Annotated in this window: 42 protein-coding genes and 1 tRNA gene (2 of these 43 cut by a window edge); 27 read left to right on the top strand and 16 right to left on the bottom strand. The window is 50.3% G+C overall.

Annotated features, from left to right (window positions below; genetic code table 11):
• The 8 genes from LLG96_03040 to LLG96_03005 form a co-directional block, all read right to left on the bottom strand.
• A protein-coding gene (locus tag LLG96_03040; protein MCE5249174.1) for a hypothetical protein crosses the window boundary here: on the bottom strand, positions 1 to 14 show its 5' end (the start). 1,090 nt of this gene lie to the left of the window's left edge; only the first 14 of its 1,104 coding nucleotides appear in the window; its start codon is at positions 12 to 14; its stop codon lies off the left edge, out of view.
• Between the two features lie 312 nt (positions 15 to 326).
• On the bottom strand, positions 327 to 1,049 hold the full coding sequence (locus LLG96_03035; protein MCE5249173.1) for a sulfite exporter TauE/SafE family protein: 723 nt from the start codon (positions 1,047 to 1,049) through the stop codon (positions 327 to 329).
• A 317-nt stretch (positions 1,050 to 1,366) separates the two neighbouring features.
• Entirely contained in the window at positions 1,367 to 1,810 is a 444-nt protein-coding gene (locus LLG96_03030) for a hypothetical protein (protein MCE5249172.1), read from the bottom strand.
• A gap of 232 nt (positions 1,811 to 2,042) precedes the next feature.
• Positions 2,043 to 2,843 (bottom strand): nucleoside triphosphate pyrophosphohydrolase, encoded by an 801-nt coding sequence (mazG, locus tag LLG96_03025; GenBank protein MCE5249171.1) that lies wholly within the window; start codon positions 2,841 to 2,843, stop codon positions 2,043 to 2,045.
• Between the two features lie 319 nt (positions 2,844 to 3,162).
• Positions 3,163 to 3,582, bottom strand: a complete 420-nt coding sequence (locus LLG96_03020) for a putative toxin-antitoxin system toxin component, PIN family (GenBank protein MCE5249170.1) — start codon at positions 3,580 to 3,582, stop codon at positions 3,163 to 3,165.
• Complete coding sequence (locus tag LLG96_03015) at positions 3,579 to 3,797, bottom strand: ribbon-helix-helix domain-containing protein (protein ID MCE5249169.1); 219 nt, start codon at positions 3,795 to 3,797, stop codon at positions 3,579 to 3,581. Before LLG96_03015 ends, LLG96_03020 begins: the two co-directional genes overlap by 4 nt.
• Before the next feature lie 208 nt (positions 3,798 to 4,005).
• Positions 4,006 to 5,145 carry a uroporphyrinogen decarboxylase family protein gene (locus LLG96_03010; protein ID MCE5249168.1) on the bottom strand — a complete coding sequence of 380 codons (1,140 nt, stop codon included), beginning with the start codon at positions 5,143 to 5,145 and terminating at the stop codon, positions 4,006 to 4,008.
• A gap of 71 nt (positions 5,146 to 5,216) precedes the next feature.
• The gene (locus LLG96_03005) at positions 5,217 to 6,773 is read right to left on the bottom strand and encodes a hypothetical protein (GenBank protein ID MCE5249167.1); all 1,557 of its coding nucleotides are present in this window, start codon (positions 6,771 to 6,773) and stop codon (positions 5,217 to 5,219) included.
• Between the two features lie 247 nt (positions 6,774 to 7,020).
• Between LLG96_03005 and LLG96_03000 the strand changes: the two genes are divergently transcribed.
• From LLG96_03000 to LLG96_02965, 8 genes are all read left to right on the top strand, one after another.
• Positions 7,021 to 7,800, top strand: a complete 780-nt coding sequence (locus LLG96_03000; protein ID MCE5249166.1) for an SDR family oxidoreductase — start codon at positions 7,021 to 7,023, stop codon at positions 7,798 to 7,800.
• A 248-nt stretch (positions 7,801 to 8,048) separates the two neighbouring features.
• Complete coding sequence (locus LLG96_02995) at positions 8,049 to 9,728, top strand: D-aminoacylase (GenBank protein MCE5249165.1); 1,680 nt, start codon at positions 8,049 to 8,051, stop codon at positions 9,726 to 9,728.
• A gap of 181 nt (positions 9,729 to 9,909) precedes the next feature.
• Positions 9,910 to 11,601 (top strand): 4Fe-4S binding protein, encoded by a 1,692-nt coding sequence (locus LLG96_02990; protein MCE5249164.1) that lies wholly within the window; start codon positions 9,910 to 9,912, stop codon positions 11,599 to 11,601.
• Between the two features lie 123 nt (positions 11,602 to 11,724).
• Positions 11,725 to 12,636, top strand: a complete 912-nt coding sequence (locus tag LLG96_02985; protein ID MCE5249163.1) for a DUF362 domain-containing protein — start codon at positions 11,725 to 11,727, stop codon at positions 12,634 to 12,636.
• 452 nt (positions 12,637 to 13,088) lie between these two features.
• Positions 13,089 to 14,249: an aldo/keto reductase gene (locus LLG96_02980; GenBank protein MCE5249162.1), complete on the top strand. Its 1,161-nt coding sequence runs from the start codon at positions 13,089 to 13,091 to the stop codon at positions 14,247 to 14,249.
• Positions 14,250 to 14,558: 309 nt separating this feature from the next.
• On the top strand, positions 14,559 to 15,737 hold the full coding sequence (locus LLG96_02975; protein MCE5249161.1) for an aldo/keto reductase: 1,179 nt from the start codon (positions 14,559 to 14,561) through the stop codon (positions 15,735 to 15,737).
• A 333-nt stretch (positions 15,738 to 16,070) separates the two neighbouring features.
• The gene (locus LLG96_02970) at positions 16,071 to 17,276 is read left to right on the top strand and encodes an aldo/keto reductase (protein MCE5249160.1); all 1,206 of its coding nucleotides are present in this window, start codon (positions 16,071 to 16,073) and stop codon (positions 17,274 to 17,276) included.
• Positions 17,273 to 18,190: a hypothetical protein gene (locus LLG96_02965; protein MCE5249159.1), complete on the top strand. Its 918-nt coding sequence runs from the start codon at positions 17,273 to 17,275 to the stop codon at positions 18,188 to 18,190. Before LLG96_02970 ends, LLG96_02965 begins: the two co-directional genes overlap by 4 nt.
• A 362-nt stretch (positions 18,191 to 18,552) precedes the next feature.
• Here LLG96_02965 and LLG96_02960 read toward each other — a convergent pair whose 3' ends face one another.
• The gene (locus LLG96_02960; protein ID MCE5249158.1) at positions 18,553 to 21,072 is read right to left on the bottom strand and encodes a carbohydrate binding family 9 domain-containing protein; all 2,520 of its coding nucleotides are present in this window, start codon (positions 21,070 to 21,072) and stop codon (positions 18,553 to 18,555) included.
• Positions 21,073 to 21,772: 700 nt separating this feature from the next.
• Here LLG96_02960 and LLG96_02955 point away from each other — a divergent pair.
• Positions 21,773 to 24,193, top strand: coding sequence for a T9SS type A sorting domain-containing protein (locus LLG96_02955; GenBank protein MCE5249157.1), 2,421 nt, complete (start codon positions 21,773 to 21,775; stop codon positions 24,191 to 24,193).
• 164 nt (positions 24,194 to 24,357) lie between these two features.
• Here the strand turns inward: LLG96_02955 and LLG96_02950 are convergent, their stop codons facing one another.
• The 5 genes from LLG96_02950 to LLG96_02930 form a co-directional block, all read right to left on the bottom strand.
• On the bottom strand, positions 24,358 to 27,012 hold the full coding sequence (locus tag LLG96_02950) for a M14 family metallopeptidase (GenBank protein ID MCE5249156.1): 2,655 nt from the start codon (positions 27,010 to 27,012) through the stop codon (positions 24,358 to 24,360).
• 567 nt (positions 27,013 to 27,579) lie between these two features.
• Positions 27,580 to 28,269, bottom strand: coding sequence for a LamG domain-containing protein (locus LLG96_02945; GenBank protein ID MCE5249155.1), 690 nt, complete (start codon positions 28,267 to 28,269; stop codon positions 27,580 to 27,582).
• 31 nt (positions 28,270 to 28,300) lie between these two features.
• The gene (locus tag LLG96_02940) at positions 28,301 to 29,053 is read right to left on the bottom strand and encodes a UvrB/UvrC motif-containing protein (GenBank protein MCE5249154.1); all 753 of its coding nucleotides are present in this window, start codon (positions 29,051 to 29,053) and stop codon (positions 28,301 to 28,303) included.
• 341 nt (positions 29,054 to 29,394) lie between these two features.
• Positions 29,395 to 30,759 (bottom strand): sodium:alanine symporter family protein, encoded by a 1,365-nt coding sequence (locus LLG96_02935; GenBank protein ID MCE5249153.1) that lies wholly within the window; start codon positions 30,757 to 30,759, stop codon positions 29,395 to 29,397.
• Positions 30,760 to 30,781: 22 nt separating this feature from the next.
• The gene (locus tag LLG96_02930; GenBank protein ID MCE5249152.1) at positions 30,782 to 31,582 is read right to left on the bottom strand and encodes a peptidylprolyl isomerase; all 801 of its coding nucleotides are present in this window, start codon (positions 31,580 to 31,582) and stop codon (positions 30,782 to 30,784) included.
• A 248-nt stretch (positions 31,583 to 31,830) separates the two neighbouring features.
• On the opposite strand from LLG96_02930, the gene LLG96_02925 reads away from it, so the two are divergent.
• From LLG96_02925 to LLG96_02910, 4 genes are all read left to right on the top strand, one after another.
• Positions 31,831 to 31,923 (top strand) — tRNA-Ser (locus LLG96_02925).
• Between the two features lie 577 nt (positions 31,924 to 32,500).
• Positions 32,501 to 33,187 (top strand): class I SAM-dependent methyltransferase, encoded by a 687-nt coding sequence (locus tag LLG96_02920; GenBank protein MCE5249151.1) that lies wholly within the window; start codon positions 32,501 to 32,503, stop codon positions 33,185 to 33,187.
• Positions 33,184 to 33,669: a hypothetical protein gene (locus LLG96_02915; GenBank protein MCE5249150.1), complete on the top strand. Its 486-nt coding sequence runs from the start codon at positions 33,184 to 33,186 to the stop codon at positions 33,667 to 33,669. The genes LLG96_02920 and LLG96_02915 overlap by 4 nt, the downstream gene beginning before the upstream one ends.
• A 223-nt stretch (positions 33,670 to 33,892) precedes the next feature.
• Entirely contained in the window at positions 33,893 to 36,955 is a 3,063-nt protein-coding gene (locus LLG96_02910) for a hypothetical protein (GenBank protein ID MCE5249149.1), read from the top strand.
• A 749-nt stretch (positions 36,956 to 37,704) separates the two neighbouring features.
• On the opposite strand, the gene LLG96_02905 is transcribed toward LLG96_02910, so the two are convergent.
• Positions 37,705 to 39,471 (bottom strand): T9SS type A sorting domain-containing protein, encoded by a 1,767-nt coding sequence (locus LLG96_02905; protein MCE5249148.1) that lies wholly within the window; start codon positions 39,469 to 39,471, stop codon positions 37,705 to 37,707.
• Between the two features lie 221 nt (positions 39,472 to 39,692).
• Positions 39,693 to 42,809, bottom strand: coding sequence for a heparinase II/III-family protein (locus tag LLG96_02900; protein MCE5249147.1), 3,117 nt, complete (start codon positions 42,807 to 42,809; stop codon positions 39,693 to 39,695).
• Positions 42,810 to 43,394: 585 nt separating this feature from the next.
• On the opposite strand from LLG96_02900, the gene LLG96_02895 reads away from it, so the two are divergent.
• The 14 genes from LLG96_02895 to LLG96_02830 all read left to right on the top strand — a co-directional run.
• Complete coding sequence (locus LLG96_02895; GenBank protein MCE5249146.1) at positions 43,395 to 44,273, top strand: YicC family protein; 879 nt, start codon at positions 43,395 to 43,397, stop codon at positions 44,271 to 44,273.
• Positions 44,274 to 44,627: 354 nt separating this feature from the next.
• The gene (gene gmk, locus LLG96_02890; protein ID MCE5249145.1) at positions 44,628 to 45,227 is read left to right on the top strand and encodes a guanylate kinase; all 600 of its coding nucleotides are present in this window, start codon (positions 44,628 to 44,630) and stop codon (positions 45,225 to 45,227) included.
• Positions 45,220 to 45,507: a hypothetical protein gene (locus LLG96_02885; GenBank protein MCE5249144.1), complete on the top strand. Its 288-nt coding sequence runs from the start codon at positions 45,220 to 45,222 to the stop codon at positions 45,505 to 45,507. The genes gmk and LLG96_02885 overlap by 8 nt, the downstream gene beginning before the upstream one ends.
• On the top strand, positions 45,504 to 46,313 hold the full coding sequence (locus LLG96_02880) for a uracil-DNA glycosylase (protein MCE5249143.1): 810 nt from the start codon (positions 45,504 to 45,506) through the stop codon (positions 46,311 to 46,313). The genes LLG96_02885 and LLG96_02880 overlap by 4 nt, the downstream gene beginning before the upstream one ends.
• A 204-nt stretch (positions 46,314 to 46,517) precedes the next feature.
• Entirely contained in the window at positions 46,518 to 47,900 is a 1,383-nt protein-coding gene (gene dnaB, locus LLG96_02875) for a replicative DNA helicase (GenBank protein MCE5249142.1), read from the top strand.
• A 40-nt stretch (positions 47,901 to 47,940) separates the two neighbouring features.
• Positions 47,941 to 48,732, top strand: a complete 792-nt coding sequence (locus LLG96_02870) for an ABC transporter permease (GenBank protein ID MCE5249141.1) — start codon at positions 47,941 to 47,943, stop codon at positions 48,730 to 48,732.
• Between the two features lie 2 nt (positions 48,733 to 48,734).
• Entirely contained in the window at positions 48,735 to 49,571 is an 837-nt protein-coding gene (locus LLG96_02865) for an ABC transporter ATP-binding protein (protein ID MCE5249140.1), read from the top strand.
• The gene (locus LLG96_02860) at positions 49,568 to 51,427 is read left to right on the top strand and encodes an ABC transporter ATP-binding protein/permease (protein MCE5249139.1); all 1,860 of its coding nucleotides are present in this window, start codon (positions 49,568 to 49,570) and stop codon (positions 51,425 to 51,427) included. The genes LLG96_02865 and LLG96_02860 overlap by 4 nt, the downstream gene beginning before the upstream one ends.
• A 149-nt stretch (positions 51,428 to 51,576) precedes the next feature.
• On the top strand, positions 51,577 to 51,786 hold the full coding sequence (locus LLG96_02855; protein MCE5249138.1) for a cold shock domain-containing protein: 210 nt from the start codon (positions 51,577 to 51,579) through the stop codon (positions 51,784 to 51,786).
• A gap of 56 nt (positions 51,787 to 51,842) precedes the next feature.
• Positions 51,843 to 52,049 carry a cold-shock protein gene (locus tag LLG96_02850; GenBank protein MCE5249137.1) on the top strand — a complete coding sequence of 69 codons (207 nt, stop codon included), beginning with the start codon at positions 51,843 to 51,845 and terminating at the stop codon, positions 52,047 to 52,049.
• A 51-nt stretch (positions 52,050 to 52,100) separates the two neighbouring features.
• Positions 52,101 to 52,304 carry a cold-shock protein gene (locus LLG96_02845; GenBank protein ID MCE5249136.1) on the top strand — a complete coding sequence of 68 codons (204 nt, stop codon included), beginning with the start codon at positions 52,101 to 52,103 and terminating at the stop codon, positions 52,302 to 52,304.
• Positions 52,305 to 53,079: 775 nt separating this feature from the next.
• Positions 53,080 to 54,213 carry a hypothetical protein gene (locus LLG96_02840; protein MCE5249135.1) on the top strand — a complete coding sequence of 378 codons (1,134 nt, stop codon included), beginning with the start codon at positions 53,080 to 53,082 and terminating at the stop codon, positions 54,211 to 54,213.
• A 480-nt stretch (positions 54,214 to 54,693) separates the two neighbouring features.
• Positions 54,694 to 56,580, top strand: coding sequence for an HD domain-containing protein (locus LLG96_02835; protein MCE5249134.1), 1,887 nt, complete (start codon positions 54,694 to 54,696; stop codon positions 56,578 to 56,580).
• An 812-nt stretch (positions 56,581 to 57,392) separates the two neighbouring features.
• Positions 57,393 to 57,671: the beginning of a hypothetical protein gene (locus LLG96_02830; GenBank protein MCE5249133.1), read on the top strand. Its footprint extends 597 nt past the window's final position; only the first 279 of its 876 coding nucleotides appear in the window; its start codon is at positions 57,393 to 57,395; the stop codon falls past the right edge of the window.

Genomic DNA, 57,671 nt, shown 5'->3' with positions numbered 1-57,671 from the left:
TCACGCGGTTTCATAGGGGCACCATCCTCTCGTTATGATGTAATTCTGCAGTATGGTATAATAATATCTGGTCATTCATAAGCTCATAATCATTCATCCATTGTACGAGTATTGTCATTCCCAAGAGCGAAGTGAATTGGGAATCCAGTATTACGATCGTTCCGGCAAGAGCAATAGATGATGGATTCCCGTTTTCACGGGAATGACATTTTAACGTATAAAACATCTCATTCGTAAATTTATGCCCTGGTTGAAAAACCAGAAAATGATATTTATCCCACAACTCCTGTAAAACTGTAAAAACCTTCCTGAATAATCAACAGATATTACCGTAAAAATAAAAGTTTCAGCGAAACGATGATGAGCAGCACCCCGACAACACGGCTGAACCACCGTTCGGAGAGGGCGATGAATATCCGGTTTCCGAGAACGATGCCGAGAACCACCCCGGGAAGAGAATACAGGGCGTAAACGGCAAGCTTCACATTGAGAAGCCCCGATGCGCCATAGGTTATGACCCGCGCGATGGTGGCGAGGAAAAAAACCACGATGAGGGCGCGACGGAAAGCGTGTTTCGCAAACCGTCTCCCGAGCCAGTAGACGATGGGCGGTCCCCCCACGGCGAATAGACCTCCACACAGCCCGGAAAACGCGGATACCGCCAGATCGCTGCCGCTGCACTGTGACGGGAGTTCCTGTTCAAGGCATGATTCTCCATCGGCGCCGCGGCCGAGGATAAACCAGAATCCGAGCACGGCGATTACCACACCGAGCAGGATATCGAACCGTCGCACAGGTATCGCTTTGAGAATGAGAGCGCCGGCAACGGACCCGATTATCATGGCGACCGCAAGCGGAATCCAGTATGATCGGTTGTCTTTCACCGGATCGCGTATATACAGTATCGTTCCGCCAGCCGTATCGATCAGGGCGGTAAGGATTACCGCCTCGTATGTGCCGATCAGAAGCGAGCCGATCGAAACGATGATAATGGCTGTCCCGAAACCGGTCGTTGCTTTAACGACATATGCCAGGAACGAAACGAGCACGAGGGCGATTACGATAGAGAAGAACAGGTATACCTCGCAGGAGTTTATCTGTGACAGTCATCTCATAAACGATAGTTCTGTTTCAATATAGGGAAAAACATGCTGTCGGGCAACTCAGTGAGTTACATCTGTTTTTTTCCGGAATAATTTATCGGAGGGATTAAGTATACAGGGACTGCGGGCAGATTGAAATTTTCAATAAAAAACCCGGAACAGGGGATATTGTTAAATTCCCTGTTCCGGGTTTTCAAGCTCATCAACGGAAACTCTTACCACCTTGACTGCACGATCATGTCAGGATGGCGTGTATATGATAATCAGCCCAGGAGGCCCATGGCATTTTTTACATTATTGTTCGGATTGTTCTGATTGCGGGTAATTGTCTGGTTCTGTTCGGTATACTGCTGAATCGCCTCCATCTGTCTGCGTTCGGTATTGTCCGGTTGTTTGTTTGTAAGGTTCTGTATATCACGCTCGATGCCGTTGAGTTCGCGGACGACAGTTGTGGTGCGCTCACGGCCTGTTTCGACGGGATTCTGCTGTTGCAGAGTGGTCAGCTCCTGCTGGAGGTTCTGCTTCCTGTCATTGAGTTTTTTGAGTCTTTCCACCATGGGAGACCGTGTGTAGGTATCGGTATTCGTACCCGTATTTGCCTGGTTCTGCGGTGTGTTCTGGGCAGTCTGCCGAGCCTGTCGCATATCTGTCTGCGCGGTATTGTTCGTGACAGTGTTATTCTGGTTCTGCACATTCGGAATATTCATATAGCCACCTCTGACAGTTGAGGGTTCATAGCATTTGCAATCAATAATATATCGAAAATGCTAATAATGCGCAATAATTTTCTTGTGCAGTCACTCTATTTCGCTTTCAAATCCGTAAGATTGAAAAATTTCTCCGCTCACTATGCTCTGCGCCGCGTCACAGCGGGAAGACTCGAAGGCGAACACCGGAAAAATGGGGAATGCCCGAAACATCGTATGCTACAATGATGTATCAGTTTTTTTGATTCGGCTTGTCGCGCTCCTCTTTTTTGATTTCTTCCCAGAGCTTGTCCATCTCCTCAAGGGATGCCTCGCCGAGTTTCAGTCCCCGTTTAGGGAGCTCGCGCTCGATATACCGGAAGCGCCGCTGGAACTTGTCGATGGTTTTTCTGAGCGCATCTTCCGGGCAGAGGCTCACGAAACGCGCAAGATTCGCGATGGCAAACAGGAGGTCGCCCAGCTCTTCCTCGATAGCTTCCCTGTTCTGTGCCTGGCTTGCCTCCTTGAGCTCTCTGAGCTCCTCGTCGACTTTCATCATGACCTCTTCGGTTCGCGCCCAGTCGAATCCAACCCGTGATACTTTCTCCTGTATGCGCCGTGCTTTGATGAGCGCCGGAAGGTCTTTCGGAAGGCCATCGAGCACCGAGCCATCGGCTTTTTTCTCACGTTTCTCGCGGCGTTTGATCTCCTCCCAGTTCTTTATGACCTGTTCCGACCCGTCAACACATGTATCGCCGTATACATGAGGATGACGGCGCTTGAGTTTTTCGATGATGCCCCTGACAACATCCTCTATGGTGAACCGTCCCCCACGGGCGGCTATCTCCGCGTGAAAGACAACCTGGAGGAGCACATCGCCGAGCTCTTCGGTAAGACGCTCGTCCGAGCCCGAATCTATGGCTTCGAGCGCCTCGTACGTTTCCTCGACAAGGTACGGCTTGAGGCTTTCGTGTGTCTGCTCGCGATCCCATGGACAGCCGTCCGGATCGTGAAGCCGTTTCATGACCGCTATCAGTTCGTCGAATGATGACATGATTTCTCCTGAAAAAACGTTATGGTGGAAAGCACGTATAATGTACGAAAGGAATCCGATGGGGTCAACAGGAGGTTAATCGCTTAGGGAAGCTTCCCTTTTTTTACAACATCGTTATAAGGAATACCCTGAGAGTACAGTATCATGTAGTCAGGGGGCTTTGAACCACGATTCCCATGATTGACAGGGATTGCCCGGATTAAAAATCATGGAAATCCCGGCTTCATCGTGGCCGTCCCGGTCCAAGGTTTTTTTTGCAGTGCGGCCATTTCAGCTCTATGATGTTTTCAGGGATGGGCACTCCACCTCTGGCCGCCGATTATGAATGATCCGGGTCAGCTGATTCTTTCAGCATATTCCAAAAACCGCGAGGGTCGGTGATGACTATAGTGCAGTATTCGGTCAGGGAAAGAATATCCTGATCGCCGGAAACAAGCACATCGGCTTTCGCTGCGCAGGCGGAAGCCAGCGCTTTCAAATCATCCGGATCGCGTATGGATATATCGGGTAAATGTTCAGGTGTCGGTTCGATGTGAAATCTGCGGAGAAAAAGAATAATGGAAACGACTGTTTTTTTTGGAATTCCGAACCGGCTTTCAAGCACGCGTTCGAGTTCGTCCAGCACACACGTTCCGGTAACAAGCTCGTGTTCGGCAAGAACCGTGCGCAGAACATCCGCACACAGTCCGCGTGTTGCAAAAGCGCTCACCAGTACATTCGTATCGAGAAAGACTTTCACGACACATCCCGGAACACGTCTTCATCGGTAAGATACCCGCGCGCCTCAGCGAAAGGCATGGTTTCTTTTCTCAGTTGATCGAACATAAGGATGGAGAGCTGCCGTCTCAACGCATCCCTGACCACGTCGCTCCGTGTCCGGCCATCTCGCCTGCTCACTAAAGAGAGAATGCGATCGAGGTCTTCATCAAGCCGTATGGTAATACTCGTTTTCATGTAAGACAATGTAATACAAATGTGAAGAACTGGCAAGAGAAAAAAAGAACACTGCTTATAAGCGTGGTGTAAACATCATATAGTTGAATTCAAACTGTCAGGGGGCTTTGAACCACGATTACCACGATTACCACGATTACCATGATTGACAGGGATTACCCGGATTAAAAAATCATGGTAATCCTTTTGTAATCGTGATCATCCCGGTTCAAGTTTTTATTTCATGCACCATGTCGCAGTATCGCCGCACCTGCTCCACGCTCGTCTCCGGTGTGACCGGGCTTCCGATGCTCATGATGAAACGGCTCCCGTTGCGGCGACCCGCGCTGATCTGACGGCGAATTTCAGCGCGGAGATTGTCTTCGGAGGCGTTCGGGAGCAGGTTGATGGCATCGAGATTCCCGAGCACGGCGCATCGTCCGCGGACACGGTCGATCACATTCCCGATGTCGATCTCGAATCCCTTCTTGCCCTCCTCGAAGGACAGGGCATCGGCGCCGGAATCGAGCAGGTATTCCCACTTTCCGGCCGGATTGCCGCAGAAATAGTAGATGCTTCTCATGCCGAGCGAGCGGATTTCCTCGGTAAGCCTTCGCACGAACGGGAGATTGAGCGCCCTGAATGCGGCGGGGCTGATCATGTCGGTCAGGCATTCCTCGATGAAAATTCCCGCGGCGCCGAGCACAGATGCTTCGTGGACTGCGCGGATGCTCAGCTCGAGATAACGGCTTCCGGCGTACCTGATAAGCTCGGGATGTTCGGCGATCATGACCATCATGTCCTCGAATCCCCAGAGGTGATAACAGCGCCAGAGAGGGGAATCGACCCTGCGATAGGGGTACACGGCGCCGTCGAATTCACCGAGAAACCGTCCCGCCAGGTCCTTCCTGCCGTTCGCGACAATGTCGCCGACATTGTAATCTTCTTCGATGGGGATGAGCCGGTCGATTTCCTCGGGAGTCTGCGCGGGCGTTTCGGGACGGACCGATTCGATGCCGCCGGAAACCGACCAGCCGCTTACACGGGGTTCATGGAGCAGTTCCCTGTTCCCGGTCCGGCTGTCGGACAGGAAAACACCTTCCGGCGTAACACTCACTGAAATGTGTTTACGGTCCTCACGGCTGTAGAACGTCGGAAGCATGTACCAGTCGAGGCCCGTTCGCCCGATGACATCACGGAGCCAGGCCATATGGTGTTCCATGTCCGGCGAATGCTGGTACCACCAGGGTTTATCAGTGATTGCGCTCCAGTGGTCGCGGACAAAAATGGACTCGTAACAGATGACCGCCGGTATTTCGGGAGTTCCCTCCGGCGAAAACGCAGCCTCGATTTTATCCCATGCTTTCATAAATAATATGACCCTCAAATGGCGAATGCTGCTTCCTGCTGTTTTTACGATTGCGTCATGTCGTTATATGGTTATTCGCCGGGCGTGATCCTCGCTTGTTCGGGGAGCCCGGAACACCGCGGGCTTGTCGCGTTGAACACGATGAGACGATCCCAGACAACGGGCATGGTTTCACGGATGCTCCTGCGTACCTCAGGTGAGAGATTTTCCCTGCTCATGGGAACTCGTTTCACATATTCGACATCGAGCCTGCCCGGTGTGCGGCCGTACTTCCATGCATAGTCGAATCCCCCGGATTCGGTAAGCTGAACACCATCGAGCGACCGGTTCGGCACCGAGATATAGAATTCGTCCGCGGGAATTGCGACACTGTCGCCGTTCATGAGCAGAAGGCCGGATGCGGCAAGCGCCTCGTATAACTGCGAGGCGGTCAGCTGAGAGGGATCGATGAAGCTGATATGTCCGGCAATGAGCTTTCCGTACGGTTGGGTGCCGTCCGGCGTACGGTAAGCGCGGAGACGGTCGAACGATGCTTCGATGGCCTTTACCCGGAACGGAAAATGGGTACAGCCGAGGATTACGGTGGTTATGGGTTCGGTTGCCCCGCTTCGTCGGTAGTTTTCCACGAGCGATGTCGTATCGTAGCGTATGTAGTTTTCTATCGAATTGATCTGCCATGCGGCAGGATCGCCCGTGTCGCCAGTGATTCCGGTCATATCGAAGCCGTACCGCCCGATAATCGTCGTATCGATGGGCGCCGCCGGATTTCCCACAGCCGGGCCCCTGTATTCGCTCCGAGGCTGTTTGCTCCCGGGAACGATGAACGATGGATCCCCCTCGATTGCCCCGGCGAGACCGAGACTGCCCTGCTGAATGACCCCGGGGGGCTTCAATCCCTGACCGGCTGATGATTTTTCCACGGCGCGGACATATCCCTCGCTCTGGCAGGTGCCGACAGTCGCCATGACCGCCACCGCGCCGGGCGATTGCCGGTCTTTGATAGTCTCTACAGCGCCGCGGGCTCCGGCTTCGACGACTCCGACAAGGTAGACAGGCAGGTTCCACGAGGCAAGCGCGGCCCGGACATCCTCGAGACCGTAAGCAGTGGCGGTATTGCAGGCGATGACAATCGCCTTGACCGGCTGCTTGTCATGTTTCGGGGCTGATGCCTCGCCGGAGGGCCAGTACCGCTGACCGAGGAGAAACACCGCATCCTTGATGATCAGTTCTTTCAGGAAATCCACCCTGTTCTCCGAGGGATAATTGCCATAGGGCATGTTTGCCTGGTCGCCTAGGTAGACGAACCGCTCGGATTCGAAGTCGGGACGGCCGTCCGCACCGGCCTGGTGGGTCGTGTTGTTGAACCGGTCGAGTTTCAGAATTTCCGAAAGCACAGTCAGGCCGCCGATACCGGAATCGAATACCCCGATGGGCAGGTCTTTTGTATCGCCCTGACGGTAGCGGTCGAAGGCGACAGCGAACATGTCGGATTTTCCCTGCTGTACCACATCCGCGAGCGACGCCGGAGAGGATGGCGTCACAACAGGTTTCTGCTCCTTCCCGCATCCGAATAGATACAAACAGATGAGGACTGCGGCTGTTATCATGAAAACGTACGTTTTTTTCATGTCTTATTTCCTTCGGAATTGTACCGATGAATACCGGTGAATACACATGGTTGTAACGATGGTGTATCAAATATAACCTTACACTGCGGCTTTGTCATGAAAAACCTTGAGAATGCCTTTCTCCGTATGTATAATTACATGAAGACTCTTGTATATTATCCGGCAGAGCCTTGAAATACCGTTTTTTTTGAGATGAATGTAATTGCCTGTATATTCGACAGATACATGTAATCACAAGGAGGATATAATGGGACAGCTCGATGGTAAAACAGCCATAATCACCGGCGGCGGCACAGGAATCGGACAGGCGATTGCCCGTCGTTTTCATGATGAGGGCGCCGCCGTCGTTCTCTGCGGCAGACGGAAGGACAAACTCACTGAAACCGCCGCTCTGCTCGGCGACAGCAGTCGCGTGTTCTGTATTGCTGCCGATATCACCGTGGAAGACGATATACGGCGTCTCTTTATGGAAACCGTGCAAAAAACCGGGAAAATCGACATCCTGGTCAACAATGCCGGAGTCATGCGGTTCGGGACGCTCGGTGAAACGCCGGTCGGGGAATGGGACCTCATGATGAAGACCAATGCATGGGGACCATGGCGGCTCATGGCCAATGTTCTGCCCTTCATGAAGAAGAACGGCGGCGGCTCCATCATCAACATCTCCTCGATTGCGGGTATAAAAGCGTATCCCGGAGTCGGAGTTTACTGCGCATCGAAAGCCGCTCTCCAGACACTGTCGCAGGTCGCCGCGATGGAGATGGCGGGGGACAACGTCCGTGTCAACTGCATACTCCCGGCGGTAGTCGAGGATACCGAGCTTTCGGAGCCCATTTTCGGCAGGGAGAATGTTCCCCCGTTCTGGGAGAAAATGCGCCCGCTCCATCCGCTGGGCCGTAACGGGAAACCGAAGGACATCGCCGATGCCGCGCTCTTTTTCGCCTCCGACCAGAGCGCATGGATTACCGGTGTTCTGCTCAATGTTGATGGCGGCCGTCACATGGCGACCAACCGTCCCGCCGGATGAGAGGAACTATCATAGCACGTGTTAATTAATCCAATCCGTTTACAGATTCCATAAAACAGAAATCACAAAAAGAATTGATTTTACAGTAAATCCCCCTTAAAAAGGGGGATGTCCGAAGGACAGGGGGATCAAATTTCTCAACAGGTTACGAAGATCCCCCCTGTAGTCCCCCCTTATCGAAGGGGGGACAGGAAACGTGCTAATATTCGTCCTCAGTGCCTGTATATCAGAATTCAAAGGAACAGTGAATGAACCGACGGCTGTTCATACGGAAATCAGCGCCGGGTGCGGTTTTAACCCTGAATGCTTTCCTTTCGGGGTGCTCGAAGGGAGCGGCGTACGACCTCGTGATACAGGGCGGGACAGTGTATGACGGTCTCGGCGGTCCCGGTATCGGGGCGGATGTCGCCGTTCTGGGCGACCGTATCGTGAAGATTGGCAGGAGCATTTCCGCAAAACGGGCACTTAAGGTCATCGACGCCCGCGGACTGGCGGTTGCGCCGGGATTCATCGATGTCCACACCCATACCGATATTCACCTGCTTGTCAATCCGCAGGCGGAGAGTAAAATCAGGCAGGGAGTAACCACCGAGATCGGCGGGAACTGCGGCGGGAGCGTCTTCCCCTGGTCGGATAAAGCCGCCGGGGAAAACAAGGCCGGTCTTTACAGCGAGTACGGTGTCGATGCCGACTGGAAGGATGTCCGGGGATTTTTCAGCCGCCTCGAAAAGACGGGCATGGCGCTCAATTACGCAACACTGCTCGGGCACGGCACCCTCCGCGATTTCGTTATGGGACCGTACGACCGTCCGCCCACAGCGGAGGAGCTCGAACATATGAAACAGCTCGTCCGCGAGCATATGGATGCGGGCGTTGTCGGGCTGTCAACCGGGCTCATCTATACGCCGGGGAGTTTCGCCGCGACCGATGAGCTTGTCGAGCTCTGCAGCGAAGTGGCACGGTACGGAGGTGTATATGCCACACACATGCGCGACGAGCGCGACAGGGTGCTCGAAGCCCTTCAGGAAGCCATAACCGTTTCGCACCGGTCGGGTGTCAGCCTCCAGGTGTCTCATCTCAAGGTCATGAATCCGGAAAACTGGCCGAAAATCGATGGCCTCCTTGATGCGGTCGACAGCGCCTCCAAACAGGGTATCCCCATCCTTGCCGACCGGTATCCGTACACGGCGTCCTCGACAGGTCTGGCGAGCTTCTTCCCGCTCTGGGTACGCGAGGGCACGACGGGGGATTTCCTCGGCCGCCTCCGCGACAGGTCGCTCGAAGCCAGGCTCACAGCGTACATAGAGGATGAAGGCAGAAAAGCGGGATCGTGGGACAACGTCATGATCAGCTCGGTTCAGAATAGTAAAAACGAAGGTCTCGTCGGCTCGACCATCCTTAAAGCAGCGCAGGAAGCCGGTAAAGAACCGTTCATCTTCATGCGCGACCTTCTCGTTGATGAAAACGGGCAGGTGAGCGTGGTCAAATACGTCATGAGCGAGGACAATCTCCGCCGTGTGCTCGCCCATCCGCTTGTCGTTACCGGTTCGGACGGCTATGCGATTGCGCCGTATGGCCCGCTGTCGAAGGGGAAACCGCACCCACGGTCGTACGGGACATTTCCCCGTGTGCTCGGCAGGTATGTCCGTGATGAGGGGGTTCTGACCCTCCCCGAAGCTGTCAGAAAGATGACATCGGTATCCGCCGCGAAATTCGGACTGACCGGGAGAGGCCGCATCGAGGAAGGCGCTTTCGCCGATATTGTCGTTTTCGACCCGGACACGGTCATCGACCTGGCGACATATACCGATCCGCATCAGTATCCCGGAGGCATCCCGTATGTGATCGTCAACGGACGGGAGGTTATCAGCGAGGGCGAGCATACCGGCGCGCTGCCCGGGAAAATATTGAGAAAAACGATGCCTTAAAACGGATAATTCATTCTCCCGGCCGGGCAGATACCTGCTCAGGAACGGAAACAGCAGCGGAGTATCGGAAAAAATATCACAAGTCCGGTGATATTTGTTGATAGTCAGGGAACCCTTTGTGTTTATGATCGTTTAATACATGATTGATTGTTTTTTAACCCTAAACCACGATGAGAAGACAGTGACCGGAAAGACCGTTCGACCGCAGGCCTTTTTATCGAGGCTGCGCCCGTATATTCAGGGCTTTTTTTTACTTTTTTTCCTCGCGATCTTTTTCAGGGTATCGTATCCGTATACCGACATCTACAGTAAAAATTTCTTTTTCAATCTCGATCCGCTCGTTACGCTTGTCATGGTTCTTTCGAGGAGCCCGCTCAAGCTCGCGCTCCTCATCTCGCTTATTACCGTTGTTGTGACCGTGCTTCTCGGGCGGGTGTTCTGCGGCTGGTTGTGCCCGATGGGGACGATATTCGACTTCTCGACGCGGCTCTTCCCGCGAAAAGATAAAAAGGAGAACATACCGTTTGGTAAAGGACGCTTCAAGAATATAAAATACTATCTTATTGTATTTCTTATTGTTGGCTCGGTGTTTGGTTTTACCGCTGTCCTCTTTTTCGATCCGCTCGTTTTTCTGTTCCGGGTCATGACTCTCAACGTTCATCCCTTCATCATGCTCGCTGTCAACGAAATCCTGAACCTGATCCGTCCGGTCGCGATGAAGATGGGCTTTTTCCAGCTTTCCATGCTGTCGCTGAAACAGCCCGCCTTCCGTCTGGGACTGACGAGCCTGTTCATGTTCCTCGCTGCGGTCGGTCTTGTCGCTGTTGAGCGCCGGTTCTGGTGCCGTAACCTCTGCCCGCTCGGCGCGCTGCTTTCGCTCCTGTCGCGGTTTCCTCTGTGGGGACGGCGTGTCAGCGATACATGCATCAACTGCTCGAAATGCGCCCAGGCCTGCCCGATGAACGCCATCGGCGAGGATTACAAGGGCACCTCATCCCGCGAGTGCATCCAGTGCGAGCGCTGCGAGTCGGTGTGCCCGGTCGGAGCCATAACCTTCGGTGGAGCGGGCCGCGAACAGCGGTTCGAGTTCAATCCGTCACGGCGCAGGCTCATGGCTGCGGGCACGGGCGGAATTATCGCCAGCCTTGCGGCAGGAACGACGATGACGATGACGCGGACAATCGATGATAAACTTCTGCGGCCCCCTGGTGCGCTTATCGAGCGTGATTTCCTCGATGCCTGCCTGCGGTGCGGTGAGTGCATGAAGGTCTGCCCGACCCATGGCCTTCAGCCGTCCCTGCTTCAGGGCGGTTTCGAGGGGCTGTTTACTCCCGCCCTCACTCCGCGTGTAGGCGCCTGCGAAGAACGGTGCAATCTCTGCGGGCAGGTCTGCCCGACCGGGGCGATCCGTCCGCTGCCTCTCGATGAAAAGCAGTACGCCGTCATCGGCAATGCCGTCATCGACCGTCAGCGCTGCATCGCCTGGGAACAGGGGAAGATATGCCTCATCTGCGACGAGGTGTGCCCGTATGATGCGGTCGAATTCCATATGGTTACCGATGAGAAAGGAACCCTTCAGCGGCCGTATGTAATCGAGGACAAGTGTGTCGGGTGCGGCCAGTGCGAATTCGGGTGTCCGGTGAACGGCCCGGCGGCGATACATGTAACACCGATCAACGAGGTACGTAAAAACGAGGGCTCGTATATAACCGACCGTGTCAGGCAGCTTCGCGAGGAGCACAAAAAGGACGACCAGAAGGAGTTTTTCGGCAAAACACAGGAAGAAAGCTCCGGCGCGGGTGAACCTCAACCACAGCCGTGGGAGCAGCCCGGACAGAAAGAGGGCGATCTCCCGCCGGGATTTGTGGAGTGACCGTAAAAATCAAGGGTACAGGGCATATGCAACGTTTATATAGTGATTCGTGGAAATAGAACGGAGTGTTCATTCCGACCGGAATGAGACACCATATTAAATACAGGCGAAAGAGGTGAAATCATGATATCGAGACGTGGTTTTCTTAAAACAGGCGCCGTTGTAACAGCAGTGAGCGGGCCGTATTTCACCGGCAGGGTATACGCCCAGGGCGCCGCAGATATCGGTGTCGCAGTGGGAACCGATATCCCGGCTGCGGTGAAAGCCGCCGTTGCCGCTGTCGGCGGTATGGGTGCATTCGTCAAAAAGGGCCAGCGGGTGGCAATCAAGCCCAATCTATCGTTTGCATCGCCGGTCGAGCGCGCGGCGACAACGAATCCCGAAGTGATACGTGCGGTCATGAACCTGTGCTTCGAAGCGGGGGCAAAACAGGTGCTCGTTGTCGATCATCCGCTTCAGGATGCCGCCATTATCGGCGACAAGGCGCCTGTCGCGGCGGTGGTCAAGGAGACTAAGAACGCGGTGCTCATGCTCCCCGGAAGCGAAGACCTCTATAAGGAGACGCCCATTCCCGACGGTAAAGTCATGAAGAGTACGAAGGTCGCCAGAATTATCGACGAGGTCGATGTGCTCATCAATCTCCCCGTGGCAAAATCGCACAGCGCCTCGTTTGTCAGCCTCGGGATCAAGGGAAACCTGGGGCTTGTCTGGGATCGCATCGCCTATCACAACTCGGCCGATTTCAACCAGTCGCTCGCCGATCTGGCAACCATCATCAAGGCCGATCTCACCATAGTGGACGCTATCAGGGCGCTGACAACCCGCGGCCCGCAGGGGCCTGGCAAGGTGGCCGAGCTCAACACTATCGTCGCCGGGAAAGACCCCGTGGCGACCGATGCGTACGCGGTGCAGCTCACTCCCTGGAACAACAGGGAAGCGAAAGGGAAGAACATTCAGCACTTGGTCTACTCATCGCAGATGGGGCTCGGTCAGCTCGATCCCGAGACGCTGAACGTTGTCAAAAAGACGCTGTAGACCAGTAGTGTCCGGATAAATTTTAAAAAGCCCCCTTTCTGTAACTTCGTGACATCCTTCCCCCTCAAGGGGGCAGGACATAACTGCAAGCTCCACACTATGGTGCCCCCTCCGGAGGAAACAGGCGCGTCAGCGCCGAAGGGGGCTGTTGTAAATAATAAGAGATATTACATCAAGCATTGTGTAGATTCATTGAAAACCATAGCGTTTTCAATACATTATACAGATTGAAATGAAGTTTAACCGGACACTATTGACGGTAGATATAAATATTTGAGGGATTGTGCATCTTTTCCGCGCAAACGGTGTATAAAATATAGCGGCTCTGTCAGTACTGGTTACTATTGAGCGGGCGCTTGAAATTGACACTTTTTAACCGCCCTTCTGTCGAATATCCACGTATTATAGATCAAAAATAAATCAATTATTAAACATGAAAGGAGTTCTTACGTATGAACATCAATTCAAACCGAAGGACTTTTTTAAAGAGCAGTGCCGTCGCCGGCGCGTCGATCGCGACATGGGGATTGAGCACACGGCGGATTTTCGCGGCGGAATCATCGGATGCCAAGGGCGTTGTATACCGTAAATTAGGCTCCACCGGGATCAAGGTTTCGGAGCTTGGATTCGGGGCGATGAACACAAGGGACGCCGAACTGATCCATGCCGCAATCGATGCGGGAATCAATTATCTTGATACCGCCCACGGGTACATGAAGGGTGTCAACGAGGAAATTGTCGGCACGGTCATGAAAACGAAGCGCGACAAGGTTGTCCTTGTAACCAAGGTGCATTGCGCCGGCAGGACCGCACAGCAGGTTCGCGACATGATGGAACTGTCGCTCAAACGTCTCCAGACCGATCATGTGGACATCATGTTCATGCATATGCCCGATGAGCGCGAAGAAGTGCTGAACGCCGAATGGATAAAGGCTTTCGAAAAGGCAAAAAAAGACGGCCTGTGCAGGTATGTCGGTGTTTCTATCCACAAGAATCATGAAAAACTGCTTGCCGCCGCTGTCGAAAGCAAGTTCTGGGAGCACATGCTCGTTGCCTACAACTACAAGTCGGGCGATGATGTGACCGCCGCGATCGAGCGCACCCGGAAAGCCGGTCTCGGCATTATCGGCATGAAGACGCAGCTCAAGGGAAGCGGATATCCCGATCACAAGATGGGCGATATCACCATAAACCAGGCCGCTCTCAAGTGGGTGCTCCAGAACCCGTATGTGGATACGACTATCCCGGGCATGACCACGTTCGATCAGCTTCAGGAGAATCTTCCGGTCATGGGTATGAAGATGAGCTTCCATGAGAACCGAACGCTGCAACGTTACAGCGAGCGCATAGAAGGCAGCTACTGCCATAGTGTTGCCGGCTGCACCGGCTGTTCCGGCCAGTGTCCGAAAGGGATGGAAATCTGCGATCTCAACCGCTGCCTCGGTTATGCGTACGGGTACGGGGATATGGGTCTTGCCCGCGAAAACTACGACCGTCTGCCTGCAACGTCACGGGTGGAAGTCTGCGGCGATTGCGATGAGTGCCTCGTACGGTGTGTCAACGGTCTCAACCTGACCGATTCGGTCCGCAGAGCGCGGGAACTTTTCGCCTGAAACACGGATACTGAACAGGGGTATTCCATAAAACGCGGATGAACGCTGACGGGGGCTGATGCCGATACCGGATAGTGTATCGGCGTGTCATACCAATTTGCATTCAAATATTTGCTTTTTAACCAGAAATGATTTACAAAGTACGATTTATGATTTACGATTTATAAAAGCCTGTCAAACCAGATTCGTAAATCAAAAATCTAAAATCGTAAATGCTTTTGTCCTTTTTGAACGCAACTTGGTATCGTTACCCCTCCGGTGTATATCCGCGTTTCTGTAACTGACAACCAGGTTTTCGAGGACGGTAGAGTGAATACAAAACGCAGGGATTTTCTGAAACAGGCGGCGCTCGGAGGCGCTGCAGCAGGTATCGGATTTACCGCCGGGGGACGTTCGGGTTTTGACGCTTATGCCGCCGAGCCCCCGTCATTCAGCCGTATCTTTTACCGCGATCTCGGATCAACAGGGCACCGTGCCACCGAAATAGGATTCGGCGTGCTCCATATCGGCGACGGGGAACTCATCAACGCCGCCATCGATTCCGGAATAAATTATTTCGATACCGCCCATGGGTACATGAACGGTGTGTGCGAGGAAACGCTCGGCAAGGTCATGAAAACGAGGCGGAACGAAATTTTTCTCACGACGAAAGTCGGCTCCGCACCGCCGGACAGAATGAAGGACATGATCGATACCTCGCTCAAACGCCTTCAGACAGACCATGTCGATCTCCTCATGCTCCATGGCGCGGGAAGCAGGAAAGAGGCATTCGACAACGATATCATGAGCGTGTTCGACGATGCCCGCAGGAGCGGAAAAACCCGTTTTATAGGAGTTTCCACACACAATCAGGTCGAAGTGCTCAATGCGGCGGTCGAAGGCAGGTTCTGGGAGGCTGTGCTTCTTCCCTACAACTACTTTTCGCCCCCCGAAGTGACCGAAGCCATCGAAAAAACCCGTAAGGCGGGAATTGCCATCATCGCCATGAAAGCGCTCATCACGGTCGAGCGTCCCCGAAAGCCGTTTCCCGATATCCGCACCGACAAAACGGGCTCGACAACCAACCAGCAGGCGCTCCTGAAATGGGTGCTTCAGAATCCCTGGGTCGATACGGTCATCCCGGGAATTTCATCGTTCGAGCACCTTCAGGATGACATTGCTGTCATGGGAATGCGTCTAACCGAGGATGATCACCGTCTGCTGAAACGTTACAGCATGGACGCCGGGAAACGGTACTGCAGGGGTATCGCAGGCTGTACCGGCTGCGTCGACACATGTCCGAAGGGCGTCTGCATGAGCGACCTCAACCGGTGCGTCAATTATGCATATGGCTACGGGAGCGCTGAGATGGCTCATGAAAACTATCGCAGACTGCCCCGGTCCTCACGAATCGAGCGGTGCGGTGAGTGCGACGAATGCGCCATCCGGTGCGTAAACGGCCTCGATCTCAACGAGACGGTACGCCGGGCGCGGGCTCTGTTTGCATGACCGGCGCGGTGTCCGGCTAATCAGCACCGGAAATGTTTTTTTGTACCGATTTTATAACCATGTTGCGATACCGTTTTGTATATTAATACCAGTGCGTATCTATTGAGTTATACCAATTAAGTATTAAAACGTAAGAATGACCCCTCTCGGTTTTGCCGTATCCTTCCTGTTAGGAGGGGAATTATGGGGGGCTTCAGTATGTGTATACTTTATAGCATGAAAGTGAGTCAGTGTCGCACAATTTCATGACAGAGCCGGATTTCGACAAATCGCTTTGAAAGACTATAAAAAAAAACACTTGTTAACCACTGTTTTTATGTTCGGGAGGCTTCAATGGAAACATCAAATCGCCGGGAATTCATACGTAAAGCCGCTGTCGGCGGGATAACGTTAAGCGCGGGACTCGCCGCTTCCGGGCTTTCCCCCCGGAGAATTTATGCCGAGAACGCATCACCGTTTCACCGTGTTGTCTACCGTGAGCTCGGCTCGACGGGCTGCAAGGTCAGCGAGGTCGGTTTCGGCGCCATGAACATGCGCGATCCCGAACTGGTTCAGGCCGCGCTCGACAATGGCATCAATTATTTTGACACCGCCTGGGGATACATGAACGGCGTCAACGAACAGATAGTGGGACAGGTGCTCAAACCGGTCCGCGACAAGGTTTTCATCACCACCAAGGTATATCCCCAGGGCCCGGACGATCTCAAGAGCATGGAAGCGCGCATGGAGACATCGCTGAAACGGCTTCAAACCGACCATGTCGACCTTATGCTTTTCCATTCGGTAAGCGGCCGTGGCGATGTTCTTCATGGAGAGGCGATGAAGATATTCGAAAATGCCCGCAAAAAAGGAATCACCCGTTTTATCGGCGTTTCCACCCATGAAAACCAGGCGGAAGTGCTCGATGCCGCGGTCGAGAGCAAATTATGGGAAGCGGTGCTTGTCGGATATAACTACATGTCGCCGCCCGCGGTGAAAGCATCGATAGAAAAAACCCGTAAAGCGGGAATAGGCATCATCGGCATGAAAAACCTTCTCAATCCCCTCGATCTCAGAACATGGAACTGGGAAACCATCAAGGATATCCGTACGGACAAAAATTCGCCGGTCACGCCGACACAGGCGCTCCTCAAGTGGGTGCTCAACGATCCCTATGTGGACACCATCGTTCCGGGAGTGACCTCGTTCGAACAGCTCGCCGAGGATGTCGCGCTCATGGGCATGAAGATGAGTTTCGACGACGAGCGGTCCAATACCCGTTTCGGTGAATATATCAGGAATCATTACTGCCGCGGCGTGGCGGGCTGCACCGGCTGCCAGGAACAGTGCCCGATGGGTGTGCATGTCAACGACCTCAACCGCTGTCTCGGATATGCGTACGGGTACGGCGATATACGGCTGGCGAAAGAACGTTACAGCGAATTGCCGCCGACCTCGCGGGTGGACATGTGCAGCGACTGCACTGAGTGCCAGGTGAAATGTGTGAACGGCCTCGACCTCACCAGCACCATTAACCGTGCAAAGGAGTTGTTCGCATGAAATTTACGCGATTGATGAACCATATGAAATGCCGGTCGATTTTGGCGATACTGGCCGTAACTTTCGGCATAGTCTCGCTCGCAGGCGCGGAGGAAGCGTTATTCCTCAAAGGCACCTTCACCGGCGGATTCAAGCTCAAGGACACCGTGGCGTTCTACAATCCCGGCAACCTGTACGAGTACATCGACGGCCAGGCGGTGTTCTACCTGAGCTACGGCTTCAAGCGGCTCGAACACGCCTATTACACGAAGGATACCATGGAGTACACCGTCGACGTGTACGAGCTCGCAAGCAGGCTGTCCGCTTTCGGCTCCTACCGTCAGCAGCGGGATGCGGATGCCGAGTTGTTCAAGGTCGGCTGCGAAGGTTCCGCCATCAGCTACCTCACCGTCTTCTACAAAGACCGCTACTACGTGGAGATCATCCCCACATCGTCCGAGAGCGAGAAGGCCGATGTGATGAAAGAGCTTGCCCTGCAGGTGGCAGCGGTCATACCCGGTGAAACCGACATTCCGCCGGAAGTAGGTCTTTTCCCGAAAGAGAATCTCGTTGCCATGTCGGAGCGGTATGTGGACGAGAACCTGCTCAGCTACACGGTCATGGGACGCGGACTGACCGCCGTGTACGACCAGGGAAGCGAAGGCGAATTGAGGGTTTTCCTCGCCCTTCCCGCCGATAACGCGGCAGCGAAGAACGTGTACGACGGGTTCCTCGATAAAATCAAGAGCTCATCGCTGTCGAAGCTCGAAAATGTCGAGGGAGTCAAGGGCGAAACGCCTTATCGCGGCACGGCTATTATGTATCTCAGAGACCGTTTCGTGTTCGGCTGCCTCGGAGTCAAAAACGAGCAGTTCGCGATAAAGGTGCTCGGCGGGCTATATGGCAACCTGAAAAAAACGTACCGAATCGAATAATACCGTTGAAAACGGTAACTCGATATGGGGGATTGCTTCTGTTGGCGATCCCCCATTTTTTTCAGATTACTTTTTAGATGATACTTTCCTTTGCGCGCCCAAAGGAAAGTATCCATCCCCGATTAATAATTCGGGGACAAAGGGCGCCTCGTGAAAAGCCTGTTTCCTCATTCGTATCGCGTTTTTCGGGAAGCGCAAAACTCACACATCTTCGATGTGCTCAAACAGTTGCGCTTCTGTTTCCGAAAACCGCTCGCTCATTCGGGGCTTTTCAACGGGTTTATAGATTCTCTGGTTGTTAGCAGTGGTTTTGGACTGAGTTATAAAGTTTTACCTTGTTTATCCGCAGCCGTAAGAAAAATTTATTTGACTGCAAACTGATACGAAATCTTTGCGAGAAGCTGTCTGTCCGTCGTCATGAAATCGTCAAGGCTGTCGTCCCGCGTCTCCTTGTACGAGAGATAGAAGACGCTTCCCGGCCTGAACTCGTACCGTATCATGGTGTTGACCAGTGAGAGCCTGTCGGATGAATCGCTCTGCACAAAAACCCGCCAGTAAAAATCCGGAGTAAACAGGTAATTGAGACCGATTCGGGTAATGTTGTTTACTGTCGCGCCCTCTGAGGAATCGAAAGGATCGCTCCGGAGCCGTGAAAAGTTGCCGGTCAGGGTCATATGGCCGGACGGTTTGAAAATAACTCCCGCATCCGTGTATCGTATGGAACTCCCGAAATTGTCCCCCGTCCTGTACGAGGCTTCTCCCCGGAACCGTGGATAAGGACCCAGCTGAAGCGAGACCGTCCGCTGATTGTTGTCATAGCTCATGGTGTCCCCCGGGAAATAGTAATAGCTTTTTTCCACGAGAATACCGGGCTGGACAAGACCGAACGTCTCAACCGAAAATTTCGCCGAAGCCCCGTCCTGAACTCTGATATCGCCCGCGTGATTCTGGTAGTACCACCCGTTCTGGCTGACTGCGAAACGGTTTATGCCGTGGCTTTTAACCCAGTAGGTATAGGTGATGCCTTCCTTCCCGCCGCGCCTGTCGAGATTCGTCCGCCCGAAATACCCGATGTCCTGGATATCGAAATCGTCCGTTGCATCCACGATTGTCGCCGAAAGACCAATGTTGTCGCGTGGATTGAACAGCTTTTCGCTGTACTGAAAATCAGCCTGACCCGCGTACCCGTCGCCGGTTTCTCCGGGCCGGTAACTGCGGCAGACCTGGCCGGTCAGACGGGCGGCGCCGCTGATCTGGAAATTCAGATCGAGCCCGAGAGCGTTGTTGACCGTCTCCATACCGCCCGACGCCTCGTTTTTACCCACCGCAAGGAGGCCGACAGTCGATGACCTCAGAATATCCCGCTTGACACGAAGCGCGGTGTAATTGAACGAAGGATCGAACCCCTCGCCGGTGAGGGCATCGAGAACGCCGAAATCATAAGACCCGACACGGCCATGCATTTTCCCTCCCGCGAGCACCTCATCATCGCCGAGGCCGATTCTGCGTGTATAAAGGAGCTGAATGGGAGAGTCGAACCGGTCCTGACCCTCGGTGAAAAAGGGGCGTTTTTCCGCGTACTGCAGCTCGTCGAGCGACAGGTTGAAAAGGAACTGATCGGCCTCGATGGTTGCAAAGTCGGGATTGATCGTGAGATTGGTTTCGAGAAAGCTCGATGGCCGGTAGCGGATATCTATCCCGATGTCCTTTTCCCATGTATCGGACACGGGCTTCCATTCCGGAGTATCCGAAACGGTTTTTTCATGCCGTCCGAATTGTGAACCCTGTATCGCATAGGGGATGAGCACCACCGGTTTTTTGCTTCCCAATCCCCGGAGATCGGTGAGGTTGCCGAACAGGGAGGGTTTACGGCTGTTTTTCCGCATATCAGGCCAGGACACGTTTTCCTGAAGGGCGGAAACATAGACGAGGCACGCGAATCCCCATGTCGCGTCTTCTGTCTCACGGTAGCGGAAATTATAGAGCGGCATGGCGATTTCTCCGGCCCAGCCGTCCGCAAGAAGGCTCGTTTTGACCTGCCAGACGCCATCCCAGTTGTCGTCGTTGATGGCCCCTTCGTCCATCGCATGACCGTCGAGTTTCGTTCCCCTGGGATTGACGTAAAAATAATAGAGGTCGCGGTAATTGTGAAAGGTGTCGAACCGGAATCCGAAATGATCGTCGTAGGCGTTGACGCTGGCATCGCGCTGGAGCACGGTGGAGACGAGGGCGTTCGGGTCGCCGCAGTGTATCTCGAACGCGATGTAGATCGTCTGTGGATCGTAGACGATGCGGACGCTGACCGGGAATGTGGCCGGCTCGCCCATGCGGGGGTTACGCTGGTAGAAATCGGTGATCGCTTCGGCTTCCCGCCAGCACGGGTCATCGAGGATACCATCGATAACGGGCGGCTTTCCGGTCAGGAATGCCTTCAGGGAAGGTGTCCGTATGTATCTGCCCGTCTGAGCGTCATGGTCGCCCTGCGGGAGCCCGGAACCGGCCTGCGGTGCTTCCGGGGGTGTCCGTATCCCTTCTCCGGTTACAACGACGACACGGACGACCGGGTTTTCCGCAGGCGGGATACCGTCACCGGCAATGTTCCATTCGATGCGCCTGCGGGTTCCCGGCATGATTCCGGGGCCGACATCTCCCGAAACCGTTGTCGCCGTGATGGGGAAACTCCCGCCGCCGTTGCGGGAGATTTCCAGAACAACATTGCCCGCGACTGTCGCGACAAGGTCGTAATAGACAACCATTTTTTCGTCGCTGACCCGGTAGGAACGGACATTCGAGACGGATTCGGCTGCGGAAACCCGCGCGGTCGTAAGCAGACAGATTATTCCCAGACAGACACTTGTTTTTCCGATAAATCCTTTTCTCATTTTTCGAAGGGGAAACGGGATTATTTTGAAGTTTATTATTAAACGCCCGAAAGGTTAGTGTGGTTACCTTAATTTAAGAGGATTTTTAACAAATCTCTTTTTTATGTGCCCGGATACGAATTTTATTGTTTGTACCGGTTTATAATCTGTGCAATTTACCGCGACGTTTGGTTCTCCCCTTAAAGATCAAACATTGGTAACTTCGCAGTCTTCACGATAAAATCATCAAAATTATTGTGAGGATTGTCAGACATAACAGATAGCTCATATTTCATATGGTTGGGGAATAAGCTATTTGCAAAGACACTCGTCTGGATTTAACGATTAAGGAATGGTTATGCCAAAAACCATTTCCCGGCTGATTATTAAAGAAGTACGTTTGAGCGTCTATCAAATATTTAAACTGCATAATGTGACAATAAGTAAACAGAAAATCCTTGTTACAAGAAATGATCATCGTTATTTTTCATTAATACATAAGATTATTTGAATTTGTTAACGCCATAATTTTTATTAGGGATGTCAGATTAGATTATTGTCGTTTTGAGATAATGAGAATTTATTCATCATTCTGCTTATCATAACTTCAATATGTGATGAAAAATATATGAATAATTATAAACTCATCTTGTTGTTTCTGATCATAATGGTACTTAACAGGTGGTTTGCTGGAACAGTATGTGTTCAGGATACCGTAACAGTGGCTGATGGGGGTATTATAAATGCTATTAACAATCGATATGCAAAGAAACAAACGAATAAACCGGCAGATATATTTGTTTATAGGAAAGATAATGTTGTTTCGGATAGCGAAGTTGTAATTACAATCACAACATGCAATGATTCAGTTAACGGAAATACATCGAATCCAGTAAATCTTATCAATGATCCTGGACCTGACGGTATTTCTCTGCCGGAAGCAATAATTGCAGTTAATCATGACAATGGTCCAAATACGATTACATTTGATCCTATACTTTATGGAATGACAATTTCGGTTACTGAAGACTTGCCTCCGATAACTGGAGGCCAAGTTACAATCAATGGTGATATCGATGGAAATGGAACACCGGATGTCACCCTTGATGGCTTAAGAAGCTCGGCTATCAAATGCTTTAAGGTTTATGCTTCGAACGTTAAAATCTGTGGATTTATAATTAAAAACTTTTATTGGAACGGCATCGATGTACATACTGGCAATGACGGACAAGAACCAAAGGTTATCGATAAAGTAGTATTGCAGGGAAATATTATCTCTGGAAGCTGGGGAGCTATTTCAATCAGTAACTCAGATCAAAATTGCATTATAAGTAATGTCGATATCATAGAGAATACCATTGAAAATAATAATTTCACTGGTTTAAATATTCAAGCTGGCGAAGGTGAATTAAGCACAAACAATCAAATTGTAAATATAACTGTTGCGAAAAATAAGATTATTAATAAAGGATATAGAATAGCTGTTTATACCTGCGGAGCAGTAGGCGAAGCGAGCACAAACAACATCATTTCCGGTTTGGAAATATCCAATAACATGATCACGGGCCATACAAATAGTTCCTTACTTATTTGTGGCGGTAATTCTATAGGGGATCAAAACAACAGAATTGAGAATCTCCATATTAGTGATAATTATATCGAAGGTTCACCCGTAACAATCGAGATCCTTGGCGGAGCCCAAAGTGGAGCTCAAGCGTCCCTTCCGTCAGGAACTTCGACTGATAATTGTAAAAATGAAGTGTCAAATATAATTATATCCAAAAATACAATACGTGGAGGTGGAATTCAATTTACGGGAGCAGATGGCCACAATGCAGCACCAAATTTAGCTCTGGATAATACTATTGCTAATGTTACAATTGAGTCCAATAATATATTATATTGTTCTGCTAATGGGATATTGCTGCAGGGAGGTTCTTTTGGAGGTCAAAACAATTCGATAAAAAAGGTAAAAATTGTTAACAATCTAATAGCAAAAAATCTCGATGGTGGAGGTATTGTGTTCGTTGGCGGTTATGAAGGCAGCACAAGCAATGTCATTGATGATGTGCGTATTGATAATAATACAATAGTTGAGAATGGAACAGGTAAAAATAGTTCATGGGCTGGTGGAATAAATATGGATTCAAACAATCAAAGTGTAAAGAATTCACTTAAAAATATCAAAATTATTAACTCTATCATTTGGGGAAACGAGAAAGACATACGTGGTCCAAATACTCCTGATTCGATATGTTTTTCATTACTGAATGATTTAAGATATAATAATAAAAACGGGAATTTATGTTTTCAGCCTCAATTTATCAATTCTCAAAACAATGATTATCATTTATCTGATTACAGTCCATGTATAGGTGTCGGAACGAGTGTTGACGCTCCAGAAACAGACATTGAAGGTAATAGACGTGGAAAAAAACCAGATATTGGAGCATATGAAAATGTGCGAGATTTACCATTACCTCCTATCATTATTGAACCACCTTCAAATATCATTGTTACAGATATTCCGAATGATGATGGATACCAACTTAAGATCACATGGGAAATATCTCCTTCTGAAAGTGAGGGTCGGGTCGATTTTTACAGAATATACCGCTCCCGTTTCAATAAGCCGACTGATCCTTATCCGATTTCACGGTTCACTTCTTTGGAATCGATAAAGTTGTTTGAAAAATATAATACTATACTGATTGATTCTGTAACGGCAGGGACTACGGAATATATTGATAAATACATTCCTCGTAATGGTGTACAATACTATTATTGGCTTCAAACTGTCTGGCAAAATTGGGAAAGTCAAAAAGTTGCAGCCGAATACAACACTATTGTTCTTGAGGTAGACAAAGAATTTAAGATAAGAAATCCATATCCGAATCCTTTCAATTCATATACTCTGATACGATATGAAATACCAACCGATTGTCATGTGAAACTTGTTATTTATGACATACTTGGCAGAAAAATACAAGTGTTATGTGATTGCAGAATACATGCGGGAATTTATGAGTCAATCTGGAATGGTAAAAATGATGATGGGAAAGATGTAAGCAGTGGTATGTATTTATTCTCGTTAAAAACGGATAATTTTATGAAACAAGGGAAAATATTGTTAATAAGATAGTATTATGTATAAATCGGCACTATATACCTACTTTTGACAACCTGAATCCATTCGTCAATCTTTAATAAGGGAAATGCCGGGAAAACAGTTTTCCCCGCATGCCATGACACATGAGATCCGGTCATGTCATGAATAACGGCCATAACTGAAGCATGGCGTGCTCATCACCATGGTACCCCGAGGGTGCTGCACTGGATGGCGTTGAACAGGAGCCGGAATGTGCCGTGCGGCTGACCGCGGTGCTGCACCCTGAAGCCGAGCAGGACGATATGCCCCTTGCCGTACGCGACCTCCACGATGGCGGGTTTGTCGGCGATGAGGTTCCCTCCGCGAATCCAGCCGCTTTCGAGCAGGACGGTGTCGGAATAGCGGGCGACCACGGTCGTTTTGTATCGTTTTTCGGGCTCGCGGTCATCCTTCGTGGCCTCCTTCGTGTCCGGCCTGATCACCTCGAAAGCCTGAGAGCCGGTAAAATACCCCGACGCCCAGTCAGTCATCCCGTATCCGAGGGGATGATTTTTATCGATGCTGACCCGCAGAATCGACCCGGGGCAGTAGAATTCGTCGGATTTTTTCCCTTCGAGGACGTTACGGACGGGAATATTGAAGTTGTTGACCGGCAGGCTGCACGAGCCGTCAATGCATACGAGCGTTCCGCCACGTGACACGAAGTCCTGGAGGGCGACGATGCCTTCCTGCCCGACGCCGCCCTCGTACTGGGGCTCGGTCGTGTCAGGCGCCTGACCGTTGATGATCGACGAAGCGCCGAGCGAGGGGAGAATCAGGCAGTCGTAACGGTCGCTCAGGTTTCCCGCCTTTATTTCGGCGTTGTGGAGGATGGAATAGGGGAATTCGAACTCGTCGAGCACGTACCGCGTCCATCCCTCGTCGGCAACATCGAGCCAGGGCTGGTAGAAACCGACACGCGGCGCGGTAACTGACCCGAGAGCCGGTTTGAGTGAGGATTCCGAATCCCCCACACCGGCAAGCTGTGAGGAAATCCCGTCGAGAAGTCCCGGCATTGCCGAACGCACCGCTCCTGCATCGCCGATGAACACCGAACCCGCCGGAACATCGGCCCCGGTTTTCTTTTTCCACGTTTCGGGCGACGTGACCAGGCTGAACGGGATATGGGCTTTATTGAGACGGTTCATGAGACGGAAATCGTCGTTGGAGGCTGCCCGGACGACATATCCTGAGCCTTTTCCACTGATTTTGCCCTCGGGCATGGAGACAGCGGTCAATTTTTGAGCCTTGCACCGGAACGGCTCGTGAACAGCTACATGACGGACTCCCATCTGAAGGGGGATCGTCCATCCGGCGTTGTCGTACGGTGTTTCGGGCGGACCGCCGGGATACTGGAGACGGTTGGGGTACTCCTGACGTTCCATCATGTCGTTGAGGTGGGCGCGGAACGGCTGCGAGCAGTACATGATGTAGGTTCCCGCGGGATATGAGACATCATCGGCGGTGAATGCTTCATCCGCACGATGAATTTCGATGCCGGTCGCGAAGAGCCTGTCAAGCATCTCGGCGGCGGTGCGGGGATCGTGCTGGTCGGGAGGGACAATCCATGCGAACGGCGGCTCGGCCGTTCCGGCTGCAAGGGCTTCCCGCGCAAGCTGGACCGTATTGCTCTGGAAAAGGTCGTGATAGCGGGCTGCAAGCCTGAAGACGCTCATGCAGGCGATTTTTTCATAGTCGACGATGTCCCTGAGACGCCACCAGCCACCGGGCCACGGGTCGGGAAAATTCACGCGCACGGAATAATCGGGCATTCCGCGAGTTCCACCCCGTAGATCGCCTTTTCGGAGAAATATGGGAGATGCTATCGAGACGCTCGCCGCCTCGGTAAGCAGCCCCACCATGTTGTGACGGTAGACCGTGGTGCGGAATCCGCCCTGCCACCAGTTGTCGTACATGGCGTCATGGAGAATCCCCTTTTTGCCCGCCCGTGTGAGCTCCGCCGCCATGTGCCCGCCCACGATGAGGAGCATCTGGTCGGTCAGGGGAGGGATGTTCGGGTTCTTGGGATCGAAAAACGGGGGAACGAAAAACCGCGCCCTGTCGCTCTCCATCTGGTGGATATCGTAAACGATTGTCGGCAGCCACTCGCCATAGATGAGCTCCGTTTCGAGCCGTGTCTCCTTGAGATTGAGCATGAACCAGTCGCGGTTGTTGTCATGGCCCGCATAGGGATGATAGAGCCACGGCATGCCCGAACCTTCCCATGGCTTCCCGAGCGAGCGCTCGTACCAGTCGATAACCGTTTCGAGCCCGTCCGGGTTCGCGGAAGGAACGATGAGGATGATGGTCCGCGCGAGGATGTCGTTGATTTCCGGCGATGTTCCGGCTGCGAGGTCGTAGAGGAGCTCCATGGACATCTGGGTTGCGGCGATTTCCGATGCATGAAGACTGCAATTTATCAGAATCACTACACGGCTTTCGTCTATGAGGCGGCGTTCTTCCGCTTCATCCCTGATAAGACGCGGATCGGCGATTTTCCGCTGGTTTTCCCTGTGACGGGCAAAATCGTGTACGGCATCGGGCGAGGATATCTCGGCGATGATGAACGGGCGTCCTTCCGTGGTGGTGCCCATGTCCCTCGTGACGACCCGGTCGGAGTTTTCATCCACATACCGGAAATAATCGACGATTGTTTTCCACCGTGCAAGCTTGTAATCGGCCCCGACGGGGTAACCGATATAATCCACGGGCGTCCGGAGATTCTGGGCAGTGATTTCACACCGGGGGAAAAGGATGAAGGTGAACAGAGAAAGAAAAAATATCACATGGCCTGAAATAAATATTCTTTTCATCGTTCCTCCGGACTGTCAGAGCATTTCAAGTGCTCGGACCGTTCATTTTTATCTGTACCGGCGAGAAAATTCGTAACTTTGTTCAAGGAGTGGTGAAAAAATATCTTTTTTACGCGCCCGATAATGAAGTGTATAGTTTTGCTGCTGTCAAGGGCATGTAAATCGGTGGCACTCCCCATTTTTTTAAGAACACTTTTTATATGTTACTTCCTTTGCGCGCCCAAAGGAAGTAACCAAAGAAAGGGCGCTCCGTGAAAAGCCTTTTTCCCCGTTCAAGGCCCGTTTTTCGGGAATGTGTGAACTTACGAGCCTTCGGCTCGCCCGGACAGCACCCATTCTTTTTCCGAAAACCGGTTGTGACCGCAGGGCTTTTCAACGGGTTTGTAAATTCACAGGCTTTAATGGTCAATATTCTATTTATAATCAATGTATTACAATACATTTCATTGTGGATTCTGTTGGGTCACCAGCATATAAACATGTCCCCGAATTATTAATCGGGGATCGGCACTTCGTGCCGACCCTTGACAGCATAAATCCACATAATGGTGTTTTTAACAACGCTTTTCACGGCTTCAAAAACTCTTTTGGAGAAAGCGCCCGCCGGGTGAAACGCACTGTCCTGACTGCCCCTTTGAACCAGTACACCCTGTTGATACGGACACCGATCGACGTTTTTCCCGCTTTCGGCGGTGTGAACGAGGCGATACCGGCGGAAAGTTCCATGACACCGTTTATATAGTGCCGCATTTCACGGCCGTCGAACACGAACGCCGCGTTGTACCATTCGCCGAGCGGATGGGTGTTCCCCATTTCGAGCAGGGTCTGGTCGGTCTCGCCGGATTTCATGTAGGTATCGAGACTCCACCTGCTGTTCTCGATGAGCCGTGTCTCGATGAGCAGACGGTTGTCGCCGCCGTCTTCCTGAAGATGAAGAAAACGCTGTTCGGGAGCGCCGTCCCGGTCGGGGCGGAAGACAATCTCAATGGTGAACGCCGTTGCCCCTTCGAGCGGGTGGCTGTCCATAACGAGGGCATCCCTGACACCGTCGAACAGGAGCGCTTTTCCGCGCGGAGTATCGATACAGCGGGGAGAACCGAGAACGGTCGGCGTATTGCCGCCGATGGAAGTCAGGTTATCGATATTCCAGACAATCTGCCCGGGTTCTTTCGTGGTGTTTGCGCCCGGTTTGAAAAAGGAGCACGAAAAAACAAGGAGAAATGCCGGTACGGCTGTAATAACCAGGAACCTGTTCATACATTCCCGCCTCTCGTATCATTGATTAATGCTATTTTCTTTTCGGACGGTTACGGATTTTATCGCGGATACGGGCGGCATCCTCGAACCGTTCCTCGGTGACAGCCTTTTTGAGCTCATCTTCGAGACTCGGGGGGCTTTTTCTGAGAAATTCGTTTTTCAGCGCTTTCAGGATGGAGAGCTCAACCGACGATTCTATTTCCTCAGCGAGGCCGTATTCATTGTAGAACTCCATAATCTCCCCGATACCGGTATCGAACAGCTCGACAGCCTCCTCGATGCCGGTGGCAGGATTTTCGCGGAGACGGATAGATGCTTTTGCGCGGGTGTTCATCATGATGATATAGGGACGGAACTGGTCGAGCGACCATCGGTCGATCTCGCCCGGCGCATATTTCTTGACAAATGCGAAGAGCCGTCTATTACGATCGGTGTCTCGGACGACACGGGGGTAATCCTCGAGCTTCATAAGACTCAGATAGCGGTAATAATACTGCACTCCTTCGTGACGGAGTATTTTGCAATCATCGCTGGTGAGCGAGAAAAAATCGTCCACCTTCCCGGCTTCATATATATCCCTCTGGCGTTCGTAGTATTCGAGCCAGGATTCGAAGCCTTCGGGATTTTCACCGGCAGGATGACCGTCCAGCTCCATCTGGATGATACCCATGTCGATACGCATCTGGAGTTTTGGCCCTTCGGGTGTATCTATAATGCGGACGACCAGGTCGTCATCGGGGTTGTACGGCCAGTTTTTGAGAATATGTCCTATATCGTATTTCATCGAATAATCAACCATTTCAGTCGGGAAAATGTTTCATGGAGTCAATGATCTTTTTTCGGGTTATTCAATGAGCTTATAAACACAAATTTATTGTACGAGTATTGTCATTCCCAAGAACGAAGTGAATTGGGAATCCAGTATAAATATCGCCATGTCATGAGCAGTAGATGATGGATTCCCGTTTTCACGGGAATGGCACTTTAATGTGTGAAAACATCTCATTCGTAAGTTTTATGCACTGATTGAATAACCAGAATCCTTTTTATCAACACCAATATAATCCTCAATCATCGTTTGCGGCAAATCAAATGGTTCCGCTGGCGTTTTTAAATGCCCATACGTTATGTATCAGTCGAAACCCTGTATTCGAACCGCCCCGAGAAATAGTCTTTATGAATTTTACGGAGCTCGCCGCCGAGCAGTACGAGCGCCAGCAGGTTCGGCAGAGCCATGCACGCATTCATGACATCGGCAAAAGCCCAGACTGTTTCAAGCTGAAGAATTGCGCCGATAAAAACAAAAATCACAAAAATGAAGCGATAATACTTGATCACTCCCAGCCCGAACAGGTATTCCATGGATATCTCGCCGTAATAGCTCCACCCGAGGATCGTCGAATACGCGAATACCGCGAGTCCGATAGCGGTGACAAGATTACCGATTGCCACGGAGCCGAGGAGCGTATCGAACGATATAGCGGTAAGCTTTGCCCCCGTTTCGGTCCCTATCGACTGCGACATGACGATGATAAAGCCGGTCATGGAACAGACCACCATGGTGTCGATGAATGTCTGGGTCATTGATACGAGAGCCTGGGTGACCGGATGATCGGTTCGCGCCGCCGCCGCGGCAATCGGGGATGAGCCCTGGCCGCTTTCATTCGACAGGAGGCCGCGGGCGAGACCGTACCGCATCGCCTCTTTGACACCCGCACCGACAACGCCGCCGAAAACCGCTTTTCCGGTGAGCGCATGGACAAAAATCGATTTCAGGGCCATTGGGAACAGGTGCAGGTTCATGAAGACCGCTATCAATCCGGCGATCATGTAGAAGGCTATCATAATCGGTACGAACACCTGCGTGACCTTGCCGATGGATTTGATTCCGCCGATAATGACCATACCCGCCAGAACCGCAATAGTGATTCCGGTAATCCAGTTCGGAATACCGAACGCGCCATGAATGGCCTCGGCAACCGAATTCGACTGGATCATGTTCCCGGTGCCGAAAGCGGCAACGCTTGCGCATGCAGCGAACACAATCGCCAGCCACTTGCATTTGAGCCCTTTTTCAATATAAAACATGGGGCCGCCGGCGACCGTGCCGTTCGGCTCGATTGTCCGGTACCGGATAGCGAGCATTGCCTCGGAATACTTGGTGGCCATGCCGACGAGGCCGGTCACCCACATCCAGAACATGCCTCCCGGGCCGCCCATGGCGATCGCGGTTCCCACCCCGGCGATATTACCCGTTCCGACCGTGGCAGCAAGGGCTGTCATCAACGCCTGGAAATGCGATATATCCCCGGGACTGGTTTCGTCATGAGGCGGAAGAAAAATCATCCTGAGCGCTTTTGCCATATACCTGAACTGGACAAATCCCAGATTGACAGTCAGATACAGCCCGGTGCCGATAAGAGCGATCATGAGGGGTATGCCCCAGAGTACATCTGAAATTTTAACGAGCAGTGCATGAATAAATTCCATGTAACCCCCGACAATATATAAGTTATGGTTTCTTAACGTTTTTGTTCTTCAGGCGCTCTTCGATATACGGCGGAAATCCTTTGAGAAGCTTCCCCGGATTGTAATTGATGCTGTCAACGAGCACGATATGAAATCCGATAATCGAAACAAACGGTCTGCTGATTGCACCGGTATCGAGACCCATGACCGCATTCGCGAAATCGGGCAGCATGTCCCCGGGTTTCTGCCACACCATGTACCCATCCGTATCAGCGAGGGTATCGTAGGTGTTGTACCGGGCGAACAGGGTCTCGAACCGCTCACCCCCGATGAGCCTGGTCCGGATCGATGCGAGGGTTTCAAGCACGGCCATGCTGTCGGCTCTGTCGGGAGTCAGCATGAAAAGGATATGCCGGGCGTGACGTTTGTCCCCGTTAATCGCGATAAGGTTGATGATATGATAACCGTACTGTGTTTTTACCAGCCCCCTGATTTCACCCGGTTTCATGGCGAACACGGCGTCCGAGAAAGGTTTTACCATCTGGCTGCGGGTGAAAAATCCGAGGTCGCCGCCTGTTTTTCCGGCGCCGGGTTCCTGCGAATACCGTTTCGCCAGCGCGGTGAAATTTCCACCTTTCGAGGCTTCCGCAAGCACCGTTTCGGCAAGTTTCCGTACTTCGGCATCACGGCGCGGTGAAACGACAGCATCCATCATGATCTGACGGAGACGGTACTGCACGGGGGACTTTACCGGCTGTTTCGGATCGCCGTATATGCGGGGAATCAACCCGGAATTCAAAACGAGCACAAGAAGGGTAATACGTTGGATTATCTGAAAGTTCACGGATTATTTCCTTAAATGGTTTCGGCATTGTGAAAATGTACTATAATATATCAGCCGAAAAATGGCAACACCGGGTTTATATTGAAATCCCCCAAAAGCTTTGAACCGGGATTACCATGATTAAAAAGGATGACCGCGATTGAACCGGGGAATCTTCTCATCCGGATAATCACGATTCCGATTCTGCTTGCCATCGGGGACATATTTTCATATTTTAGAAATATATATATTCATAGCTTCCACGGTACGGAGAGGTGACCGAGTAGGCTGAAGGTGCTCGCCTGCTAAGCGAGTGGTGGTCCAAAAACTGCCCCAGGGTTCGAATCCCTGCCTCTCCGCCATTTGCCATATAATGGGTTTTTATCTTTAAAAGCCGACCCAATTACCTCTTGTGTTCAATATCTCCGGACTGTCCCGCATTGTATAGTTTTTTTTCATGGTTTTTCCACGGGCAATTCGATTTATTCATAAAAATATTGACCACAATGACATAAACAAAGGTAAGATATTATTTATACTGCCTTGAGCGGGTAATCACCGTTTACATCAAAAAAAGATTTGCATAAAAAAAACAAATCCGTGTTTATCAACCCAATCCGCGAATATCCGCGTTCTATCATATCTTGTGAATAAACCGTGTTAATTTTTGTCCGAACCTCCTCATTCCAAAACCGGGTTCCGCCGATATCTTCGGATCGGGAGTACCCTGGCATAGTATCCAGACAGTTTTTTGACGGTTTTTGTCTATGTGTCCATATGGAGCGGGAGCGGAGATTCAGGTTTTCTTCGGCGACAACTGCTTTCGGGTCATCATATCGTGCCGGATGAATTTATATGCAGTTGCGTTCATACGATCCCTTATATATATTCCTCATATATTCCTCACATGATGTTAAAACCGAGCCATCGGAGACAGCCATGAAAGAATCGCAGCCCGGCAAAAAGATAAAAGAGAGAATCATCGAGACGGATCAGGGTATTCAGGGAGAATCCGATGTAAAAATCTTTGATCAAATGCAGAGAAATTTACGGGATAAGGGTTATATGGAAACGGACGATATCATCAAATTCGGAATCGATAAGGGTGAAGTTCTGGAAATCGGTCCCGGTCCCGGTTATCTCGGGCTTGAGTGGCTGAAAAAAACAGAGGGAACGGTTTTGAAAGGTGTGGAAATCAGCGGGAATATGATCAGTATGGCCATGAAAAATGCCAGCGATTACAAGCTTGAAAACAGAGTCGGGTATAAAAATGGCAGAGCCGAAGAAATACCTTTTGCGGACGACACTTTCGATGCAGTATTTTCGAATGGGTCTTTGCATGAATGGAGCGAACCGGGAAAAGCCTTCGCAGAAATTTACCGTGTGTTAAAGCCGGGAGGCAAGTTCCATATAAGCGATTTGAAAAGAAATATGAATCCCTTCGTGGTCTGGTTTATGAAAATCAATGTGAAGCCGGCAGAAATACGCCCCGGCCTGGTGTCTTCCATCAACGCAGCTTATATCAAAAGTGAAATTGAGGAAATTCTTGCCGAGACTGGCCTTAAAAATGCGGAAGTGTCTGAAAATATCTTCGGACTGCTGATTAAAGGGGGTAAACAACCATGAACAACCAGGAGCAGAATAATCAGTGTTGCCCGGAATTCGATCCTCAGCCGTGGGACGGGAAACTATTCGAGTGGAACAACAGGCTGTTCATCAGAGACAAGGTATTTACGGTTTTTTACATGCCCTTTAATTTCGGGGCGGTCATGAAAAGGCTCGACAGGAAGGTGAGAGAAGCGCATGCGGGTATGCCGGACAGGCTTTGTTTATCGGATCATACCTCAAAATGGAATATGGATGTTTATTTGTCCGTCGATAAAGAAATTCCAGCCGCCGACACTGTTACATTATCCGGAAAATTCCTGAGTAAAGTTTATGAGGGGCCTTATAAAGATACGGGAAAGTGGTGTAAAGATTTTGAAAGTTACGTCGCCAGTAAAGAGCTTTCCATAAAAAAATGGTATATGTGGTATACTACCTGCCCCAAGTGCGCAAAAAAACACGGAAAAAACTATGTTGTGATTGTCGCACAGGTAAATGAATAATTATTTGGTGATTTCCCCCATTTTTTTGCATAAAATATCGCTCTGGTAAGAGGGCACAAACCGACAAAAACAAATTTGATAAAAATTCACGATAAAATCTAAATTTATTCTTGCTTTTTGCCGAATTGATATTATTATTCTCAAGACTTATGTCCAAAATCGAGGATTTTCTGTCCGAATTCAATGTTATATAACGCCCCAATTTTCTAACGGAGATCTCAACATGAGACATCGTGTTATCGGGATTATTTTATCGATTTGGATTTTATGTCTTGCCGTGAATGTTTACGCTCAAAATGTTTATGACCTTCGTAAGCTCACTGAGCAAGACTGGCTTGCAATGTCTACGGAAGATCGTCTCAATGCTCTTTCGATGGCGATGAAAGAGAGTAAGAATCAGACTTTCATGGGCAGTTTCGGCTCCAATTACGATATGTACAAAAAATGGGGTTATTCATTTTATGAAATGGAAGACCGTTACGAGAACCTGTCCTTCAGGGGTTTCGAAAACTATAATATTATCGAAGAACGAAGGATGAGATGGTCGTACAACGAGTTCGGCGACAGGATTGCGCGAATGCGTGCCGATGGAAATATCTGGCATGAAACGTACACCGGGGACGGTCAGTTTGCCGTTGAAATGCCGAACCGATACATAAACTCCATGGCCACTATGGATATCGACGGTGTATGGGTTGCAAAAGAAGCCACCAACGACTGGGCTTTTTCAGCTATCGGCGCCGGAGCGATCCGCAACAAGTTTTCCCCGCTGACCCTGAGCCTTCCGAACGTGAACGGCATGAGAATGGATTTCCAGACCAACAATACGAACATCGCTATCGTCAACAGCAACCTTCTGGGAACGTGGTGGCATACTTATTACGGCACGAGCTCCAATACTATCTGGGATTCCCAGCTGGTAAAAAAGGGCGGCGTGCTCCTGAGAGGCGGATATCTCAGGCGGAAGTTCGGCGTTCTCACTCTCGGCGCATCTTATGTCAACGAGTACGGCGTTCAGGGCAACCGTGAAGAAGGACACGACATGTACGGTACGGTCAGCAACTACACACCGACTCCGATGATGGTTGCCGTCCGGTTCTCGGACGACTCACCGGAAGACAACGAGGGCGGCCCGATTATTTATAGTGTCCGTATCAAGGTTAACGGTAAATTTCATGACGATATAATTCCCGACATAATGCTCGATGATTCAACGCGAGACCGTACAACCGCAATCACTAAAATCACCGAGCAGGATTATGTCGATCCGCCACCGTCAGTGAAAATCGGAAGGCCGAATTACGATTATCTCGGAATCGAGGGCCGTGTACCGAAATTCGCGGATTACTTCTACATGAAAGATTACATCAAAGGCACCTCCGTCGGTGTCAAGCATGTGGAGAAAAACTTCAACATCACTCTCGGTAACCAGTATTATCAGTTCGTCGACCCCGGCTCGGGAGCGGTATCGGTCAACGGCACCCAGACGGCGGTATACTTTTTCGACATCGCCAACATCAAGGAACATGTGAACCGGGTGGAAGCCTATATTACCGTCGCCAATGACTACCGGATCGAGACTACCCTGATATATACCAAGGATACCGCGGGCGGTCATGATACGGCCGGTAAAGTCAAGACATTCTACGACGCGACATACTGGAAGATCATGGAGCAGGCTGAAGGAAACGTCAAGGACAAGTCCAATGTTACCAACCTGACCATCGATTTCGGTGTCCAGGTCGCGTGTATCATTTACGGCCTCGATTTTGACTTCAACTACCGTGGTCTCAAAATAACCGGCGAATATGTGACCAATTCAAACCATTACATGTTCCCCGATGAAAATCCGGGAACGGGTTTCCCGACCGATATCGTCAGCGGTCAGGCTCCCCGAACCGGTTACAAGTTCGCGCAGCGTGATCACGCTTATTATGTGACCGCGCAGAAAGACTGGAACAGATTCGGTTTCTCCGGTGAAGTGTTCAAGATGGGCAAATTCTATCGACCCTATCTGGATTATTTCTATGCGATAGCCGGTGAAATGGGGTATGGCGTATCGGCCATCAACTCACGAAACAACACGGTCAGGTTCCCGCTCATCGAGGACAACGACGATAACGACCAGTATCCCGACACCATGATCGAGCAGAACACGATGGGATACCGGATTATCTCGACAGAGGACCCGGACGGTGTGTTCCCCGGCAACGATGCAGACAATGACGGTATAGCCGACAACAACAAAAACAACAACGGCCTTCCCGATTATGATGAGCCGTTCCTGATGTTCGATGTCGATCCCGATCAGTTCGTCTTCGGAAATGATTACAATAACAATACAATCCCCGACTTCCGTGAAGACGACATGAAAATGGATACGCCGTACGATCTCGACCGTCAGGGGCGCCATTTCTCGCTGAGGTATACTCCTGCCCACAGCGTCAACCTGATAATAGGTTCTTTCAGGACTCACGGCGTTGGCACAGTTTACAGGACAAACGACGATTACTTCAAGCTCAATGTTAATTACGATGTTTTCGGTATCGGGAAAATGTTTGCCGAATACCGTTATGAAAGAATCCAGGACGATATACGCGACCAGTATATCCAGGTTTCCACCAAGATGAAGGAAAATTACCTCGAACCCGGTATTACCGCATCGATCGGACGTTTTACCCGTGAACTGTATTATGACGAGCTCGAGTATAAAAACTCGAAAGTGAACCGTATATTCATGGATTCGGCTATCCGGGCCATTCCTTCGATCATCATGGAAAACCATGTGAAATTCGAGGTAAACAATCAGGTTGAAGGTGTCATGTACGATAAAACCTATCAGCCGAAAGAAACTATAAATACGTTCGCTATGGTAAATAAGGTTATTTATAACAAGCAGTTCGGTAACTTCGTGTTTTCCCCGGGCGTCAAATTCCGCTTTTATAAAAAAGATCGCCGCGATGTCGCCCGTCCCGGAGATTACTATGTAACCCGTATTCCGCTCATCATGCTGAAATACATCATTTCCGACAGAACGGATGTCATGCTGGGACTTCAGGGTCTCCCGGGCTTTGAGTTCGATTACAAGGACCATGTTCAGGCTGAGAACGATTACCAGCAGAAGACCTACTGCATCCAGCTTCAGAACCGTTCGATTTATTTCGGGTATAATATCTGGGCTGCAACCGGAATAAGATATGACGAAAAAATGTATTCCGAAACGACCCGTGAATTCGAGAATTACAAGTCTTCGACTTTATATGTGAATGTCAATCTCGGGTGGTAATACTGCAATAGAATATTGAATCAATGAAAAGACCCCGTGATGAGCGGGGTCTTTTTTTTTGTTGCTTGCAGATGAGCCAATTGCAAAAGTCCGGCTTATTGGTTGAAGCCCCCTTCCTGTCCTGCGGACAGAACAGGAAACAACCGTGGTGCAACGACTTCCCTTGCCCTCTCCGGGTGAAAGGGATCGAGGGTCAGGGGGCTGTTGCTGAAAAATCCCTCATTTTAAGCATCATGAATCGACTTTTACAACTTGCTCAGATATTTCTATATTTTGAGCCTTTTGCATAAGGCATACTTTTTCAGAAAGCCCTCCTCCCGTCGCTTTTCGATATCTTTCCCCGGCAGGTGCAGGAAACGGTGCGTCTTATTCTCCCTTGCCCCCTCCGGAGGACACGAATTGCAACGTAGAGCCGCGAAGGGCAGGGAAAAGAGTTGTCAGGGAGCTTGCGTAAAAAGACACTTTTTTCGTGTATTTTTCGGCTTATGCAATTACCTCCTTTGTGTAACTCTTTTGCACCTCCCTGTCCTTCGGACATCCATCCTGTCAGGAAGGACACAGCAGCTCGCCCGCGCTGCGTTTTTATCGCACTTATTGCGCTGCCGCTCTGACGAAGCGGAGCGGAAGGACAGAAGAACACAAAATTCTTTTGGCTTGTGGCATCTTACGGGAGATGTTATCACAGTTCATCAGGGAAAAAAAAGACCCGGCGCAATGACCGGGTCTTCGAAACGAACATGTAATACGGTTTACTTGAGGAGCGTCATCTTCATTGTCTTGGAGAAGCTGCCACTCTTGACCGTGTAGAAATACACGCCTGCCGAGTATGTGGAAGCATTCCATGTAACGCTGTGAGAACCGGCGCTCATAAAATCGCTGGCAACCGTGTCAATCTTCTGTCCCGCCACGTTGAAGATGTCAACGGTGACATTGGACGCTTCGGGAATCGTGAAGTTGATCGTCGTGGTCGGGTTGAACGGATTCGGAGAGTTCTGCGCAACCGCAAAAGCGGCAGGTGCGGCTTCCTCGACACTCACCGGATTGCTGGTCAACACGCCTTTGATGGAGTCATGACCGATGAACCATGTTCCACGAGTCTCATTAGTTGTATAAACCACAACCTCAGTACCACCGATTGAGTTATTATCGGTGTAGATACCGTCGAAGGGTGTACCGCTGTCGATGAAAGCACTTCCCAGTTTAAATCCGGCAGTCTCGCCAGCATAAGCCAGGTATCCAACACCGGTGCCATCAGGAGCGAGCATACCGAAGGATACCGCGCCCATGTCATATGACGGGACGATGGAGAAGAGATTGGCATCAGGGCTTATATTGTATTTATAAGGCCCGATATTGTAGTCGTTGCACACCCAGGGCTTGGGATCGGTCGGCGAGGAGTTGTGGTCGAGCACGTAATCGCCGTTCGAGTTGCTCCATTTATAGAAGTCGACCGTGTCGCCGCTGTCCAGCCAGGCCATCGGGTCGACCATCTGGTTGAGACACGAGCAGTGGCAGTTCAAGAATACCATGCCGTTGCGGATGTCTTGGGTATCGGGTCCGCCGATCATCTGGCCGTTGCCTTCGAGGTCAGCCGGATCGGCCCACCATTCCATCATGTCGAGTTCCGCAATTTTTGTTCCGGCAAAGTCAAAAATGTAGAAATTGGAAACACCGTCGGGGTTATGATAGCCCTGATCAGCGGTATACAGGTAATTGCTATCAGAATTTATAATCGGTGAATGGGAGTCACACTGGGAATTAAAGAGCGCGTATCCGTCTTCGCCAAAATCGGTAACCTGAACGGCATCACCGTTGGGCGTCCATTTCCACCGTGTTATTCCCATGGTCTGCGCTTCACTGTTTTTCACGCCCTGAAAAACGTAATTGAAATCTTTCTGATCCATCCACAGATTGTCACCCTTTGCCCATCCGGTCGGCAGCGTGACCGCGCATGTTTCAATGAGTGTTGAATCCGCAGGATCGTTTCCGATAATCCACCGCTGTGTTTTATTATAGAATATGGGATTTGCCAGAGGTTTTCCGCTTGTATCGAGCTCCTGGTATTGCGCCGTTTGATAATACAGGTACATGAATTTACAAACAGGGGTTTTTGCACCCATGGCATCATACGCCCACATGTAGTATGTATATGTTCCGGCGGGAACTATCCCTCCGTCCTGATCCTTCCCGTTCCAGGTAACTGTATTGCTGCCTTTTGAAAAATTGAACGGAGCGCTCATAAAGACGCATGTATCGATCTTGGATACATAATGCCATCCCATGAAGCCATTCTGCACTGGCGCGATCTTGGCAGCCTGATCCTTGGTATAAACAAAGAACCATACCAATGCATTGGTGCCGGAGACAGTTACAGGAATTTCCAGCGGTTTGCCGGTGAAATCATACTGGACTGTCGGCGCTGCGCTGAGTTTAAGCAGTGTTGGAGAGAATTTCGCGGAAAATGCCAGAGATGAAACGAGTGCAAAACACAGAGCCAAAAGAATTACTTTTTTCATAATTTCCCCCTTATGATCCAAACAATTCGCTACTCGTTGGACTTCCCCTTTAACACATCAAACTCCGATCCATCACCTCCTTAACAGTATCGTATATGTTTGTAAACTTCGTTGAACCAAATAACGGCAAGCAGTTAATAAAAAGAAGCTAATATAAATTTAAAGGTGTGTCAATATACTTTTTCATAGTATATAACTTTTTCCTTATAATAGACTGACGTTTACCGAACTGTAACCGAACCTTCCCCCGCAGGCAATGTCACCGTGACAACCATCCGTAGCGGATCATAGGTGAATTCAGTTTTTAGGGCGTTTACCGTGACATTCGCCGGTTTCGATGCTACCCCTATTGCAGTCTTGGTTTCACAGCAGGAGTAATAAATCATCCCGCTGGCCGAAATCTCCGCGGTGACCGGCTTTTCGGATTCAAGCACACATTTCCCGTTCCGTGCGAGAGTCGTGCACTTCGCGGCAAATATCGCCGGGCCGTCATACGTCACAGCGAGCGCATCGGTTTTCAGGTCCCCGGATTCATATAGACTGCCGGGATTCGTCGAAAAGACAAACGGCGTTCCGTTCGCGGTTCCGGATATGCACCCTTTGCCCGGGACGGTTGCGATGTCGGGCTCGCCGCCCTGCTCAGTTGTAAGGATATTTGCCATGACCAGCGGTACCCCCGCGGTACGGGCGGTCACCGTGAGCATACCCTCCTTTTCGAGCGGCTTGTCGTTGAGCAGCGTATAGAGGTAGTGCGGCGTTTCAACCGCTTCGACCTCCATAAACGAAGGGGTAAGATGTTTTATAAAGAGCGTCGCGCTGTCTTTGGCGATTTTCGAGCATTCCTTCGATGGCGTGATGTCTTTGAGATGTGCCGTCTGGTACAGGAGTGTGACATCCACATCACGGTCGGCGGGAACGACGGTATCGAGCATGAGCAGCGTTCTTGGTTTGAGATAGAGGACATTCCGCTCGATGCTTTTAACTTTACCCCAGTAGAGCCTGCCGATATTGCCGGAGCTGAACGCCGCTTTTTCGCCGTCCAGAAAATGAGTCATGTATGCATAGTCGCTGAAGCCGTCCACATGGTGGAGCGTATCGCCGACACGCTGACTCTGGTGGTTATGGTCGATGAGGATTGTGGAATGGGCGACCGGCTGCGTATACCACGGCTGGTAGAGCGGGTCTTCATAGTACGTGCTGCCGTGACGTTCCTCTATAAAGAGGTTTCCGCGGTCGGAAAGCCAGAACGAACCCTGATCGAGGTGCTGGTGGTTGACAAAAGGCCCGGTGCGCATGACGAATACGAAATCGCCGGGCTCCCAGCCGCTCTTGAACACCGTGGTGCCGACCTCGCGGAAGAGCCTCACCGGCTTCTCGTCGAACGGATCGTCCTGCGGGACATCCGCGGTCTCATAAAGAACGTCCATGAACGTCTCGCCCCGTTTCAGGTAGTTATAGAACCAGCTGAGGAGCGGATCCTTGTATTTGGGTAAAAGCCACGCAAAATTGGTGAGCGGTCCGAGACCTCCGCTCGAATCCCCGAAATAGAAATACCGCTTGTCCTTGACTATTCCAGCCCATATGAGCTCCCGGTACGATCGATTGAGCTTGCCGGACATATCGACCTTGAAAACGTTCTCGACCGCCGGAAGGCTCTTCGACCACGACAGCATCGAGAAGTTGAAATAGCCCCATCCTTCTCCGTACGCGCCGTCCTTGTCGAGAACATACTGTATGAGCTGATGATCTTTCATAACAGCGCCGGTGAAATACGGCTCCATCATGGCGACATCGGGACCGTCGCCGTACATCGCCGCCTGGCACATGAGCGAACCGCCGGTGATGTGGGCAACCCAGTTCGATGTGTTGCTCGTCACGAGATCATCCTCGACATACCCCTTATGACAGCCCAGAACGATATTCTTCATCATGGCGGAACGGACAAGTATGCGCTCGTTTTCGTCCATAAGGTCATACACGAGATCGTAACCGAGCGCCACTTCCATGCCGAGCTCACCGACCGGATAATAAATATTCCTGCCGCGTTTCTGCATCCACGGATTAAGCCAGTAGGGGAATTTCGATATGGAGACAAGCAGGTTTTTCGTATATTCACCCGCCTCACGGTCGCTGCACAGTCCATATGCAAGCGCGTTGTCATGAATGGTGCTTTCCCATGTGCCGATCTTGGAGAACCATGCGTCGCTCCCGCCGCCGATGAGCCAGTTTTCATCGGGGAACTGGTCGATATCGAACACAATGCTGTCGAGCGGAAGCTTCTCGCGGCTCGATTTCGCCGATTTTATCATGTCCTCATATATGTTTTTGAACCGCTCGCTTTTAAGACGGGCATCGATCCATTTTTTCCGCTCCGCATCGAACCAGAGACGGGGATGCGCACCGCCGACAACTGTGGGGGCGATATACAAGGTAAATTCTGTCTCGGCCTGTTTACCGCCGTTCCGGGATGCGGTGAGCTTCCCAAGATACAATCCCTCGGGCCAGGAGAGCTTCAACGGCTTGAGCGACCACGTATTCCCGTTTTTGGTGAGGGGCGCCGAGAGGATTTTCTTCGACCGGTCGGTAAAGAGAGTGACATCGAGCGTTACCGTGTCCGCTTCGAGCGGCCATTCGCCCGCCAGGGAAAACGTATCGCCCTTACGGTAGTGGTTCCGGGCGATATACGGCTTCCATTCGGAGAGTTTGAATACCTTTGGGTCGACAAACCGGAACACCAGTTCACGGGCGCCTTTGACCACGACATCATCGATACCGAGATAGATCGGCATGACAGGATCGGCATTCGGAATTTGGGTGAGAACGGCAAGTGCATTGACCTTGAAACGGTCTTTCCCGGCGATGCAGGGATTTTCACGGATGAAATCGGTATAATCGACTGTTATCCGTTCCCACCTGTTGGACGGAGGATCGGGAACAGTCACATCGAGCTTGCCATCGGCCCCCGCGGCAATACGGATTTTGAAAAATTTAACCGGCAGGTTGGTTTTGAGATAATACCGGAGGGATACGGAAGAGCCGGGCGTCATGTACATGTCGAGCTCTTTCTGCGCTCCTGCATAATTATCGACATTCGAATAGGGTGTCACAATCTGGACGAGAGATATGTTGGGATCGCCCGGGACGATGGTGTTCACCCGGATGTTGGGGTCGTATGCCGTGTCCTGCCAGAGCGGGTAGGACGCCCATGCCGACAGCTCGCGGGTCTCGAAGTCCTGGGTGTAGGTAAACGGTTCGAGGATGACACCGGCATGACCGGCACAGGGAAAACCTGCCATAACGGCCGCCAGAAAAGTACATACGATAAAAATATTTCTCATAGTGTTCCTCCGGATATGCGCATGCCGACCCCTGAGCGGTCAGCCATTCGTTAATCGAAAATTCTGGCTCTGCATATGATTATTTGGGAGATGGTATAAATCTGAAGTTTTGAATAACTTATTGATAATGTAACATGCTATATGGCTTTCGTCATGTCAAGGATTTTATATGTTTTCTCCGGTATTCTTTTTGAGAGCTGTGAAAAAGTATTTTTCATGAGCCCCGGGCCGGAATGTGTTGTTTTGTTGCTGTCAAGGGCATGTAAATCGGCACTCCGTACCGACCCTTGACAGCTTATATCCACGTAAATGGTATTTATCACAACACTTTTATGATGTCTGAAAATCTCGACATATGTTTGAAAAATCGGGACATCGGAAAAAGTTATTATACCATGACCAGTGATCATGATTACCATGATAAAAATCACGGGAATTACGGCATCATTCGGATCATTGAGGTGAACGGTCTCTCAGCAAGGTATATTATAACGGTGTTCGGATATTGACTTAACGAAAATATTTTAGTATATTTCCAAGTTCAAATAGTAATACCGGCAGTTATACCTGGAACAGGGAGGTTATGTGATACGAAGCATGACAGGCTTCGGAAGAGCCGAATACTCGGAAAACGGCTCGACCATCGTTGTCGAGATTCACAGCGTGAACGGCCGTTTTTTCGATGTGCGCATGAAACTTCCCCGGCTGCTCTATGAGTACGAGCTCGAGCTGCGGAAAATAACACAGGAATACGTCTCGCGCGGCAAGGTTTCCGTAACGGTGAACCTGAACAGCATGAACGCCCGCGCCGAAGGTCTTGAAATGGATTATTCCCTCGCCGACAAATATATCGCCCTGTCGCGGGATATTGCCCGGCGGTATGATATAGACGATACCATGGATACCCGCACGCTCATGGCGTTTCCCGATGTTATCATGTCCGGTGACGATACCGGGCTGGCCGAAGAATTCTGGGCCAGAACGGAAAAGGTCATGCGGTCAGCTCTCGAAATTCACCGGGCGATGAGGGAAAAGGAAGGTTCCGCCATAGGGGATGATATACAATCGAGGCTTGCAGTAATCAACGGGTATCTCGGGCAGATCGAGAACCGTATTCCCGAGGTCAGGGAATCCAACAGGGAACGGCTTCTCAAACGTCTGGAAACACTTGTCGGCCAGGATAAAATGGACGAAATCAGGTTCTCGATGGAAGCGGCGCTCTATGCTGACCGTCTCGATGTTACCGAGGAATGTGTGCGTTTCAGGTCCCATAACGAGCAGTTCGCCCATGAGATCGCACGGGAAATAACATCCGGGAAAAAGCTCCTGTTCCTGCTCCAGGAAATGAGCCGCGAGGCGAATACCATCGGCTCGAAAATAATGGATGCCGAATGCGCACAGATTGTGGTGAAAATAAAAGAAGAGCTTGAAAAGATGCGTGAACAGGCCGAAAATATGGAATAACCGTAATTACTGTTCCGGAACCATCAGGAGAATGCATATTATTGAGATGCCGGTAATCGGTTGAATGACGATACATTGTGCATGTTTTGAATGTTCAGCCTGAAACAAGTCAGGGTGACGGTCATAAGAACCTGTTTCGGCATCAAATTCGAAGAAAATAATAATTATTGTCATGTACAGAAAAGGAAGCATGATTCAGGTCTTGAAACATGTCATTCCGTACCGGTTATTATACCCAGAGAACCATTTCCGGATTCGGGAGCCGAAAGAACTCATCGGGCCGATGAAATTACGAGAATATGAGGTAATATGGTAAACCAGGAATCCGCTTCAGGAGGCATTCCCGGAAGGTGTATGATTTTTGTCATTTCCGCGCCATCAGGAGCGGGGAAAACGAGTGTTCTGCACCGGGTGCTGGAATATCATCCGGAGCTCGTTTTTTCCGTTTCGGTCACTACCCGTCAGCCGCGCGGAAACGAACGTGACGGGATCGATTACCATTTTGTCGATGACAAGCTTTTTGACGAGTATATCAGGAAGGAAGAATTTGTCGAATGGGCGGTTGTACACGGATGCAGGTACGGGACCCTGAAAAGCGAGGTACAGGCTGCCCTCGATAGAGGCCGTTCGGTTATCATGGATACCGACACGGTGGGAGCGTTTGCCATAAAAAAACATTATCCGGAGGCGGTTCTCATTTTTATTACCACGCCTTCGCCCGAAATTCTTGACGATCGTCTGAGGAAACGTGATACGGAATCACCCGAGCGTCTTGAAAAAAGACTGTCGGCCGCTCCGAAAGAAATAGCAAAAATGAAAGATTATAATTATATAGTAGTAAATGATATCCTGGATTCTGCGGTTTCGCGGCTTCATTGCATAATCGAGGCCGAGAAACTCAGAAGCGGGAGAGTAGTACTGACATTAGCTGAATGGAGGAAATACCTTGGTTGAGAATGAAAAAACTACCCCCGTGGTGGAAAAAGTATTTGGAAATCTTGATTTCGAGAGTATTAATATTGACAATGTCGATGTCAATCCATACGAAGTAGTTGTGGCAGTGGCCAAGACAGCGCGGGAAATCAACGACAAAGCCCGCAAATTCCTCGGCCCGGAAATCGAGGTTCGGCCCACTATAATGGCAATGGATAAACTGGGTAAAGGCGATATAACTTTTATCTATGATGAAGATGAACTCCATCCGGCTCCGGAAACTCCGGCAGTAAAAGAATGATTTCAGACGATTCCGGGCTTCTCGCCGCGTTTGTTGCCCAGCGCATGGAAATGGGCGAGACAGAATGGTATTTCAAGCCCGATATGGCACAGGTAAAGAACGCCGGATCGGCAAAACCACGACCGGCGCATGTCACACCCTCGGCTGCAGCGGCTGCACGGACAGGACAGGAACACCCGGCCGTCCCTGAAAAAGACGCGGGTGAATGCGCTCGCCCGGATGTGAGTGAAGAAGCCATCAGAGCCCAGTCGGGTCTTGACGAACTATACGGAGCGGTATGCGGGTGCACACGGTGCGGTCTGGGTTCTCTGAGGAAAAAGTTTGTGTTCGGTGACGGCAACCCCGATGCGGATATCATGTTCATCGGCGAAGCTCCGGGAGCCGATGAAGATGCCCAGGGACTGCCGTTTGTCGGACGCGCCGGGCAGCTTCTCACCCGTATGATAGAAGCCATCAAATTCACCCGCAGAGAGGTGTACATCGGGAACATTCTCAAGTGCCGCCCTCCCGGAAACCGCGATCCCAAGGCCGACGAAATCGAGATGTGCGAACCGATTCTCATCAGGCAGATCGAAATAATCAAGCCTGCCATTATCTGCGCCCTCGGGAGGATAGCCGGGCAGACACTTCTCCGGACCAATTCCACTCTCGGGGCTCTCCGCGGGAAAGTACATGACTATCATGGGGTGAAACTGATGGTGACATATCACCCCGCGGCGCTTTTGAGAAATCCGAACTGGAAACCGGGAGCATGGGAAGACCTCAAATTCCTTCGCCGTGAGTATGACGGATTGGAGATAGTATAGGGGGCGGTGAAAAAGTATCTTTTTCACGCGCCCGATAACGAAATATGTCGTTTTGGTGCTGTCCCCGGATCATTGATCGGGGAGTGAAAGGGCAAATAAATCGGGCCCCGGATCATTAATCCCCGAATATTTGATCGGGGAGGGATTCGTGCCGACCCTTGACAGCTTGAATCCATACATGTGATGTTTTCACCAGGTTTTTTAATGGCTGAACGTACTACCGTAACTCTGGATCGCACACCGCCCCAGGCGCCGGATATCGAGCGGGCGGTTCTTGGCTCGATGCTTATCGACCGTGAGGCTGTCGGGAAGGCAATCGAGCTTATCAACGAGGAGTGTTTCTACAAACCCATCCATCAGGTATTATACAGGGTTCTGACCGATCTCTATGACCGTAACATCCCCATCGACCAGCTCACGGTCGCCGAACATCTCCGTCAGAGGGGACAGCTCGACACTATCGGCGGGGAACCCGCGATCGCATCCCTCATGAATGAAACCGGGAGCTCGGCAAACATCGATTATCACTGCCAGATTCTCAAAGAAAAATCCCTCCTGAGAAAAATAATCACCGTCACATCATCCGTCCAGAACATGTGTTTCGATGAAAAGGCAAACGCCCTGAATGTCATGGATACACTCGAAGCGAATGTTTTCCAGCTTTTCGGGCTCCGTCACTCGAAGTCCAGCGAGCCTTTTTCCGACATCGTATTCAAGGCGCACAAGGAAATCCTTCACAAGGCCGAAGCCAAGGATTTCATCACCGGAGTGGATACGGGATTCACCCAGCTCAACAAGATCACGGGGGGATGGCAGAAATCGGATTTCATCATCCTTGCCGGAAGACCGTCGATGGGTAAAACGGCGCTGGCGCTCGATCTTGCCAAGAACGCGGCAGCCAAGAACGTGCCTGTCGGTCTGTTCAGCCTTGAAATGTCCTCCACGCAGCTTGTGATGCGATTGCTTTTCAATGAAGCACGGTTTGACGGATCGACGCTTTCGACCGAGAAAAAGAAGCCCGAAGACTGGACCCGGCTCAACGATGCCTGCTCACGTCTGCTCAACTATCCCGTTTTCATCGATGACACCCCCGGGCTTTCGAGCATGGAACTGAGCGCAAAAGCGAAACGGCTCAAAGCGGAATACAACATCGGGCTCATCATCGTGGATTATCTTCAGCTCATGGAGGGAACGAGCAAGGAATCGAGGCAGCAGGAGATTTCTTCCATATCACGGAATCTCAAGGGGCTGGCAAAGGAGCTCGAAATACCGGTTATCGCGCTGAGCCAGCTTTCGCGGGCGCTCGAACAGCGGAGCGGCGATCACAGGCCGCAGCTTGCCGACCTCAGAGAATCCGGGGCGATAGAGCAGGATGCCGACCTGGTCATGTTCATTTACCGGGCGTCTGTGTATGGTTTGTCTGCCGAGTATACCATCCTCGAAGAGCATATCCCGCAGGATCAGGTGGCCGAGGTTATTATCCGCAAGCACCGTAACGGGCCCATCGGGACTATACTCCTGCACTGGACCAAGGAACATACACGGTTCGGAGAATTTTCGTATGTCAGCACGGATGATTATTTTTAATCAGGAATAAACAGGAGCGGTATATAAAGAAAGCAGCGATATGACCGTATTGATAAGAGCATATACCCGTTTTGCCGCCTGGCTGGCCGATATTATCATAAAGCCGGTTTATGAGCTTGGTGATGTGATGATTTTTATCGGCAAGCTCATAACGACGGTACCGAGCATACCGAAAAGCCGCAGGCTCATTCTGGATTCCATGCTGGAAATCGGGGTACACTCGATCCCTATCGCTTTTGTGATTTCCGTGTTTGCCGGAGCGACCACCGCCTGGCAGTCGAATTACCAGCTTGAAGAGTATATGAGCATGCGGTATCTCGGGACCGCGGTGTCGAAATCGCTCATTCTCGAGCTCGGGCCCGTGCTGACAGGGCTTGTTGTGGCAGGCCGTGTGGGAGCATCCATAGCCGCTTCGCTTGGCGCGATGCGGGTGACCGAACAGATAGACGCCCTCTCGACCATGGCCATCGATCCGGTCAGGTATCTCGTTCTTCCCCGCGTCATTGCAGCGATGGTCATGGTACCCATGCTGACGATTTACAGTGTGTTTTTCGGCATCATCGGCGGAATGTTCGTTTCGATGAAATTTCTTGGAATTTCAAAAGGAATATTTATATTCGGACTTAAGCATTATTTTTACTATACTGATGTAATGGTATGTCTTGTTAAAGCCATGGTTTTCGGAACAGGGATAAGCATTTTAGGCTGCTATCACGGATTCAACACGACCGGAGGCGCCGAGGGAGTCGGTAAAGCGGCGATCAAGGCGTTTGTCTATTCGGCGATATTCATACTCCTGAGCGATTTCGTGATCGCGGCGATAGCGTTTTAATTATGGTTAAAATTGAACTCATAGGTTTACGGAAATACTTCGGCGGCAAACCGGTGCTCCGTGACGTGAATCTCGTTGTCCACGAAGGTGAAACCCTTGTGGTCATAGGACGGTCCGGGTGCGGAAAGAGCGTTATGCTCAAGCACATGGTCGGACTCATGAAACCCGATGCGGGGAGAGTGTTTGTGGGCGGCGAAGATATAATCGGATTAAACGAGCACCAGTTATTCAGAATCCGGAATAAAATCGGGTTTCTTTTCCAGGGCGGAGCTCTTCTCGATTCGCTTACAGTCGGCGAAAACGTAGGACTGGGACTTTCGGAACACCTTGCCTTTACTCCCTCGGAAATTCAGCGTATCGTATCTGAAAAACTCAACATGGTAGGCATGGGCGGAATTGAAAAATACATGCCCTCGGATTTGTCAGGCGGCATGAAAAAAAGAGTCGCCCTGGCGCGCGCTATTGCCATGAATCCTGAAATCGTCATGTATGATGAACCCACGACGGGGCTCGACCCGATCATGGCGGATTCCATTAATGAACTTATCATATTCCTGAAGAAAATGCTCAATATAACGTCGGTGGTGGTTACCCACGATATGTCGAGTGTCCGGAAGATAGCTGACCGTGTGGCGATGCTCCATAACGGGGAGATTGTCTTTACCGGGACACCGGAAGAACTCGATGCGACAGATAACGAGGTAGTCCGGCAGTTCGTCGAAGGACGTGTGGAAGGCCCCATCAAGCTTGCGGTCAAGCGGTATATAACTGAGTATGACGGTCAGGGATCGGATACCGATTTCAGGACAAGAAGAATCAGAGAGGATATAACCCAGTGACAAAGCAGTTTTTCCGTATAGCCCGTTACATGTATCGATATAAAATCCTCGTTTTCATAGGATTTACATGTTCTCTCGGATATGCGGCGCTCAACGCTTTCAGCGTTTATCTCGTGGGCCCGTTCATGAAGACGCTCTTTCTCATGAACAAGGAAATGCCGGTGACGGTTACCGCCCCGGATCAGACCATCCGCTCCATGACCTTTTTCGCCCGCCTCAAAACATTTTTCCAGACGATGTTCGACGGTTTTCTGGGACAGGGCACCCCCCGGGAAGTGCTGACGCGGCTCTGTATGCTCATAGTAATCTCCATTGTAATAAAAAATATATTTTCCTATCTTCAGGGTTATGTCATGGCCTATGTCGAGCAGGGAACGATCAGTAACCTCCGCGAGGATATTTATACCGCGTATCATCGTTTACCGCTCCGTTTTTTCCAGAAACGGAAAACCGGCGACATGATCAGCCGTGTCATCAATGACTGCAACACCATCAACGAGAATCTCAATAACTCATTTATAAACATAATGAAAGAGCCTATCAACATCATCATGATTCTTGTGGTGATGATTCTCATGAGCTGGCGGCTTACATTTTTTACTTTCCTCATTGCCCCTCCGAGTTTATATATTATCAGACGTATAGGGAAAAAACTCCGCCGTCGCACGGTGCGCACTCAGAGCTGCATCGCGGCGATAACATCTATTCTGGAGGAAACATTTTCCGGTATCAGGGTTGTCAAGGCTTTTTCCATGGGTAAATTTGAAGTTGAGCGTTTCAATACTGCAAACAGGGCATATTTCAAGTCGCTGATCCGTCTGGTTCAGATGAGACGGCTTTCTCCCCCGGTGACCGAGGTTCTCGGTGTCGGTATGGCGGTAGCTGTGCTCTGGATCGGCGGTATCATGGTGCTTGAATACAAAATGCTCGATCCCGGGGATTTTCTTGCGTTTCTTACCCTCCTGTTCATCCTCATGCAGAGCGCGAAACGGATGAGCGAGGTCACCGTGAAGATTCAGGTCGGTGTCGCCGCAACCGATCGTGTTTTTGAAATTATCGATTATCCCCGCGATATCCTCGATCCGCCCGATCCGCGTTTCCTTGACAAATTAAGTGAAAAAATCGTTTTTGATAATGTATGGTATGAATACGATCCCGGAGTGCCCGTTCTGAAAGGTATCGACCTGGTTATCAGGAAAGGCGAAACCATCGCCATTGTTGGGCCTTCGGGCGGCGGTAAATCGACCATGCTCGACCTTATTCCCCGGTTTTTCGATCCGATCCGGGGTTCGGTCATGATTGACGGACATGATATCAGGGAATACCGTGTAGAGGACCTGCGCCATCTCTTCGGCATTGTAACGCAGGAGACGATTCTGTTCCATGACACCATACGATCGAATATTGCCTACGGGCGTCCCGATATTCCGCTTGAGGATATTATCGATGCGGCAAAAACCGCCAATGCCCATGATTTTATCATGGAGTTCGAGAAGGGGTACGATACCATAATCGGCGACAGGGGAACCAAGCTCTCGGGCGGCCAGAAGCAGCGGCTCGTCATCGCCCGTGCCATACTCAAGAATCCGCCGGTGCTCCTGTTCGACGAGGCAACGTCAGCGCTCGATTCAGGCGCTGAAGCCGAAGTGCAGGCAGCGATTGAAAAACTCATGCGGGGCAGAACCTCGCTTGTCATAGCGCACCGTCTTTCGACCATTCAGTCGGCGACGAGGATAGTCGTTCTGGACCGGGGACGGATAGTCGAAACGGGTACGCATCAGGAACTCTATGGGAAAAAGGGTGTATACCGGCGCTTGTATGATCTTCAATATGCAAACGCGGTACATTCGTACTGAAGTAATCACATTAACGGGTAATGTGCCCAGGAAGGCATGGAAAGGAGGTATATGGCCGAAATAACATAATGCGAGATTTCTGTTGTTGCACGCATCACACGGGGAAACTCATTGCATACGTTTTCCCGATAATTCACAGAGGAGTAGATATGGTAGGTGGTACAGTAAAATGGTTCAATGAAGTTAAAGGATATGGCTTCATTACGATGGATGACGGGAAAGAGGTTTTTGTCCATTACTCCGGAATAAAGGGTGATGGATTCCGTACGCTCGGCGAAGGCGATGCCGTGGAATTCGAAGTCACCGAAGGTCCAAAAGGACTTCAGGCGGTAAACGTACAGCGGGCGAAAAAACCATGAAAACGTAACGGACGGTTATCCCGTTATATATCACTGTATTAAATGCGGAGTATGAAATGGCACTAGGTAAAGTAAAGTGGTTTAACGAAGTGAAAGGTTTTGGATTTATCATCGTGGACGATGGGAAGGAAGTGTTCGTCCATTACACCGGAATTAAAGGTGAGGGATTCAAAACTCTTAACGAGGGTGACAGTGTGGAATTTGAACTCACCGAGACACCCAAGGGACTTCAGGCGGTGAATGTGCAGCGGGTAAGTCAATGAAGATGATGGGATTCATTGGGGAGATTCATCGGATTTAATGTGGGGTAAGAAATGGCACTAGGTAAAGTAAAATGGTTCAACGAAGTTAAGGGTTTTGGGTTCATTACAATGGATGATGGGAAAGACGCATTCGTTCATTACACTGGAATTACGGGAGATGGATTCAAGACACTCAATGAAGGCGACGACGTGGAATTTGAAGTAACAGACGGTCCAAAAGGACTTCAGGCTGTCAATGTGCATCGAATGAAGTGACGGCCGGACAAGAGGTCTCCTTGCGGAGGCCTCTTTTTTTATGCGCAACGGAAAGGATTTCGGGCACGACCGTGACGAGGCTGTGCCCTTTTTATATGGATAAATTTAAAGGGCGGAAAGTATGATGTGTGTTAAACATGACGAATTACTTCACTGTGTTTATTTACGAAACAGATGCCGAAACAAGTTTGTCATGACCGTCATCCTGAACTCGGTTCAGTTTCTGACCCGGATTATCAGTATAAATATTGACCACGAAAAAACTAAGGCACAAAGGGACATAATAGACTATTAATACTATTGTTAGTGACAATTTAATACTGACATCAAAAAGATATTTCAGGCACAAATCCGCGAAAATCCGTGTTCCATTAAAGTTTATGAATGGATCGGGCAAATAGCCTGTTACAGGTAAAATTTTATATCGCCATGTATTGAAAACTCTTTCATACAGTGTTTAAACTGACCATATTGATAAAGAATCATAACACGCTGTACTACTTGTATGTATATTTTGTATTACGGGTTTTCCGCAGACGTGTTTTTTCGGAAAGCAGAAAACTTCAGACCGTATAGGAGGGCTGTGAAAAAGTATATTTTGCACGAACCCCATGACGAAATGTGTTGTTTTGTTATTGTCAAGGGCATGTAAATCGGCACTTTGTGCCGACCCTTGACAACTTATATCCAAGTAAATTGTGTTTATCACAACGCTTATAGAGCTTTATTATATTTGACATTCAAACATGATCCGGTGGAAAAGGAGAGGGAACGCATGCACAGGCAAAACCAGAAACACCAGACGAGCCGCCGTGCTGTGCTGAAGAGCGCGCTGGCCGCGGGGACCTTATTCGGAGCTGCTTCGACCGCAGGGGCCGAGACCATCAGTTTCAAACGTACGGGACCGAACGATCTGATCAGGATCGGCGCTCTTTCATGCGGAGACGGGACCCATACGAAAGGGCTCTGGGCGCCGCTCATCAACGGGGTGGATAAAACGAGGACGACCGGCATGGTGATTACCCACTGCTGGGATGTGATAGAAGCATCGAAAGAGGCGTTCGCAAAAAAGTTCAACTGTACGCCGGTGAAGAATTTTGACGATATGGTCGGCAAGGTGGACGGTATTCTCAACGGGGACTATTATGCCATAATGTGCAATCATAAGCTCAACCAGCCCTACCTCGAAGCAGGAATGCCGACATTCGTGAACCGTCCCTTCGCCAACAGCATGCGCATCGCCCGCGAGACACTGGCTCAGGCCAGAAAAGGCGACGCCCCGCTCATGTGTACCTCCTCGTTTGAATTCACCCGGGATGTGCAGGTCGTGAAAACCCAGGTTAAGGACTGGAAAATCATGGGATATACCGCCGATAACTCGATGAGTGACTATTCGACGCATGGCGTGCACGGGCTCTGGATGTGTCTCAAGGTTGTCGATGACCCGGTGGTGAGCGCCGCATATATCACTCCCGACTGGAAAAAACCCAACGGGCTCGTTGTCGTCGAACACAAGGCAAAAGAGGACGGGAGCATTTATTACGGCGCCTTGCAGGAGATACCGGGAGGGCTGACGAATGCCCATATCAAAGTTTATACCGAGGGGGCAAAATTCTTCGAACAATGGCTCTGGTGGGAAAGAGGACCCCATGACCGCGACTTTGCGATGTGGACTCCCATGCTGCTCTATTTCCAGCTCATGGTGGAAAAAGGCAAAGCGGAAATGCCCGAACCGTACGAAGATATCGAGCGCAAAACGGCCACATACCTCGCCGCTTTCAAATCGCATCTCGAAGAAGGCGGCAAACCGGTCAGGCTGGCCGATCTCGATGATGAATGGAACGGCGCTCTCATGGGAGGAGAGGAAATAATCGCGGCGTACAGGAAATATTTCGGCCTGGGGAAATGAATTTCGAAGGATACTTCGGCGACGGAAGCACATAGAATCGCGGGATGTGCAGTCACACCTGAGAGCGGTCGATACGGACCGGATATAAAAAATCCGCCACCATTGAATTTCTGTGTGACGGGTAAAAAAATTGCAGGGTCCTTTGAAAAAACGCTTTCTGCAAAGCATTTTAAGGGAACTTTATAGTCACTTACAAGCTTTTTGCTCTCGCTATCCGCATAAGCGGAGTCACGGCGAAAGCGCAGCCCCAAGGGACAGCCCTCATCGGTGTAAACATAAAAGGTTTTTTTTATAGGTGGACCCTGCACTCCAAATATGATTGAAGTACGGGCATAAATCAAGCAAATAATTTTTAATGTCAGATGTATTTTTCTTATTTTTATATTGCTTTTACCCGCAGAAGGATTTATGCTTAGTATATATTAATAAAAGTCTAAGACTGATTTGCGAACAGGTGTGCACCTGTGCGGGGGGAGTATTGTGGAGCGTTTGGTAAACTGTTGTAATTCAAGGGCTTTGCTGGATTATGTAAAAAGGCACTGTCCCGAGCTTCTCGATACCATTTTTGACGATCTCGATCCCTATTTCGAGACGGTCGGAAATGTTGAGGAATATCTCCGTGACGAGCATAACTGGATATCGCAGCAGGTCATGACGAAGCTCTTCGAACGAATCCGTCTCCATGTGGGCGAACCCGAGGTTGCCCGTGAGATTGGCCATGAATCCATAATCTACAGAAGCTTCGGGTATATTGAAAATATCTTTATCAAGGTAATCGGCCACCCGTACCTCTCTATCCGTCGCGCCGCTGCAATCAATGAGAAGTTCAACAAAACGAAAGAGGTTATTGTGGTCGAGTCCGACTGGGCTCATGCGATTGTGCGCCTCAAGTGGTTCGAAAACATAGGCTCGACGAAAGATATCTGCCTTTACAATCTCGGGATATATGAATCTATTCCGACAATATGGGGACTTCCCCTCGGTAAATTGACAGAATACAAATGCCAGTTCAGCGGTGATGAGTATTGCGAATTCAGGCTGGAATGGGACAAGAAATCAATTCTCGCGCTCGTATTCGGGCTTTTTACGGAACGCCGTCAGATTCTGAAAGATTCACTCGCGGAACTCGAGCGGGAAAAAAAGCTGCTCGAACGCAAGTACCTTGAGGTCGCTCATCTCAACATTGAGCTCAACAGGCGTATCAACCGTCTGACCTCGCTCAATGCATCGTCCAAGGCCACGGCATCCATTCTCGATACGGATAATCTTCTCGAGGTTGTGATGTCCCTCATCCAGACCGTCATGCATTTTGACCGCTCCATCATCATGCTCGTGGACGAGAAAAATGATACGCTTGTTCCGGTCAAGATATCCGGCGGCTACAGTGACAATGTCAGGAAACTCAGCGGCTATTCCATACCGCTCAAACGAACCCAGAACATTCTTGCCCGGGTAGTCGATACCGGAACAGCACAGATCATCCCCGATGTCGATTCGTCGTTTCTGCGAAAAGAAAATCTCATTCTCAAGGAATTCCATCCCCGGTCATTCGTTGCGGTCCCGCTTATAACGCATAACAAGGTCATCGGTGTAATGGCCGCGGAGCGGAACGAGGGATTGAAGGATTTCACATCGGATGATCTCGAGTATGTCATGAATTTCTGTAACCAGATTGCGATTTCCCTCGATAATGCCCGTCTTATGGAAGACATGAAACAGTCGTTCGTTTCGTCCATACTCTCGCTCGCTTCCGCTCTCGAAGCAAAGGACCCCTACACCCGCGGCCATTCGAACAGGGTTGCCTTTTACACGACCCTTATAGCCCGAAAAATGGAGATGGAAGAAGAGCACATCGAAAAAATCCGTCTCATGGCGCTCATGCATGATATCGGTAAAATCGGCATACCCGATTCTATAATTCACAAACGGGGCAAACTCACCAATAATGAGTTCAATTATATAAGGCGCCATCCCATGGTCGGGCTCCGTATCATTGAACCCCTGCTTGCCTACAATCCCCTTATCGGACTGATGAAAAGTCATCATGAGCGTTATGACGGCCTGGGATATCCGGACGGACTTTCCGGCAAGAACATCCCGCTCGAAGCCCGTATTATGGCTGTTGCCGATTCCTTTGACGCGATGACAACGAACCGTCCCTACCGAGCCGCCCTGACCCGTGAGGAGGCGCTCGATGAATTGCAAAAGAACAGGGGATTTCAGTTCTGTCCGAAAATCGTTGATGTATTTACGGAAATTGTATCATCCATGCCTGTGGAACATCTTGATTTTATTATAAATGGCCTTAATGAACCGGACGCCTTCGAGTATGTGTACAATAACGGAAGCATTTTACCGAAATTATAACAGCATGTTTTAAGAGGGCTGTGAAAAAGTATCTTTTTCGCACGTCCGGTCAAGAAATATATTGTTTGTTCGCTGTCAAGGCCATGTAAATCAGCACTCCGTGCTGACCCTTGACAGATTTTATCCACAATTACGGGGTTTTTCACAAGGCTTTTTAGTACGTATATCAATAAATCCATGTCCTGTGGATTTACGCTCATTTCTCAATTACATACGGTCAACGGGTTGAATGAATAGTCCGGAAGGTTCGGAGGGGGTGCCGCGCTTTCTTTATTATTGACCAACTGTTGAGTTGGGCAATTTTTGCCGCTTTGTACTTTTTCTGAACCGGAAAAAATGTATAGTTCATCTTTCCCCATCGGGTGTCTGCTTTCAAGATGGAAATGTATCCTCTTTGTTTTATAAATAGTTGCAAAAATTTTTAACAGTTTTCTCCGATGGCACTTTCTTTGCTCTACCAGTGAATGAACAGGGGAGCAAGTGTTCATGGAGAAGCAAACACTCTTTTCCGGCCATAATATGCGTAAGAATATTCGGATTCCCATCCGGGAATGACAATACTTGCACAATAAAACAGTGATTATGAGCTCATTGAATAACAAGAAAAAGGATGTTTTTTTTGTAAAGTCGCGTGAAATATAGCCGATTATATATAGTTATCAGCAGTTATTTCAAAGTATAGTCATTGCAATAAGATTCAGACGATCTACAGTCCTGAAACGGATTCAGGGTGACAGGGGCAATACAATCAGGCCGTCATATGGAATCGTATTAATCACTATAAGCTATTCAATAAAAAGGGGGTGCATTCGATGAATATCTCCCGGTTTTTCCAGGCGAAACCGAATGTCATGCTTTTCCGGCATGCACCGTTGTGGTTTTGCATAAGGTATTTGCGTTTGCTGGGTACCGTGTACTATATTGTGAACCGTCGTGAACGTCATCTGATCGAGCGAAACATCATGACGGTTTTTGGCGGCAGCACAAAAGCGCCCAGGATCATTAAAAAGACGTTTGAGGGAATTTTTTCACATTATGCCGAAAAACTCATCATGGCCCACAGAGGTTATGATCACGTGAAGAAAGAACTC

This window comes from bacterium (genome assembly GCA_021372535.1).
Lineage (GTDB): Bacteria > Latescibacterota > Latescibacteria > Latescibacterales > Latescibacteraceae > JAFGMP01.
This window is presented reverse-complemented; position numbering and strand designations above follow the sequence as displayed.

Coding starts and splice junctions, on each gene's coding strand:
- LLG96_03030 (MCE5249172.1), bottom strand. CDS start 1,810: ATGAATATTCCGAATGTGCAGAACCAGAATAACACTGTCACGAACAAT.
- mazG (MCE5249171.1), bottom strand. CDS start 2,843: ATGTCATCATTCGACGAACTGATAGCGGTCATGAAACGGCTTCACGAT.
- LLG96_03015 (MCE5249169.1), bottom strand. CDS start 3,797: ATGAAAACGAGTATTACCATACGGCTTGATGAAGACCTCGATCGCATT.
- LLG96_03010 (MCE5249168.1), bottom strand. CDS start 5,145: ATGAAAGCATGGGATAAAATCGAGGCTGCGTTTTCGCCGGAGGGAACT.
- LLG96_03005 (MCE5249167.1), bottom strand. CDS start 6,773: ATGAAAAAAACGTACGTTTTCATGATAACAGCCGCAGTCCTCATCTGT.
- LLG96_03000 (MCE5249166.1), top strand. CDS start 7,021: ATGGGACAGCTCGATGGTAAAACAGCCATAATCACCGGCGGCGGCACA.
- LLG96_02995 (MCE5249165.1), top strand. CDS start 8,049: ATGAACCGACGGCTGTTCATACGGAAATCAGCGCCGGGTGCGGTTTTA.
- LLG96_02985 (MCE5249163.1), top strand. CDS start 11,725: ATGATATCGAGACGTGGTTTTCTTAAAACAGGCGCCGTTGTAACAGCA.
- LLG96_02980 (MCE5249162.1), top strand. CDS start 13,089: ATGAACATCAATTCAAACCGAAGGACTTTTTTAAAGAGCAGTGCCGTC.
- LLG96_02970 (MCE5249160.1), top strand. CDS start 16,071: ATGGAAACATCAAATCGCCGGGAATTCATACGTAAAGCCGCTGTCGGC.
- LLG96_02965 (MCE5249159.1), top strand. CDS start 17,273: ATGAAATTTACGCGATTGATGAACCATATGAAATGCCGGTCGATTTTG.
- LLG96_02960 (MCE5249158.1), bottom strand. CDS start 21,072: ATGAGAAAAGGATTTATCGGAAAAACAAGTGTCTGTCTGGGAATAATC.
- LLG96_02950 (MCE5249156.1), bottom strand. CDS start 27,012: ATGAAAAGAATATTTATTTCAGGCCATGTGATATTTTTTCTTTCTCTG.
- LLG96_02945 (MCE5249155.1), bottom strand. CDS start 28,269: ATGAACAGGTTCCTGGTTATTACAGCCGTACCGGCATTTCTCCTTGTT.
- LLG96_02940 (MCE5249154.1), bottom strand. CDS start 29,053: ATGAAATACGATATAGGACATATTCTCAAAAACTGGCCGTACAACCCC.
- LLG96_02935 (MCE5249153.1), bottom strand. CDS start 30,759: ATGGAATTTATTCATGCACTGCTCGTTAAAATTTCAGATGTACTCTGG.
- LLG96_02920 (MCE5249151.1), top strand. CDS start 32,501: ATGAAAGAATCGCAGCCCGGCAAAAAGATAAAAGAGAGAATCATCGAG.
- LLG96_02915 (MCE5249150.1), top strand. CDS start 33,184: ATGAACAACCAGGAGCAGAATAATCAGTGTTGCCCGGAATTCGATCCT.
- LLG96_02910 (MCE5249149.1), top strand. CDS start 33,893: ATGAGACATCGTGTTATCGGGATTATTTTATCGATTTGGATTTTATGT.
- LLG96_02905 (MCE5249148.1), bottom strand. CDS start 39,471: ATGAAAAAAGTAATTCTTTTGGCTCTGTGTTTTGCACTCGTTTCATCT.
- LLG96_02900 (MCE5249147.1), bottom strand. CDS start 42,809: ATGAGAAATATTTTTATCGTATGTACTTTTCTGGCGGCCGTTATGGCA.
- gmk (MCE5249145.1), top strand. CDS start 44,628: ATGATTTTTGTCATTTCCGCGCCATCAGGAGCGGGGAAAACGAGTGTT.
- LLG96_02880 (MCE5249143.1), top strand. CDS start 45,504: ATGATTTCAGACGATTCCGGGCTTCTCGCCGCGTTTGTTGCCCAGCGC.
- dnaB (MCE5249142.1), top strand. CDS start 46,518: ATGGCTGAACGTACTACCGTAACTCTGGATCGCACACCGCCCCAGGCG.
- LLG96_02870 (MCE5249141.1), top strand. CDS start 47,941: ATGACCGTATTGATAAGAGCATATACCCGTTTTGCCGCCTGGCTGGCC.
- LLG96_02865 (MCE5249140.1), top strand. CDS start 48,735: ATGGTTAAAATTGAACTCATAGGTTTACGGAAATACTTCGGCGGCAAA.
- LLG96_02855 (MCE5249138.1), top strand. CDS start 51,577: ATGGTAGGTGGTACAGTAAAATGGTTCAATGAAGTTAAAGGATATGGC.
- LLG96_02850 (MCE5249137.1), top strand. CDS start 51,843: ATGGCACTAGGTAAAGTAAAGTGGTTTAACGAAGTGAAAGGTTTTGGA.
- LLG96_02845 (MCE5249136.1), top strand. CDS start 52,101: ATGGCACTAGGTAAAGTAAAATGGTTCAACGAAGTTAAGGGTTTTGGG.
- LLG96_02840 (MCE5249135.1), top strand. CDS start 53,080: ATGCACAGGCAAAACCAGAAACACCAGACGAGCCGCCGTGCTGTGCTG.